This is a genomic window from Micromonospora sp. NPDC005291 (genome assembly GCF_040607415.1).
GTDB lineage: Bacteria > Actinomycetota > Actinomycetes > Mycobacteriales > Micromonosporaceae > Micromonospora.
Genome location: NZ_JBEXGR010000005.1, coordinates 229547 through 286287 on the forward strand (window position 1 = coordinate 229547; position 56741 = coordinate 286287).

General features: G+C 71.3%; 51 protein-coding genes (2 of these 51 running past the window's edge). 25 read left to right on the forward strand and 26 right to left on the reverse strand.

Translation table 11 applies throughout. From position 1 onward, the window contains the following. Window positions 1-454, forward strand: the 3' portion of a protein-coding gene (locus tag ABZT18_RS09685) for a glycosyltransferase family 4 protein (protein WP_354993900.1). 620 nt of this gene lie to the left of the window's left edge; only the last 454 of its 1074 coding nucleotides appear in the window; its start codon lies beyond the left edge, outside the window; it ends in the stop codon at window positions 452-454. A 139-nt stretch (window positions 455-593) separates the two neighbouring features. Continuing rightward, window positions 594-1112, forward strand: coding sequence for an acyltransferase (locus ABZT18_RS09690; protein ID WP_354993899.1), 519 nt, complete (start codon window positions 594-596; stop codon window positions 1110-1112). A gap of 27 nt (window positions 1113-1139) precedes the next feature. Here ABZT18_RS09690 and ABZT18_RS09695 read toward each other — a convergent pair whose 3' ends face one another. Further along, window positions 1140-3167 carry a hypothetical protein gene (locus ABZT18_RS09695; protein WP_354993898.1) on the reverse strand — a complete coding sequence of 676 codons (2028 nt, stop codon included), beginning with the start codon at window positions 3165-3167 and terminating at the stop codon, window positions 1140-1142. Window positions 3168-3424: 257 nt separating this feature from the next. Here ABZT18_RS09695 and ABZT18_RS09700 point away from each other — a divergent pair, with 257 nt between their 5' ends. Genes ABZT18_RS09700 through ABZT18_RS09715 form a run of 4 tightly spaced genes read left to right on the forward strand, consistent with a single transcriptional unit; the run spans window position 3425 to window position 8362 of the window. Further along, window positions 3425-4390, forward strand: a complete 966-nt coding sequence (locus ABZT18_RS09700) for an NAD-dependent epimerase/dehydratase family protein (protein ID WP_354993897.1) — start codon at window positions 3425-3427, stop codon at window positions 4388-4390. Next, window positions 4387-5820, forward strand: a complete 1434-nt coding sequence (locus tag ABZT18_RS09705) for an oligosaccharide flippase family protein (RefSeq protein WP_354993896.1) — start codon at window positions 4387-4389, stop codon at window positions 5818-5820. The genes ABZT18_RS09700 and ABZT18_RS09705 overlap by 4 nt, the downstream gene beginning before the upstream one ends. Further along, window positions 5817-7103 (forward strand): glycosyltransferase, encoded by a 1287-nt coding sequence (locus ABZT18_RS09710; RefSeq protein WP_354993895.1) that lies wholly within the window; start codon window positions 5817-5819, stop codon window positions 7101-7103. Before ABZT18_RS09705 ends, ABZT18_RS09710 begins: the two co-directional genes overlap by 4 nt. Beyond that, on the forward strand, window positions 7100-8362 hold the full coding sequence (locus tag ABZT18_RS09715) for a glycosyltransferase (RefSeq protein ID WP_354993894.1): 1263 nt from the start codon (window positions 7100-7102) through the stop codon (window positions 8360-8362). Before ABZT18_RS09710 ends, ABZT18_RS09715 begins: the two co-directional genes overlap by 4 nt. Before the next feature lie 53 nt (window positions 8363-8415). Here ABZT18_RS09715 and ABZT18_RS09720 read toward each other — a convergent pair whose 3' ends face one another. The 3 genes from ABZT18_RS09720 to ABZT18_RS09730 are packed head-to-tail and all read right to left on the reverse strand — an operon-like array spanning window position 8416 to window position 11969. After that, entirely contained in the window at window positions 8416-9879 is a 1464-nt protein-coding gene (locus ABZT18_RS09720; protein WP_354993893.1) for an O-antigen ligase family protein, read from the reverse strand. A gap of 60 nt (window positions 9880-9939) precedes the next feature. Further along, window positions 9940-10929 carry an SDR family oxidoreductase gene (locus tag ABZT18_RS09725; RefSeq protein ID WP_354993892.1) on the reverse strand — a complete coding sequence of 330 codons (990 nt, stop codon included), beginning with the start codon at window positions 10927-10929 and terminating at the stop codon, window positions 9940-9942. Further along, complete coding sequence (locus ABZT18_RS09730) at window positions 10926-11969, reverse strand: polysaccharide biosynthesis protein (protein WP_354993891.1); 1044 nt, start codon at window positions 11967-11969, stop codon at window positions 10926-10928. Before ABZT18_RS09730 ends, ABZT18_RS09725 begins: the two co-directional genes overlap by 4 nt. Window positions 11970-12310: 341 nt before the next feature. Between ABZT18_RS09730 and ABZT18_RS09735 the strand changes: the two genes are divergently transcribed. The 3 genes from ABZT18_RS09735 to ABZT18_RS09745 are packed head-to-tail and all read left to right on the forward strand — an operon-like array spanning window position 12311 to window position 15149. Next, window positions 12311-12979 carry a sugar transferase gene (locus tag ABZT18_RS09735; protein WP_354994061.1) on the forward strand — a complete coding sequence of 223 codons (669 nt, stop codon included), beginning with the start codon at window positions 12311-12313 and terminating at the stop codon, window positions 12977-12979. Further along, on the forward strand, window positions 12976-13902 hold the full coding sequence (locus ABZT18_RS09740) for an NAD(P)-dependent oxidoreductase (RefSeq protein ID WP_354993890.1): 927 nt from the start codon (window positions 12976-12978) through the stop codon (window positions 13900-13902). Before ABZT18_RS09735 ends, ABZT18_RS09740 begins: the two co-directional genes overlap by 4 nt. A gap of 5 nt (window positions 13903-13907) precedes the next feature. Further along, window positions 13908-15149, forward strand: a complete 1242-nt coding sequence (locus ABZT18_RS09745) for a glycosyltransferase family 4 protein (RefSeq protein ID WP_354993889.1) — start codon at window positions 13908-13910, stop codon at window positions 15147-15149. A gap of 9 nt (window positions 15150-15158) precedes the next feature. On the opposite strand, the gene ABZT18_RS09750 is transcribed toward ABZT18_RS09745, so the two are convergent. The 3 genes from ABZT18_RS09750 to ABZT18_RS09760 all read right to left on the reverse strand — a co-directional run bounded on the left by ABZT18_RS09750 (window position 15159) and on the right by ABZT18_RS09760 (window position 19139). Further along, window positions 15159-15593 (reverse strand): hypothetical protein, encoded by a 435-nt coding sequence (locus ABZT18_RS09750; RefSeq protein ID WP_354993888.1) that lies wholly within the window; start codon window positions 15591-15593, stop codon window positions 15159-15161. Between the two features lie 24 nt (window positions 15594-15617). Next, window positions 15618-16508 (reverse strand): aminoglycoside phosphotransferase family protein, encoded by an 891-nt coding sequence (locus tag ABZT18_RS09755; RefSeq protein WP_354993887.1) that lies wholly within the window; start codon window positions 16506-16508, stop codon window positions 15618-15620. A gap of 159 nt (window positions 16509-16667) precedes the next feature. Further along, a complete protein-coding gene (locus ABZT18_RS09760; protein ID WP_354993886.1) occupies window positions 16668-19139 on the reverse strand; it encodes a Tex family protein in 2472 nt (823 codons plus the stop codon). A 172-nt stretch (window positions 19140-19311) separates the two neighbouring features. Between ABZT18_RS09760 and dgt the strand changes: the two genes are divergently transcribed. After that, a complete protein-coding gene (gene dgt / locus ABZT18_RS09765) occupies window positions 19312-20823 on the forward strand; it encodes a dGTP triphosphohydrolase (protein WP_354993885.1) in 1512 nt (503 codons plus the stop codon). 13 nt (window positions 20824-20836) lie between these two features. On the opposite strand, the gene ABZT18_RS09770 is transcribed toward dgt, so the two are convergent. The 7 genes from ABZT18_RS09770 to ABZT18_RS09800 all read right to left on the reverse strand — a co-directional run bounded on the left by ABZT18_RS09770 (window position 20837) and on the right by ABZT18_RS09800 (window position 29118). Next, complete coding sequence (locus tag ABZT18_RS09770; protein WP_354994060.1) at window positions 20837-21931, reverse strand: MBL fold metallo-hydrolase; 1095 nt, start codon at window positions 21929-21931, stop codon at window positions 20837-20839. 161 nt (window positions 21932-22092) lie between these two features. Beyond that, complete coding sequence (locus ABZT18_RS09775; protein WP_354993884.1) at window positions 22093-23091, reverse strand: serine hydrolase; 999 nt, start codon at window positions 23089-23091, stop codon at window positions 22093-22095. A gap of 98 nt (window positions 23092-23189) precedes the next feature. Further along, window positions 23190-24119 carry an SDR family NAD(P)-dependent oxidoreductase gene (locus ABZT18_RS09780; protein ID WP_354993883.1) on the reverse strand — a complete coding sequence of 310 codons (930 nt, stop codon included), beginning with the start codon at window positions 24117-24119 and terminating at the stop codon, window positions 23190-23192. Next, window positions 24116-25300 (reverse strand): zinc-dependent alcohol dehydrogenase, encoded by a 1185-nt coding sequence (locus ABZT18_RS09785; RefSeq protein ID WP_354993882.1) that lies wholly within the window; start codon window positions 25298-25300, stop codon window positions 24116-24118. The genes ABZT18_RS09780 and ABZT18_RS09785 overlap by 4 nt, the downstream gene beginning before the upstream one ends. 434 nt (window positions 25301-25734) lie before the next feature. Next, entirely contained in the window at window positions 25735-26499 is a 765-nt protein-coding gene (locus ABZT18_RS09790; RefSeq protein WP_355250918.1) for a succinate dehydrogenase/fumarate reductase iron-sulfur subunit, read from the reverse strand. Then, window positions 26496-28433, reverse strand: coding sequence for a fumarate reductase/succinate dehydrogenase flavoprotein subunit (locus ABZT18_RS09795; RefSeq protein ID WP_354993880.1), 1938 nt, complete (start codon window positions 28431-28433; stop codon window positions 26496-26498). Before ABZT18_RS09795 ends, ABZT18_RS09790 begins: the two co-directional genes overlap by 4 nt. Before the next feature lies 1 nt (window position 28434). Then, the gene (locus ABZT18_RS09800) at window positions 28435-29118 is read right to left on the reverse strand and encodes a succinate dehydrogenase cytochrome b subunit (protein ID WP_084597936.1); all 684 of its coding nucleotides are present in this window, start codon (window positions 29116-29118) and stop codon (window positions 28435-28437) included. Between the two features lie 83 nt (window positions 29119-29201). On the opposite strand from ABZT18_RS09800, the gene ABZT18_RS09805 reads away from it, so the two are divergent. Beyond that, complete coding sequence (locus tag ABZT18_RS09805) at window positions 29202-30188, forward strand: LysR family transcriptional regulator (RefSeq protein WP_355250921.1); 987 nt, start codon at window positions 29202-29204, stop codon at window positions 30186-30188. A 65-nt stretch (window positions 30189-30253) separates the two neighbouring features. Here ABZT18_RS09805 and hrpA read toward each other — a convergent pair whose 3' ends face one another. Further along, window positions 30254-34324, reverse strand: a complete 4071-nt coding sequence (gene hrpA / locus ABZT18_RS09810) for an ATP-dependent RNA helicase HrpA (protein ID WP_355250924.1) — start codon at window positions 34322-34324, stop codon at window positions 30254-30256. Between the two features lie 120 nt (window positions 34325-34444). On the opposite strand from hrpA, the gene ABZT18_RS09815 reads away from it, so the two are divergent. Continuing rightward, a complete protein-coding gene (locus tag ABZT18_RS09815) occupies window positions 34445-34828 on the forward strand; it encodes a cytidine deaminase (protein ID WP_354993877.1) in 384 nt (127 codons plus the stop codon). Window positions 34829-34867: 39 nt separating this feature from the next. Here the strand turns inward: ABZT18_RS09815 and ABZT18_RS09820 are convergent, their stop codons facing one another. Continuing rightward, window positions 34868-35227 carry a YciI family protein gene (locus tag ABZT18_RS09820; RefSeq protein ID WP_354993876.1) on the reverse strand — a complete coding sequence of 120 codons (360 nt, stop codon included), beginning with the start codon at window positions 35225-35227 and terminating at the stop codon, window positions 34868-34870. Between the two features lie 130 nt (window positions 35228-35357). Here ABZT18_RS09820 and ABZT18_RS09825 point away from each other — a divergent pair, with 130 nt between their 5' ends. The 5 genes from ABZT18_RS09825 to ABZT18_RS09845 all read left to right on the forward strand — a co-directional run bounded on the left by ABZT18_RS09825 (window position 35358) and on the right by ABZT18_RS09845 (window position 41520). Further along, window positions 35358-37298, forward strand: coding sequence for a multicopper oxidase domain-containing protein (locus ABZT18_RS09825; RefSeq protein WP_355250927.1), 1941 nt, complete (start codon window positions 35358-35360; stop codon window positions 37296-37298). 84 nt (window positions 37299-37382) lie between these two features. Then, window positions 37383-38423, forward strand: coding sequence for an iron ABC transporter permease (locus ABZT18_RS09830; RefSeq protein WP_354993874.1), 1041 nt, complete (start codon window positions 37383-37385; stop codon window positions 38421-38423). Further along, complete coding sequence (locus ABZT18_RS09835; protein WP_355250930.1) at window positions 38420-39520, forward strand: iron ABC transporter permease; 1101 nt, start codon at window positions 38420-38422, stop codon at window positions 39518-39520. The genes ABZT18_RS09830 and ABZT18_RS09835 overlap by 4 nt, the downstream gene beginning before the upstream one ends. A 19-nt stretch (window positions 39521-39539) precedes the next feature. Further along, complete coding sequence (locus ABZT18_RS09840; RefSeq protein WP_354993872.1) at window positions 39540-40418, forward strand: ABC transporter ATP-binding protein; 879 nt, start codon at window positions 39540-39542, stop codon at window positions 40416-40418. Window positions 40419-40572: 154 nt separating this feature from the next. Continuing rightward, entirely contained in the window at window positions 40573-41520 is a 948-nt protein-coding gene (locus ABZT18_RS09845) for an iron-siderophore ABC transporter substrate-binding protein (protein ID WP_354993871.1), read from the forward strand. A 161-nt stretch (window positions 41521-41681) separates the two neighbouring features. Here ABZT18_RS09845 and ABZT18_RS09850 read toward each other — a convergent pair whose 3' ends face one another. From ABZT18_RS09850 to ABZT18_RS09860, 3 genes are all read right to left on the reverse strand, one after another. Next, on the reverse strand, window positions 41682-42311 hold the full coding sequence (locus ABZT18_RS09850) for a hypothetical protein (RefSeq protein ID WP_355250933.1): 630 nt from the start codon (window positions 42309-42311) through the stop codon (window positions 41682-41684). Window positions 42312-42821: 510 nt separating this feature from the next. Next, entirely contained in the window at window positions 42822-43466 is a 645-nt protein-coding gene (locus ABZT18_RS09855; protein WP_354993869.1) for a hypothetical protein, read from the reverse strand. Window positions 43467-43671: 205 nt separating this feature from the next. Continuing rightward, a complete protein-coding gene (locus tag ABZT18_RS09860) occupies window positions 43672-44250 on the reverse strand; it encodes a TetR/AcrR family transcriptional regulator (protein ID WP_355250936.1) in 579 nt (192 codons plus the stop codon). A gap of 110 nt (window positions 44251-44360) precedes the next feature. Here ABZT18_RS09860 and ABZT18_RS09865 point away from each other — a divergent pair, with 110 nt between their 5' ends. Beyond that, window positions 44361-45080, forward strand: a complete 720-nt coding sequence (locus ABZT18_RS09865) for an MBL fold metallo-hydrolase (protein WP_355250939.1) — start codon at window positions 44361-44363, stop codon at window positions 45078-45080. A gap of 128 nt (window positions 45081-45208) precedes the next feature. Here ABZT18_RS09865 and ABZT18_RS09870 read toward each other — a convergent pair whose 3' ends face one another. Then, on the reverse strand, window positions 45209-47722 hold the full coding sequence (locus tag ABZT18_RS09870) for a DUF3516 domain-containing protein (RefSeq protein ID WP_354993866.1): 2514 nt from the start codon (window positions 47720-47722) through the stop codon (window positions 45209-45211). An 88-nt stretch (window positions 47723-47810) separates the two neighbouring features. Then, on the reverse strand, window positions 47811-48440 hold the full coding sequence (trmB, locus tag ABZT18_RS09875; RefSeq protein WP_354994059.1) for a tRNA (guanosine(46)-N7)-methyltransferase TrmB: 630 nt from the start codon (window positions 48438-48440) through the stop codon (window positions 47811-47813). A 208-nt stretch (window positions 48441-48648) separates the two neighbouring features. Here trmB and ABZT18_RS09880 point away from each other — a divergent pair, with 208 nt between their 5' ends. Both ABZT18_RS09880 and ABZT18_RS09885 read left to right on the forward strand, forming a co-directional pair. Next, window positions 48649-49341 carry a hypothetical protein gene (locus ABZT18_RS09880; protein WP_355251016.1) on the forward strand — a complete coding sequence of 231 codons (693 nt, stop codon included), beginning with the start codon at window positions 48649-48651 and terminating at the stop codon, window positions 49339-49341. Between the two features lie 79 nt (window positions 49342-49420). Beyond that, window positions 49421-50062, forward strand: coding sequence for a class F sortase (locus ABZT18_RS09885; protein ID WP_355251019.1), 642 nt, complete (start codon window positions 49421-49423; stop codon window positions 50060-50062). 150 nt (window positions 50063-50212) lie between these two features. On the opposite strand, the gene ABZT18_RS09890 is transcribed toward ABZT18_RS09885, so the two are convergent. The 3 genes from ABZT18_RS09890 to ABZT18_RS09900 are packed head-to-tail and all read right to left on the reverse strand — an operon-like array spanning window position 50213 to window position 52305. After that, entirely contained in the window at window positions 50213-50530 is a 318-nt protein-coding gene (locus tag ABZT18_RS09890) for an antibiotic biosynthesis monooxygenase (RefSeq protein ID WP_355250942.1), read from the reverse strand. 19 nt (window positions 50531-50549) lie between these two features. Then, the gene (locus ABZT18_RS09895; protein ID WP_355250945.1) at window positions 50550-51347 is read right to left on the reverse strand and encodes an exodeoxyribonuclease III; all 798 of its coding nucleotides are present in this window, start codon (window positions 51345-51347) and stop codon (window positions 50550-50552) included. Between the two features lie 37 nt (window positions 51348-51384). Then, on the reverse strand, window positions 51385-52305 hold the full coding sequence (locus tag ABZT18_RS09900) for a PAC2 family protein (protein ID WP_354993863.1): 921 nt from the start codon (window positions 52303-52305) through the stop codon (window positions 51385-51387). A gap of 420 nt (window positions 52306-52725) precedes the next feature. Here ABZT18_RS09900 and ABZT18_RS09905 point away from each other — a divergent pair, with 420 nt between their 5' ends. The 3 genes from ABZT18_RS09905 to ABZT18_RS09915 all read left to right on the forward strand — a co-directional run bounded on the left by ABZT18_RS09905 (window position 52726) and on the right by ABZT18_RS09915 (window position 54635). Continuing rightward, window positions 52726-53577 carry a peptidase M23 gene (locus ABZT18_RS09905; RefSeq protein WP_355250948.1) on the forward strand — a complete coding sequence of 284 codons (852 nt, stop codon included), beginning with the start codon at window positions 52726-52728 and terminating at the stop codon, window positions 53575-53577. A gap of 106 nt (window positions 53578-53683) precedes the next feature. After that, the gene (locus ABZT18_RS09910; protein WP_167493884.1) at window positions 53684-53830 is read left to right on the forward strand and encodes a hypothetical protein; all 147 of its coding nucleotides are present in this window, start codon (window positions 53684-53686) and stop codon (window positions 53828-53830) included. 49 nt (window positions 53831-53879) lie between these two features. Further along, a complete protein-coding gene (locus ABZT18_RS09915; protein WP_354993861.1) occupies window positions 53880-54635 on the forward strand; it encodes an EcsC family protein in 756 nt (251 codons plus the stop codon). 18 nt (window positions 54636-54653) lie between these two features. Here the strand turns inward: ABZT18_RS09915 and ABZT18_RS09920 are convergent, their stop codons facing one another. Both ABZT18_RS09920 and ABZT18_RS09925 read right to left on the reverse strand, forming a co-directional pair. Further along, window positions 54654-55505: a GDSL-type esterase/lipase family protein gene (locus ABZT18_RS09920; RefSeq protein WP_354993860.1), complete on the reverse strand. Its 852-nt coding sequence runs from the start codon at window positions 55503-55505 to the stop codon at window positions 54654-54656. Window positions 55506-55624: 119 nt separating this feature from the next. Then, window positions 55625-56218, reverse strand: a complete 594-nt coding sequence (locus tag ABZT18_RS09925; protein WP_354993859.1) for an antibiotic biosynthesis monooxygenase — start codon at window positions 56216-56218, stop codon at window positions 55625-55627. 123 nt (window positions 56219-56341) lie between these two features. Here ABZT18_RS09925 and ABZT18_RS09930 point away from each other — a divergent pair, with 123 nt between their 5' ends. Both ABZT18_RS09930 and ABZT18_RS09935 read left to right on the forward strand, forming a co-directional pair. Then, window positions 56342-56605 carry a DUF6343 family protein gene (locus tag ABZT18_RS09930; protein ID WP_354993858.1) on the forward strand — a complete coding sequence of 88 codons (264 nt, stop codon included), beginning with the start codon at window positions 56342-56344 and terminating at the stop codon, window positions 56603-56605. Between the two features lie 12 nt (window positions 56606-56617). Next, window positions 56618-56741: the 5' portion of an NADP-dependent succinic semialdehyde dehydrogenase gene (locus tag ABZT18_RS09935; protein ID WP_354993857.1), read on the forward strand. The gene runs 1292 nt beyond the window's last position; the window shows 124 of its 1416 coding nt (coding positions 1-124); the start codon lies at window positions 56618-56620; its stop codon lies beyond the right edge, outside the window.

A 56741-nucleotide genomic window follows, 5' to 3' on the forward strand; every position in this document is an offset into this window, starting at 1 on the left:
GCTGGAGTTCGACATCTTCGGTCCGCGGGAGGACGAGCAGTACTGGGCGCGTTGCCGGCGGCTCATCGACGCGATGCCCGGCCATGTCCGAGTCCGGTACCGCGGTGAACTCGCGGCGGACGAGGTGATGCCGACCTTCAGCCGGTACGACGCGTTTCTCTTCCCGACACTGGGAGAGAACTACGGGCACGTCATTCTGGAGAGCCTCGCGTCCGGATGCCCGGTGGTCTGCTCAGACGCGACGCCGTTCAGCGAACTGATCGCCGAAGGCGGGGGAGCGGTGGTCCGGCCCGCATCGGTAGCCGCGCTGAGCGAGACCCTCGACCGACTGGCTGACCGGTCGGCCAGCGAGCGAGCCGAGGCGAAGGAGACCTCGGGCCGGCGGTACCGACTCTGGCGGCAGGAGGTCCGGGAACTCAACGTGCTGGACCACGCCCGCCAGTTCTGCGGCTGATTCTGGCTGGCCGCAACCACGTCACCCGGGGCGGAACTGCGTCGTTGCAATGACTGGGCCCATGTGTGCGGGTCCGTAGATCCACCACAGCGGTAGGCCCGATGAGCGAGGACAGCAAGTGCCCAGACGCGTTCGTACCATGGTCCGACGAGTCCGGGACCACCTGGCCGCCACCCGTGACCCCGAGGCGTTCGTGCGGTCCCTGGGAGTGAATCTGACCGGACGGGTCAGGTTCTACGGGGTCAACCGGGCGATGTTCGGGTCGGAGCCGTGGCTGATCACCATGGGCGACAACGTCTACATCACCTCCGAGGTGCAGTTCGTCACCCATGACGGTGGCACGCTGATCCTGCGCAAGGACCACCCCGACCTTGACTGGACCGCCCCGATCACGATCGGCGACGACGTCTACATCGGTATGCGGTCGATGATCCTGGCCGGCGTCACCATCGGGAGCCGGTGCGTCATCGGGGCGGGCTCGATCGTCACGCGTGACATCCCGGACAACACGGTGGCGGCCGGGGTGCCGGCGCGACCGCTGCGGACCACCGACGAGTACCTCGAACGGTTGCAGGCCAAGTCGCTGGGCATCGGGCACCTCCCCGTCCCCGCCAAGCACGAGGCAATGAAGAAGATCTACGGAGTGACCACCGTCTGAACCCGTGACCTGGGCGAAGCCGACAGGTCAGGCCCGCCGGTACGCGACCCGCGGTGGGGGCAGCTGGTGGACACCGGAGATCGTGATCGCCCCCAGCGCACCGGTCGCCCCGGTCACCTCGTAACCGAACCGATCCCCGGTCATCGCCGCAGAGCTGGTGCCGAGGTTCAGTGTGGTGGCGACGCCGGTGTCGCAGGCCCGCAACGTGGGCGGGGTGGCACCATTCGTCTGCCACACGTGCCCATACCAGTGCCAGCCGGCGGGCAGCACCACAGGAACACTCAACACGGACTCCTGCACCCCGACGGATGTCATGGCGATGCTGCCGAAGTCGGCGATCGGGCCGAGGGTGGCGGGACGACCGGTCGCCGCATCGTGGGCGTAGACGCCGTGCCGCAGCACCCCGGTGCCCGCCACGGTGACCTCGACGCACACCCGGTCGACCGGGGTGGGCTCACCCAGGTACACCGGGTGCAGCAGGAGCAGCAGGTAGGTGCCGGTGTAGGTGATGGGTCGGGTCGGGCCGGAGAGGGTGAGGAAATAACTGCCACGCGTGCGGGTCGCCCCGGGCAGTGGTCCCGCCTGCGCCTGGTCGGGCTCGGCGCGCCACATGCCGTACCCGGAGTGGACCGGCATGCTGTACGGGATTCCTGCGACGGTGACGCGGTCGGGCACGCTGAGGTTCGTCGGACCTGCCGGGACCAGCAGCCGGTGGAACAGCTGTGGCGCCGGCATCTGGGCCTGGGCGACGGCGTCGACCCGCTCGATCATCACGAAGTCGTGGGTGGAGTCCGACACGACGATCTCGGTGGCTGCCGACGGCGGTGCCAGGTAGCGGCGGTAGGCGGTACCGGTGACGGATTCCCCGGCTGCGAGGGTGCGGCCCCACACCAGCTGCGGATAGTTCTTCTTGAGGCTGGAGCTGATGAACCAGCTCTTCGCCGTGGTGTACCGGGCCCGGATCTCGGGCACGCCGTCCGCGACCGGCAGCAACCCGACGGCGATGCCCCACTGCTGGATCTGGCCGCTGTTGACCACCCACTGGGTCATGCTGCTGACTGGCATCAGCCGGTCCGTGAGGGTCGCCGGGGTGAAGTCGGTGAGCGCGGTCAGTGTGTCGATGTTCGCCCACACCGACCAGTTCAGGCCGCCGGCCGCCCCCACGTTCGGCATGAACTGCCGGCGTGCTCCGCCGGTCAGTCCGGTCAACGGAGTGCACTGGGTCACGCCGGCGTTCAGGGTGAACCGATCCAGTGCGGCCACCGTCTGTTCGACGAGCAGACCACCCTGCGACCAGTGGTAGACGTTCGAGACGCGGCACAGGGACGGGATCCGCGACATGATCGTGGCGATGGGCGTGCCGATGTTCGTCCTGGCGGTGTCGATCATGCCCTGGTAGGACGGGATGACGTAGGACTCCCTGATCGTCAGTTCCAGCCCCGTCGACCGGCCGTCCGGCACCGGTCGTCCGTCGAGTTCGACAGTCACCGCGTGGGAGTGGGTGGCCGGGCGGATCTGCACGTCGGGCGTCAGGCCCGTGATCGGGACGGTCGTCGTGTTGGTCGCCCCCGAGACATGGGTGAGTGGCGCCCCCGGCTTGACCCGGGCACCCTGGGCGATGCCGTCGACGACCGTGTAGGGGTTGCCGAACAGCAGGCTGTCGGCGTTGGTGACGGCCAACAGGGTGAAGGTGCGAATCCCGTCCGACCATTGTGAACCCACGTCGGCGGTCGTCTTGCCATGGTTGGTGACGGCGATCTGATTGCCGACGTTGTAGCCGTGGTTGCCACCGACGTACGACCAGCCGGTGTTGATCGGGCAGTTGTCGTCCGCAGTGTCGTGGATCTTCGTTCCGACCGCTGACATGACCGGCCACACCTGGGCGTCGGTCGCGGTCGAGGGCACGAGGGTGACCTGGGGAAGGCCGGAGTGCCACATGCCGACCATGGCCTCGGCGTACGCGAGGTTGGCGGGCATGACCAGATCGCGGGTGCCGTCGAATCGCGACCTGACGGACATCAGGGCGTTGGACCGGTAGACGATCAGTTCGGGCATGATCGGCACCTCCATCGCGAACGCTCACACGATGAGGTCACTGTGCACGCCCGCACGGTTGGCGCCAGTTCTCGGTCGGCGCCCGGACAACATATGTGGCTGATCGGCGGACCCCGGTGCCCGGTCGGTCGACGGTGACGTCCGGTCGGTGTCGGGGCACGCGGTCCGCGCGCTGAACAGGGTGAATTTCGCGCCGTCGCCGTCACGCGGCCCGTGCTCACTCGATGTACAGGTGATCTGCGTACACGGGGGGTTTCATGCGCATCTTGATCACCGGCGGAGCCGGCTTCATCGGGTCCAACCTGGCCCGCGCCGCGTTGGTTGAGCCCACAGTCAAGGAGGTCACCGTCCTCGACGACCTCTCGGTCGGGCTGCGGGGCAACCTCGACGGTCTGGACGTCGAATTCATCGAGGGATCGATCCTGGAGCCAGCTGCCCTGGACGCGGCGATGGCGGGCCGTGAGGCGGTGGTCCACCTGGCCGCGCTGCCCAGCGTTCCGCGCTCGCTGCGCGACCCGGTGGCCTCCCACCACGCCAACGCGACCGGCACCCTCATGGTGCTGGAGGCGGCGCGCCGGCACGACGTCGCGCACGTCCTGGTGGCCTCCTCCTCGTCGGTGTACGGCATCAACCCGGCGTTGCCCAAGGCGGAGCTGACCTGGACCCGCCCGATGAGTCCCTACGCGGCCAGCAAGCTTGCCGCCGAGGCGTACGCCCTGGCCCACCAGGCGTCGTTCGGGCTGCCGACGTTGGCCTTCCGCTTCTTCAACGTGTTCGGCCCGGGCCAGCGGCACGACCACGCGTACGCAGCCGTCATCCCCCGGTTCGTGCATGCCGCCCTGCGTGCCGAACCCGCGGTGGTGCACGGCGACGGCACGCAGTCCCGCGACTTCACCTATGTGGGTACGGTCTGTGACGTCATCCTCGACGCGCTCCGCCGCCGGGTACACCACCCGCATCCGGTCAACCTCGCCTTCGGCGCCCGGGCCAGCCTGCTGCAGGTCCTCGACGAGCTTGAGGGGTTGTTCGGGAGGCCGATCGCCCGCGAGTACGCGTCGCCGCGTACCGGCGATGTCCCGCACTCCCTCGCCGACAACACGACCCTGCGGCAACTGTTCCCGACCGTCGCACCGGTCGCCCGCCCGGAGGGCCTGCGGGCGACCGTCGAGTGGATGGCCGGGCGGCTGGGTGCCGAACGTGCCGTGCCTGCCGTACCCCGGTGACCCAGGCAGGGAGTCGGGCCGATCCGGAGCCGGTGGCCGCTGTGGCGGCGGTTCCTGCCGCCGCGTCTCCTGCCGGCACGACGGTCGCGCCCGCCGCGCCGACGACAGGCCCGGCGGCGTCGAAGGATCGGGACCGCACGGTCACGGTGGGCATTGCCGCCGCGATGGTGGCGAAGGGTATCGGCCTGGCCGCGCCCCTGGTCATCACCCCGGCCTGCTTCCGATACCTCGGTGACCAACGGTACGGCCTGTGGATGGCGGTCACCGCCCTCACCGGGATGGCCTGGTTCGCCGATCTGGGGCTGGGCAACGGGCTGCTCACCCGGCTCAGTCACCTGGCCGACGATGCCAGGCAACAGGCCCGGGAGATCTCCAGCGCGTTCGCCACTCTCGGCGTGGTCGCGGTGGTGCTGCTGGCGGGTCTCGTGCTGGTCGCGCCCGTGGTGCCCTGGGCCGCGCTGTTCAGCGTCAGCGAGCCGAACGTCGCCGCCGAGGCGTCCGCCCTGGTCCTGCTCTGCTTCGGCGCCTTCGCGGTCAACATTCCCCTCTCGCTGATCCAGCGAATCCAGTACGCCCGTGGACAGGTGGTGCAGAGCAACGTCTGGCAGTCGGCCGGGGCCCTGGCCGGCATGGCGGCCGTGCTCGGCGCCATCGCCGCCGGGTGGGAACCGTTGGCGGTCATCGCCTGCGCGGTACTGGCCGTGCCGGTGACCAACCTGCTCAACTGCGTGACCTACTTCTGGTTCCAGGAACACGGGCGGCGGCCGGGCCCGAAACTCGTACACCGGGCCACGGCCGTCGGCCTGCTCCGACTGGGCCTGCAGTTCTTCGCGCTCACCACAATGTCGGCGATCGCGCTGAACGTGGACAGCCCGCTGATCGCGAACGTTCTCGGGCTTACCACGGCGGCGCACTACGCAGTCGTGGGGAAGCTGTTCGGCGTCCTGTCGATCTTCGTCGGGCTGGTCGGCATGACGGTCTGGCCGGTCAACGGTGCCGCTCTCGCGCGGGGCGAGGTGGCCTGGGTGCGCCGCAACACGCGGCGCATGGTGCTGCTCTACGGGTTGATCGTGGGGGCGGTCGGGGTCGTGCTGGTCGGCTACGGTCACCGGCTGATCGACCTCTGGATCGGCGGCATCGATCGATCGGAAATCCCGGTCACGGTCCTGATCGGGTTGGCGAGCTGGTCCTTCCTGCTCGCGGTCACCTCCCCGCTGATCCTGGTGCAGAACAGCATCGGCCTGCTCCGGCCACAGTTCGTCGGCTGGGCATCGTTCCTGGTGCTGGCGACCGTGCTCAAGATCTGGGGACTGCGACAGTTCGGCCTCGCCGGCCTGCCGGCGGCGGCCTGCGTCGCGTACATGGTCACCATGTGGCCCGCCGTGCTGGTGGGGTACCGGCGGGCGCTCGCCAGGTGCGGGCCGTCGTGACCGGCTACGTCGGCCGCCATGAGGAGGCGGTGGAGGTTCGGCTGCCTGGCTCATCAGTTGACGTCCGGGTCGACGAGCACCAGGGGAGCGGTCAGCGGTGCCGGGTGCTGCGGGTCGTCGGTGAGCTGAACTTCGGCGGCACGGAGATGCGGACGGCCGAACTGCTGCCACGGTTGTTCGCCGCCGGCGTCGAGGTGCACCTGGTGACGCTCAGCGACCGGGTCGGTCCCGGACCGCTGGCCGACGTGGTCAGCAGGCATGGCGGCTCGATCACTCCGATACCACTCGACGCGCGCTTCGTCATCCACTTCCTCCGCCTGCTGCGGCACCTGCGTCCGGACGTGGTGCACGTCGACTGCGCCAACTTCTCCGGCGTGCTGCTCTCGCTCGCCGCCCTGCGCGGCGTGCCCGGACGCGTCGCACACTTCCGGGGGGACGACAACCAGCACAGGAACCTGCGCCGACGCGTCTACCGGTGGATCTGCGGACGACTGCTGCGCCTCTCCGCCACCGACATCCTCGGAGTCTCGCCCAGCTCGCTCACCTTCGCCTACGATCCGCGCTGGCACGCCGACCCCCGCTGCCAGGTGGTCCTCAACGGGCTTGACCTCGACCGACTCAGCCGGCCCAGCCGCGACGATCTGCGGGAACTGATCGGCGCCAGCCCGGCGGACCTGGTCTGCGTGAGCGTCGGTCGGGCTTCACCGGAAAAGCGGCGCTGGCTGCTGCCACCGATCCTGGCCGAGCTACGCGACCGGGGAGTGCGGGCCCACGCCGTACTCGTCGGACCGGGCGACGACGCGGACGACGACCGCGTCCGGACCGTAGCGGCTGCGGCCGGTCTCGTTGACCAGGTGCACCTGCTGGGCCCGCGTGACGACGTGGGCGGGCTGCTGAGTCAGGCCGACGTGGTGGTCCACCCCTCCTGCCTGGAGGGCCTTCCCGGAGGGGTGCTGGAGCCCGTCGCCTTGGGCATCGGCACGGTGGCCACCGACCTCCCGGGGGTGCGCTTCATCGACGAGCACCTGCCCGGCGTGACCATTGTCGACATCGATGCCGCACCACAGGTCTGGGCGAGCGCGGTGTGCACGGCGGCGTCGTACACCGAGACGACAACGGCCCCGGCGGCCGCGGAGCGGTTCGCGCGCAGCGTCTTCGCCATCGACACGGCGGCCACCACCCACCTGGCGATCTACCAACGGTGGGCGTCGGCCCGCCCGCATACGGAACGGCTATCAGGAGACGGAGCCGGTCGCCGGCCTTCTCGGAACGGTGAGAGATGAACGATCAGACAATGGTGCTCGGCCGGCAACCTCGGCTGGACGGAGAATCGGCTGCCCGGGCTGGCAGGGCTGGCCTGCCGCGTCCGCTGCTGGTGGGCGCGTACGCCTTCCCGCACGGTGACGCCACCTCCAACCGCCTGTTGCAACTCGCCCGTTCTGCCGCGTCGGACGGCGCGTACACGCTGGTCGTCAACGACTGGCCCTGCGAAGTCGCCTTCCCGTCCCGGTTGTCTGGCGTGGCCGGGATCGACCTGGTCACCATGCGGATCCGGGGTTCGAACTACCTCACCCGCATGTCGGCCCGGCTGGCCCGACCGGTACGGGTGCTGCGGGCCGTACGCCGAGCGGGCGTCGGTCGCGGCGACGTGAGCGTCGTCCTGCTGCCGATGGCCCTGATGACCCTCGGCAACTGGGCGACCCTGCGCCTCGCGCTGCGATGCCCGGTGGTGGTGGACGCCAGCGAGCGTCACGACCGACGGCAGTTCCGGCACGGCTGGTTCACCCCGTACTTCCTACGGCACCGCTGGTCGACCTTCCTGGCGACCCGGCTCGTCGACCGGGCCACGGCGGTCTCCACCACGCTGGCCGACTACCTGACGGGCCACGGACTGGACGTGTTGGTGGTGCCCCCGCAGGTGGACTGCGACGAGTTCCGGGCGCCGCAGCCGCCCTCGCTCGCCAGTGGCCTGCGCCTGCTGTATGCGGGCACCCCCGGGCGCAAGGACATGCTCGACGTGATCGTGCGGGGGATCAGCCAGCTCGCGCCGGAGCACCAGCGGCGCGTCAGCCTCACCATCGCCGGCGTCAGCTACGAGGACGTCGCCGCCCGTTCGGACCTGGACGTCGCGGTGCTGGACGCGGTGTCCGCCGATGTGACGTTCCTGGGTCGCGTCTCTCGCGAAACCGTGCTGACCATGCTGTCGGAGTCGCATTTCTCGATGCTGGTCCGCCCCACCGGCGGGTACGCGGCCAACGGCTTCCCGTCCAAGGTGCCGGAGAGTCTCGCCGCCGGCTGCCCGGTGTTGCTCAACCACACGAGTGACCTGGCCGCCTACGTGCACGACGGGGTGGAGGGGTTGGTGCTCGACGGCAACGGCCCGGATGATGTCCGGTTGGCGATCGAGCGGGCGCTGCGGCTACGGGACGAGGACTGGACGGCGATGAGCGAGGCGGCCCGGTCACGGGCCCGCGAGTCGTTCGACCACCGGGCCTGGCGGGACCGGGTGAGCGCCTTCGCAACGGCGAGCCGCCGCAGCTGACCCGAGGCCCGTACGGCAGGCGTCCTGGCTCGGGCCGGCGGTGCCGCCAGGGTTCAGCGCAGCACGGGGGTGGGGCGGCGCGGCGTGGTGTCGGATGCGCCGGTCCGCTGCTGGCGCGCCTCCGCGTGTGGCAGGTCGGTGCGGGCGGAGGCGTCCCGCTCCAGGCGTTGCCGGCTTCCGGGTAGGTGCAGCAGCGCCGCGGCGACCACGGACCAGAAAACGTACGGGTAGGTCTGTCCCGTGCCGAACATGGCCGACTCGGTGACCTGGATCAGCAGTCCGGTGACGACAAGCCAGACCAGACCCGAGCCGGCCCGACCCACGGGGGCCCGCAGCACGACCCTCCCGGCGGCCACCAGCAGCAGCACGAGCGGCAGCACGGCGGCGAGGCCCAGCTCCAGCAGCAACTGCAGGTAGCTGTTGTGCACCACGCTGACCCCCGTCCCGAGGAACTCGTCGTAACCGGCGAGTTCGAACAGGTGGTTTCGCGACGCGTACCCGAAGCCCAGCGTGGGACGGTTCTGCCACCACAGGTCGACGGTCGCCTGCCACATCTGGGTTCGGCCGTTGGACAGATCACCGCCGGCTGGATCGGTGAAGCGCAGCACGAACTGCCGCATCCAGGGCGCTGCGAAGATGGTGGGCAGCAGGTTGAACAGGTGGGCCACCAACAGCATGGCGGTCACCCCTGCGGCCAGACGCACCATCCGGCCGAGCCCGTAGCGCAGCACGATCCAGAGGGCACCGACGAGCACGGCGATCAGCGCGGTGCGGGACTGGGACAGCAGGAGGCAGGCGGCGGCCGGCACCATGCCGAGCAGCGCGGCGTGCCGTCGGGACTGCCGGTAGACCGCCCAGCCCAACGGGATTGTCAGGGCGCAGACGATCCCGAGCATGTTGGGGTTGTTGTAGAGGCCCTGGAAGCGCTCGATGCTGGACATCGCGGCGACGAGCGTGCCGTCGGCGAGCCCGAGACCGAGGCTGATCACGGTGGAAGCGCTGAGGACCAGGTAGACCACACGCAGGTCGGCCATCATGATGGTCCGATCGGGCCACCGGCGTCGGACCAGTACGTGCACCAGCGCGGCCAGCAGCAGCAGCGCGACGCCCCGCTGGAGGGTCTCCAGCGGCACCACCGACCAGGCGAAGCTCAGCGTGGCGAGACCGGCCATCGCCCAGAGCGCGGCGATGAAGACGCGGGTCCAGACATCGATCCGCGATGCCGGCTGGCCCGGTAGGCAGAGCCCCCAGAGGACGAGGCCGGCGACCGCCGCGTACCTGGGGTAGAAGCTGGCCTCGACCAGGGCTGGCACATTGGACGAGGCGCAGACCAACAACGCCATGGTCAAGGTCAGCATCCACCGCCAGCCGTCTATCCGCCGCGCGAAGGCGAGTAGCAGCACCAACGCAACCATCCCCGTCGCGATCATCGGGACGTTGATGGCGGCGATGGTGGCGACCACCACGAGACACGCCGCGCCGACAAGCAGGCCCAGTTGGCCCATCCGGTTTCCCACGTGATGTCCTTTGAACTCCGGCCGGCCGGCGCTGCCGGGCGGTTGTCGGTTGGTCCGCCGTTAGAGCGGCACGTCCTGTAGGCCCGGGCGGGCCTGTTCGACGGCCCAACGGGCCCTGGCGGCGTGCATCGCCCGGATCATGTCCGGCCAGTTCGGCGGCCGGTAGCCGGTGGCGCGGGCGAGGGCGTCCGCGTGCATCGACCGGTCGCAGGTGAACTTGTCGTCCGGCACGATGTCGCCGGGCCACCCGTACACCTCGGCGATCAGCCGGAGGAGGTCGTATTTCGAGATCGGCTCGGCGGCCACGTGGTACAGCCCGGTCAGGTCCTCCCGGGGCAGAATCACCGTGCGGAGCAGCCGAGCGAACTCGACGGTCGTCACACCGCTGTAGATGGCCCTGGTGAAGCCACGCACCCGTCCCCGCTGGGAGAGGAACCAGTCCACCAGGGAGCGGTTCGTGAGCAGCTCATGTCCGATGATCGACGTGCGCAGGGTGAGCGCGGAAACCCCGGTTGCCTCGCCCAGCAGCTTGGACCGTCCGTAGAGGTCAGGTGGGTCGGGCAGGTCGTCCTCGACATAGCCGCCCCGTCGGCCGGAGAAGACACAGTCGGTGCTGACGTGGACCAGGCGGCTGCCGAGTTGCGCGCAGGTGTCGGCCAGCAGATGGGGAAAGAGCGCGTTGAGCGTGACCGTCTGCACCGCGTCCTGCACGTCCGGCCGCTGCTTGATCACACCCACGCAGTTGACGACAACGTCCGGCCGCAGGTCATCGATGAACTGCCGGACCTGTCCGAACCGGGTCGCGTCGACGCCCGGGGTGATCCGCGTGAGCAGACGCCGGGGGTACCACCCCGCACGGTCCTCGATGCTCCGGGCAACGCCGTGGACCTCAAGGTCCGGATCGTCGCTGAGCTCGCGGATGACCGCGTGGCCGAGCATGCCGGTGACGCCGACGACGAGGACCCGTCGCGCCAGGCGCGGCTCCTCCCCGAGGTCGCTGCGCCGACGGGGTACCAGGTCCGGTCGCCTGCCGCCGGTACCGGTGCTCATGCCGTTACGGCCGCCGCCGCGGCGGCGTCGACCTGTGCGCGCACCTCGGGCAGCGTCAGCAGCAGCGACTCGATTTCCGGTACGGACAGCCGACGGGCGTTGTGTGAGTGGAAGTCGGCGAGGTTGCCGCTCTCGACGTCCCCCTCCTCGAAGTAGAGGGAGTAGTTCAGGTCGCGGCTGTCCACCGGCACGCGGAGAAACTCGCCGAGGTCCTCGACGTGGGTGAGTTCCTCGCGGCTGGCCAAGGTCTCGTACAGCTTCTCCCCGTGCCGGATGCCGAGCACGTTGAACTTCGCCGGCACCCCGAACAGGTTGCACAGCGCGGTGGCCAGGTCGCCGATGGTGCAGGCGTCCGCCTTGCGGATGAAGACGTCACCCGGCTGGCCGTGTCGGAACGCGTGTTCCACCAGATCGACCGACTGGCCCAGCGACATCAGGAAGCGGGTCATCGACGGCTCGGTGACCGTCGGCAGCCCGCCCCGGAGGATCTGGTCGATGAACAGGGGGATCACCGAGCCACGCGAGTACATGACGTTGCCGTAGCGCACACAGCAGACCCGGGTCCGGGCCGCGGGGTTGTTCCGGGAGTGCGCCTGCGCGACCTTCTCCATCAGGGCCTTGGTCATGCCCATCGCGTTGACCGGGTAGACGGCCTTGTCGGTGCTCAACAGCACCAGCGCCTCGACGCCGACTCGCTCGCAGACGTCCACCACGTTCGCGCTGCCGAGCACATTGGTGCGAACGGCCTCAAGCGGGAAGAACTCGCAGGAGGGCACCTGCTTGAGGGCTGCGGCGTGGAAGACGAACTCCATGCCCCGGGCGGCCTTGAGCACGCTGTCGTAGTCCCGGACGTCGCCGACGTAGTAGCGGACCCGGTCATCGCCGAGGCGGTGCCGCATCGCGTCCTGTTTCGACTCGTCGCGGCTGAGTACCCGTACCTCTGCGGCACCGGCGTCCAACAGTCGGGAGACCATTGTCTGGCCGAAGGATCCGGTGCCACCGGTGATCAGGAATCGCCTGTCCGAAAGCGAGGAAACCACATCTTCTCCTGCCTGTTTCCCGTCGGGCCATCCTCGGGAAATCGGATTCTCGTCGAACGCGACCATACAGTTGCATAAAAGACACCGTGACCACTTCCGTCAAAAGGAGATCGAGTCGCGTTTAGTGTCCACGCAGGCGCCGCCGACAGATACGCGAGCGTTGCTCATTGACGTCGGGGGCGGCCACCGCCCTCCATTGTCGACTCGCGGAATGCCATTAATGTGAAGGCGGAGTTGGCGATCGGAAAAGGTGGTATGCGTACTGCATGCCAAAAGTTGCTATCCACGCGGCCCCGACGCGCGCCGGCGCTTCCGGCCTCGCGACCGGTCGGGAAACACCTCTGGCCGGCACGACGACCCGGCGACCGTACGATCGCTGGAAGCGGCTTTTCGACGTGCTCGGCGCCCTTCTCGTGCTGCTGCTCGGCGCACCCCTGATGGCTCTGGTGGCCCTGGTGGTGCTGCTGGCGCACGGGCGTCCGGTGCTGTTCCGGCACACCCGACCCGGGCTGCACGGCGAGCTGTTCGAGGTGGTGAAGTTCCGCACGATGCGCCACCCCGACCCGGACCGGGGGTTGGTGACCGATGCGGATCGCCTCACCCGGGTGGGGCGGTGGCTGCGGGCCAGCAGCCTGGACGAACTGCCGGAGTTCTGGAACGTGCTGCGGGGCGAGATGAGCGTGGTCGGTCCCCGCCCACACCTCGTCCGCTACCTCAGCCTCTACAACCCGGAACAGGCCCGTCGGCACGAGGTGCGACCGGGGATCACCGGGCTGGCTCAGGTACGCGGCCGTAACGCACTGGAATGGGGTGCGAAGTTCGCCTACGACGTCGAGTACGTCGATCGGCGGTCCTTCCTGTTGGACCTGAGGATCGTCCTGGCCACGGTCTGGGTGGTGCTCGGCCGCCAGGGAATCTCCGCGCCGGGCGCGGCCACCTGGCACGAGTTCACCGGGAACCCGCCCGCGCAGTCGCCGGCCGGTGAACACGACTCCGCGAACCGGCGATGACTCGGGTACTGCTGCTGGGCGCTGGTGGATTCCTGGGACGGCACATCGGGACGGCGCTGGCCGCCCACACCACCGTCCGGTCGATCACCCGCGCGGAGTGTGACCTGGTCCGGGTGGAGCTGCCAGACCTGACCGCGCTGGTCGCACGGGAGCAACCCGACGTGGTGGTGACCGCGGCGGGGCGGATCGTCGGCTCCGGGTACGACTTCGTGCAGGCGCACGTGGTGACGACCGCGAAACTGATCGAGGCGGTGGCCTCCGCCGTACCCGGAGCCCGGCTGATCCGGATCGGCTCGGCGGCCGAGTACGGCGCGGTGCCGCACGGCCTCGCCGTCGGCGAGGAATACCCGGGCACACCCGTGAGCGAGTACGGGCTCAGCCACCTGGCCGCTACCCGATTGGCGGAGTTGGCGGGCGGTGCCGGCCGGGTCGACACGATGGTGCTGCGGATCTTCAACCCGGTCGGCCCGGGAATGCCGCCGGGCAACGTGCTCTCGCGGGTGACGGCGATGGTGAGGTCGGCGGTGGCCGTCGGAACGGGAGAGATCGCGGTGGGCCTGCACGACACGTACCGGGACTTCGTCGACGTGCGGGATGTCGCGACGGCGGTCCTCGCGGCGGCGCGCTGCCGGCCAGGGCCGGAGCGGGTCTTCAACGTGGGCAGCGGGAGGGCGGTGGCGACGCGTGCCGTCGTCGGGCTGCTGGCCGAAGTGGCCGGCTTCACCGGTGGGATCCGGGACGGGAGCTTCGCGCCGGACGCCAGCCGCTCCGCCTCGGTGCCCTGGATGTGCGCCGACGTCGAGCGCGCCCGCCGCGTGCTCGGGTGGGCTCCGGCGTACGAGCTGAGTGAGTCGCTCAGCACGCTGTGGCAGGCCGACGGCGAGCAGTCCGCCCGCCCCGTCGCTGGCACAGCGGCGAGGTGAGGCCGATGCGGATCGGCCTGCTCACCCAGTGGTTCGACCCGGAGCCCGGCCCTGCCGCGCTTCCCGGGATGCTCGCTACGGCCCTCGCCCGCAGGGGGCACGAGGTTCAGGTGCTCACCGGCTTCCCCAACTACCCCAACGGTCAGTTGGCCCCCGGCTACCGGATGGCCCGCCGCCTCGACGAGATCGACGGGACGACCCGGATCCGCCGGGTAGCCCTCTATCCCAGCCATGACCGCTCTGCGCTGCGGCGGATGGCGAACTACGGCTCCTTCGCCGTCTCCGCGCTGGTCTCTGGCACGCCGGCCCTGCGGGGCCTGGACGCCCTCTGGGTCGGGAACTCGCCGATCAGCGTGGCCCTGCCGATGTGGTTCACCCGGTACGTGCAGCGGGTGCCGGCGCTGCTGCACGTCATGGACCTCTGGCCCGACAGCGCGGTGGCGAGCGGCTTCCTCGGCACCGGCCGGGTGTCGCGGATGGTCGAGCGGGGGATGGCCGGCTGGTGCGGTGGGATGTACCGCAGCGCGGCCCGGGTCGCCTATGTCTCGCCCGGCGCCGCCGACCTGCTCGCCGGCCGGGGTGTGCCGCGGGAGAAGCTCGTCCACATTCCGGTCTGGGCGGACGAGACACCGCGCACGGGTGTCGCGGACCTGCGTGCGGAACTCGGGCTACGCGCGGACCAGGTGGTGCTGGTGTACGCCGGCGCGCTCGGCGAGGCGCAGGGGCTCGACTCGTTGATCGACGCCTGCGCCCGCATCAGCGACCCCCGGCTGGTCTGCCTGATCGCCGGCTCCGGCACCACTGAGGACCGGCTGCGCCGCCGCGCCGAGGCGGTGAAAGCCACAAATGTCCGCTTCCTTGGGCAGCTGCCCCGAGACCGGATGCCCGCGCTGATGGCCACCGGGGACGCGCACTACGTGAGCCTGCGACCTGGCGGCATGTCGGCGTACACGATGCCGAGCAAGGTGCAGGCCACCCTCGCCGCCGGGCGCGCGCTGCTGGTCGCCGCGGAAGGGGACGCCGCCGCCGTGGCGCACGACAGCGGTGCGGGAATCACCGCTCGACCGGGCGACCCCGACTCGATCGCCGATGGCCTGCGGGAACTCTGCGGCCTGGGCCGGGAGAAGCTCGAGCTGTTCGGTCAGGCCGGCCGGGTGCACTACGACCGGGTCTTCTCGGTCGCCGCCGGTGCCGAGCGGGTCGAGCGGGCGCTGTGCGAGGCGGTGGAGAGCCACCGGCAGCGGTGACCTGTGGGGTCAGCGCCAGTCGTCGCCCGCCGCGAGGCGCTGACGGAGCAGCACCTCCAGCGGCATGGACTCGCCGTCGCGGCCACCACGGCCGATCACCAGAGGCGGTGGGGACGGCTCGGGCGCGGCGCCGAACAGCAGCGACCGCAGGCTGACCGGCACGGTCAACAGGTAGAAACCTCCCCGGGTATCGACCGCCCGGGTGTGGGCCCGGTCGACGTACCAGCCGGTGAGGCCGGTGCGGTAGCGGTGCCGGCCGTCGTAGGCCGTGGCGGTGAGCCGCACCGTGCGCAGCCCACGCCCGGCCGCGTCGGCCGCGAAGCGCGTCACCAACTCCGCCGCCGTGGCCTGCTCGGCGGCGCGGGTCCGGGCATCCGCATCGGCGTGCGCGCGCACCGCCTGTTCCCGCCGCTCCCGCCAGTCCCGGTCGTCCCGCTCACCCACGACGCTGACGGTACGCGAGCCGGCTCAGTCGAGTACGGCCCGTAGCGTGTGTCGGGCGATGCCGGCCATCACCGGGTTGGTCTCGACGTAGTACGGCAGCGCGTTGATCGCCTGTGCCAGGGCCCAGCCGCGCCCCCGCTCCCACGTCGCGTCGTCCACGCCCAACGCCCGCCGGTACGTCTCCCGCGACCCGCCGTCGAGCAGGTTCCACGCCGGGATCAGGTCCACCGCCGGATCGCCCACGTTGACCGTGCCCAGATCGATGACCGCGACCAGAAGACCATCGCGGACCAGCAGGTTGCCCGGCATCAGGTCGGCGTGGATCCACACGTCGACGGCGTCGGACCGGGGACTGTCCCGGCAGCGGTCCCACATCTCGGCGAGCCGAGCGGTGTCGGTGAGTTCGCCGCTGATGGCAAGGGCCGACCGCACTCCGGCGTCTTCATCGGCCAGCGGGCCACCCCGGCCGGACCCGGGCCAGGCCCGACCGCCGGTGTCGATGCCGTGCAGTGCGGTCACGACGTCGGCGAGGTCGCGAGCGAAGCTCACCGCGTCGCCGATCCGGTCGGGCTGGGCGGTCTCCCCGGGAATGAAGCGGTACGCGGCCCACGGCCCCGGGTACCCCTCGCCCGGCCCGCCGAGGCCGAGCGGTTCAGGCACGGCGACCGGCAGGTGCGCGGCGAGCAGCCCAGCGTGCTCCTGCTCCTGCCGCAGCTCGGCACGCAGTTCAGGATCGAGGCTCGGCAGCAGCGGGAAGCGCAGCACGATCTCCGCACCGAGCCGGAACAGGGCGTTCACCGTGCCGGTCGAGGCGAGCGGGCGGACCGGCAGCGCCCGCCACTGGGGGAACTGCTCGGCCACCAGCGTGGCGACCACGTCCACGCTCAGGTCGACCTGGTCGGCATGCATCTTCATCGCGAGATCATCACCCCGGAACCCACCGCCACGCGATCCGATTTCGCGCTGCCGCTGCCATGGATGGCGTTGCGCGAGGTGAAGCAGAACTCATAGGTGCCAGCTCGGGATGCCTGCCTGACTTCCGGCATCCCGAGCGCACGTCACGCCAGGTGGCGGTCAGGCCAGACCGGCTCGACGCAGGGCCTCCGCCATCGCGTCATTCGCTGGTGCCGGTGCGCCCTGCCGCTGCTGACCGCCGCGACCACCCTGACCGCTCTGACCACCGCGACCGCCTTGACCGCCGCGGCCGCCCTGACCGCCCTGACTACCCTGACCGCCAGGACCGCCCTGACCGGCAGCACCGCCGCGACCCCCCTGACCGGCAGCACCGCCGCGTCCGCCCTGGGCCGGGCCGCCGCGACCCTCCTGGTTGGTCCGGCCGCCACGGCCGGCGTCGGCGCCCGGCTCGTCCTCCAAGCGCAGGGTCAGCGAGATGCGCTTACGGGGTACGTCCACGTCGAGCACCCTGACCTTGACCACGTCACCGGACTTCACCACCTCGCGGGGGTCCTTCACGAAGGTCCGGGACAACGCCGAGACGTGTACCAGACCGTCCTGGTGCACCCCGACGTCCACGAACGCGCCGAACGCCGCCACGTTGGTGACCACGCCCTCCAGCACCATGCCGGGCGTCAGGTCACCGATCTTCTCCACCCCCTCGACGAAGGTGGCGGTGCGGAATTCCGGGCGGGGATCGCGGCCCGGCTTCTCCAACTCGGCGAGGATGTCGGTGACGGTGGGGAGGCCGAACCGGTCGTCGACGAAATCAGTCGCGCGCAGCCCGCGCAGGATCCCGCTCTTACCGATCACGGAGCGCAGGTCCTGGCCGGTGCTGGAGAGGATCCGACGCACCACCGGGTACGCCTCGGGGTGCACGCTGGAGGAATCCAGTGGGTCGTTGCCGTCGGGGATGCGCAGGAAGCCCGCGCACTGCTCGAACGCCTTGGGCCCGAGCCGGGCCACCTTCTTCAGCTCGGTACGCGACCGGAACGGCCCGTTGGCGTCCCGGTGTAGCACGATGTTCTCGGCCAGCCCGGCGCCGATGCCGGAGACCCGGGTCAGCAGTGGCGCGGAGGCCGTGTTGACGTCCACCCCGACCGCGTTGACGCAGTCCTCCACGACCGCGTCCAGCGATCGGGACAGTTTCACCTCGGACAGGTCGTGCTGGTACTGGCCGACCCCGATCGACCGTGGGTCGATCTTGACCAGCTCGGCGAGCGGGTCCTGGAGGCGGCGGGCGATGGAGACCGCGCCGCGCAGCGACACGTCCATCCCGGGCAGCTCCTGCGAGGCGTACGCGGAGGCCGAGTAGACCGACGCGCCGGCCTCGGAGACCACCACCTTGGTCAGGTTGAGCTGCGGATGCCGGTTGATCAGGTCGCCGGCCAGCTTGTCGGTCTCCCGCGAGGCGGTGCCGTTGCCGATCGCGATCAGCTCCACCCCGTGCGCACCGGCCAGCCGGGCGAGGGTCTCGACCGACGCGTCCCACTGCCGGCGCGGCTCGTGCGGGTAGATGGTGTCGGTGGCGACCACCTTGCCGGTGGCGTCCACCACGGCCACCTTCACGCCGGTCCGCAGGCCCGGGTCCAGTCCCATCGTGGGCCGGGTACCGGCCGGCGCGGCCAGCAGCAGGTCACGCAGGTTCATGGCGAAGACGCGCACCGCCTCCTCCTCGGCCGCCTGCCACAGCCGCATCCGCAGGTCCGCGCCGAGGTGGATGAGGATCCGGGTACGCCACGCCCAGCGGACCGTGTCGGCCAGCCATCGGTCAGCGGGGCGGCCCGCGCCGGACACCCCGAACCGGCCGGCGATGGCCGCCTCGTACCGGCTCGGGCCGGTCGGTACGGCGTCCGCCTCGCCCGCCTCCTCCGGCTCCATCGTCAGGTCGAGCACGCCCTCCTTCTCGCCCCGGAACATGGCCAGGATCCGGTGCGAGGGCAGCTTCGGGTACGGCTCGGAGAAGTCGAAGTAGTCGGCGAACTTGGCGCCGGCGGTCTCCTGACCCTCGCGTACCCGGGAAACGAGGCGCCCCCGTGACCACATCTGCTCGCGCAGCGTGCCGATCAGGTCGGCGTCCTCCGCGAAGGTCTCGATGAGGATCGCCCGCGCGCCCTCCAGCGCGGCGGCGGCGTCGGCGACGCCCTTCTCCTCATCGACGAACCCGGCGGCGGTGGCCCTCGGGTCCTGGCTGGGGTCGGCCAGCAGCGTCTCGGCCAACGGCGCCAACCCGGCCTCGCGGGCGATCTGCGCCCGGGTCCGCCGCTTCGGCTTGTACGGGAGGTAGATGTCCTCCAGCCGGGACTTCGAGTCGGCGGCCATGATCTGCGCTTCCAGGGCCTCGTCCAACTTGCCCTGGCCGCGGATCGACTCCAGCACCGCGGCCCGCCGCTCGTCCAGCTCCCGCAGGTAGCGCAGCCGCTCCTCCAGGGTGCGCAGCTGGGTGTCGTCGAGCAGGCCGGTGGCCTCCTTCCGGTAACGGGCGATGAACGGCACGGTGGCGCCGCCGTCGAGCAGGTCCACGGCCGCCCGCACCTGACGCTCGGCCACGCCGAGCTCGTCGGCGATCCGCTGATGAACAGACTGGGTCACGATCTCGATCCGCCTTCGACTCGATCCGCCTTCAAAGAGCGGGTACCGCCTGCATTCTGCCGGGCGGCCCGGGGCGCTGTCGCCGCGCCCGGCCGGGGCGAGGGGCGGAACCGCCGCGCCCGGCCGGGGTGACCGGCGGCGGGCCCGCGGGGCCTGCGCTAGCGTGGCGATCATGGAAACTGCTGCGGATCCGCGCGCCCGGCGGCTCTTCGGCGGCAGCGCCCGGGCCCTCGGCGACCTGACGGGCAACCCGTTCCGCGCCGACCGGGACCGGATCGTCGGCTCGCCGTTCTTCGCCCGCCTCGGCGGTGTCACCCAGGTGATCAGCCCGGTTGGTTCCGGTCTGCTGGTGCACAACCGGCTCACGCACAGCCTGAAGGTCGCCCAGGTGGCCCGGGCGATCGCCGAGCGGTTGATGGCCGACGAGCGGTGGCGGGAACTGCTGGACAGCCGTGGCGGCTGCGACCCGGACGTGGTGGAGGCCGCGGCGCTCGCCCACGACCTCGGCCACCCGCCGTTCGGGCACCTGGGGGAGCGGGTGCTGGACCGGTTGGCCCGCCAGCGCCTCGGCCTCGCCGATGGTTTCGAGGGCAACGCCCAGTCGTACCGGATCGTCACCAGCACCGAGATCCGGGGCGCGGCCACCACCGGGCTGGACCTGACCGCCGCGGTCCGCGCGGCGATGTTGAAGTACCCGTGGACCCGGCTCGACTATCCCGACCCGCACCCACGCACGATGGATCCACCGCCGCGCGGTGCCACGCCTCCGCCGGACGACCCGGAGAGCGGTTCGTTGAAGTTCGGCGCGTACCGGACCGAACTCGACGACCTGCGGCAGGCCCGGGAGCCGTTCACCGGCCGCATCCCGGACTGGCAGCAGACCGTGGAGGCGTCCGTGATGGACACCGCCGACGACATCGCGTACGCCATCCACGACGTGGAGGACTTCTACCGGGTCGGTGTGCTCCAGCAGGGCTCGGTCTCCGCGGAGCTGATGGCCTGGCAGCGGGAGAGCGGGCACTTCCGGGCGATCACCGACGCGGCGCTGGCCACCGCGGCCCGGCGACCCGGTGCGGCGATCGAGCGGCTGCGTCGGCAACTGCACCGCAAGGACGCCTGGATCGCCGACGACGACGCGTTCGCCGCCGCCGTCGAGCACGTCCGCGAGGAGCTGGTCGACGGCCTGCTGGCGATGCCGTTCGACGGCTCGATCGAGGCCGAGCAGTACGTGGCGCGCTTCTCCGCCCGCTGGTCCACCCGCTTTGTCGAGGCGATCACGGTGACCGACCAGCCGTCGGTGCGTTCCGGGTACGTGCTGCTGGGCTGCGCGCAGTGGCACGAGGTGCAGGTGCTGAAGTTCGTCCACCACCGGTTCGTGCTGGCCCGGCCGGATCTCGCCCTGCACCAGCGTGGCCAGGCCCGGCTGCTGGGCACCCTGGTCGAGGCGCTCTGGGAGTGGTTGCTCGACCCGGAGGAGGAGTCCCGGCTGCCACGCCGGCTGCACGACCTGGTCGAGTTGGCCGAGGCGGAGCTGCACCCGCGTACCCCGGACCGGATCGGCCGGGCCCGGGGGCGGGCCATCGTGGACTTCGTCGCGCAGCTCACCGACGGTCAGGCGGTGGCCATGCTGGACGCGCTCTCCGGCCGCTCCGGCGCCCTCTGGACCGACGCCTTCGTGCTCTGAGCGGCCCAACCCGTCAGGCGATGGCCTGCCACCAGCCGTCGACGGCGGGCGGGTCGTCGACCACCACGCGCTCGCCGGGGCGGGGCACGGCGAGCCGCACGTCGCGGGCCTTCGCCTCGGACCACAGCCGGTTCACCGGCTCGGACCAGTCATGCAGGGCCAGGTTGAACGTCGCCCAGTGCACCGGGACGAACAGCCCACCGCGCAGGTCGAGGTGGGCGTCGACCGCCTCCTCGGGGAACATGTGGATCGTCGGCCAGGCCCGGTCGTACGCGCCGATCTGCATCAGCGTCACGTCGAACGGCCCGTGCTCGGCGCCGATCGCCGCGTACCCGTCGAAGTAACCGGAGTCGCCGGTGTAGAAGACCTTGCGACGGGCTCCGGCCACCACCCACGAACTCCAGAGCGTGCCGTCGCGGCGCAGCCCCCGGCCGGAGAAGTGCTGGGCGGCGGTGGCGGTGATCTCCAGCCCGGCGACCTGGTGCGACTCGGACCAGTCCAGCTCGATGATCCGCTCGGCCGGTACGCCCCAGCGGTCCAGGTGTGCGCCCACTCCGAGCGGCACCAGGAACGGCGCGGACTGCCCGGCGAGCAGCGCCTGAACGGTGGCCATGTCCAGGTGGTCGTAGTGGTCGTGTGAGATCAGGATCGCGTCCAGCGGGGGCAGTTCGTCCAGGCGTACCGGCGGCTCGTGCAGCCGGCGGGGCCCGACCCGGCCGGAGGGGGAGCACCGGTCGCTCCACACCGGGTCGAGCAGGACCCGCCGGCCCTCGATCTCGATCAAGGTCGAGGCGTGGCCGTACCAGACGATGTTGAGCTCGTCGGCGGTGTCGGCGGTCTCCGGTGCGCTGGGCCGCAGCAGCGGCACCGCTGCGGTCGGACGCCGCTTCTGCTTGCCGAAGATCAGCTCGCGGAGCAGGTTGCGGCCCGGCTCGGCGATCATCGAGCGGGTGCCGGCCTGGTTGTGGAAGGTGCCGTCGCGAAACTGGGGTGAGCGGGCCGCCCGTTCGGCCCGGGCCCCGCTGAGCCGGCCACCGAGGGCCGCCGGCACATCCCGGGCAACCCAGGCCAGGCCGGCCAGCGCGGCCAGCCCGGCCGCGCCCCGCATCCGCCGCCCGAGCGACCGTTCGACGTCCGTGCTCCGCGCTGGTGCCATTGCCGTCCCTCCGACGTGTCCGCCCTACACGGTAGTCACCCGGGCCGACCCGTGCCCCGGCGGTCGCCACGCCGGGTCGGTCGCCGGCAGCGGCGACCGACCCGGGACCGGGCTCAGCCGCCGTTGCTGGGGCGCCGGGCGGTCATCCGGTACGCCGTGCCGGCGCCCGCGATCCGGTCCACCGCGGCCAGGAACTTGGGGCCCATGGCGGCCCGGGCCTGCACCGCCGGGTGGGTGGCGCCGAAGTCGTCCGGGTTGGCCTGCCCGTCGGCGAAGAGCGCGTAGGTGAGCACCGCGGCGCCGGACCGGTCGAAGATCACTCCGGCCTCGTGCCGGGCGTCGGCGAACCAGCCGGCCTTGGTGGCGATCCGGGCCCGCTCGTCTGAGGACATGGTGCGGCGGATGCCGTCGGTGAACGCCACCGGGGAGCGCAGCAGGCCCAGCAGGTATGTCGTCGAGGCGGGGGAGAGCAGGGTGCCGCCGACCAGGGCGCGCAGCAGGTCGTGCGTCTCCCGGGGAGTGCTGGTGCCGAGGAAGAACCGGTTCGGGTTGGCCACCAGTTGGACCTGGGTGTTCGGGAAGCCCTTGGCGACCAGGATGGAGTTGATCTCGGCAGCCGGGGCGACCAGCCCGCACAGCCGCACCGCCGTGTCGTCCGAGACGGTCAGCAGGTTGGCCAGGACGTGCCCGAGGGTCACGCTGCTCGGGTACGCGCCGTCCAGGCTGAAGATGCCGTCACCGCCCGGTACGACGATCGCCGCGCTCACCTCGACCTGCTGGTCCAGGGTGAGCAGCCCTCGGTCGACCTTGTCGAGCACCGCCGTGGCGACCGCGATCTTGTTGACGCTGTACGCCTCGATCCGCCGGTCCGCGTCGGCCGTCACCGCGACGACCGGCGAGCCGGCCGGGTCGGCCACGCTGACGTACGCCTGCCAGTTGCCGCCGGCCTCGGTGCTGTGCCGGGTGTAGACGGCGGCGACCCTGCGGGCAGCCCGGGCGGGGGTGGTCGGGGCGGCCTCGGTGCTCTGGGCGGCGCTCGCCGGGGCGGCGGCGCCGAGCACTGTGCCAGCGGTGGCCACCGTGCCGAGCCCGAGTGCGGTCCTGCGGTTCAACCGGATAGTCAATCGTCTCTCCCGTCGTGGGGCGCCGGAACGCTCGCCGGCCCACCACCCTAGGCGTGTTGATCGATTCACGGTGCCCCCCGGACCGCTCAGCCGAGCCGTCGACGCAGCACGGTGGCCACCGGCCCGGACACGTGGCGGGCCAACTGCCGCAGGTCAGGCAGGTGGCCGCCGCGTACCGCCTCGCCGGGCGGATTCGGAGCGAAGACCGAACCGTCATGGGCGGCGACCGGCTGCCGACTCAGCCCGGCCAGCCGCATCAACGGCCCGACCAGGACGTCGTAGACCCCGGGCAGCACGGTGAAGCCGGCCCGCAGCACCACGTTGAGCCGACCCACGGAGACTTCGCGGCGAGGCCGGTCCACACAGTCCACGATGGCTCGGGCCACCCGTTGCGGGCTGGCGACCGGCGGTGGGGGTCGGCCGATCCGGCCCAGGTAGTTGGCCGCCTGCTGGTACACGGGAGTGTCCACGCTGCCCGGGTTGACCAGGCACAGCCGGATCTGCGGGCTGTCGCGCAACTCCTGCTGCACCGTCCGGGCCAGACCCTGCAGACCCCACTTGCTGGCCACGTACGCGCTCATGTACGGCGCGGTGATGTGCCCGAGCACCGAGCCGGTGAGGATGACCGTGCCGGCTCCGGCGGCCCGGAAGTGCCGCAGCGCCACCCGCACCGAGCTGGCCGCGCCGAGCAGGTCGGTCCGTACCACCTGGTCGAAGACCCGCGCGGGCAGCTCGTCGAAGCGCCCGTAGGCCATCACCGCCGCGGTGTGTACCCAGACGTCGATGCGGCCGAAGCGGTCGATCGCCGCCTCCGCGAGCGCGTCCAACGCACCAGGCTCGGTGACGTCGGTCGGCACGGTCAGCACGTCGACGTTCGCGCACTCCGCGCGTACCTCGGCCAGGGTCGTGGTGGCGCGGGCGGCGAGGACGAGGCGGTCGCCGCGCTCGGCGAACGCCCGGGCTGTCGCCCGGCCGATCCCGCTGGTCGCGCCGGCGATCACCACGACCCGACTCACGGTTCGAGCACGACCTTGATGCAGCCGTCCTCCTTCTTCTGGAACATGTCGTACGCCTGCGGCGCCCGAGACAGCGGCAGCCGGTGGGTACGCAGGTCCTCCACGCCCAGCGGGTCGTCGTCGCGGGCGAGCAGCGGCAGGATCTCGTCGGTCCACCGGCGCACGTGGCACTGCCCCATCCGCAGCTGAATGCCCCGGTCGAACATCTCCATCAGCGGCATCGGGTCCGCCTCGCCGCCGTACACGCCGGAGATCGACACGGTGCCACCGCGGCGGACCGCCTTGACCGCGGCGTGCAGGGCAGCGAGCCGGTCCATGCCGACCCGGTCGGTCATCGTCTGGGCCAGCTTGTCCGGCAGCAGCCCGACGGCGGCGTGGGCCAGCTTGCCCACCGGCGACCCGTGCGCCTCCATCCCGACCGCGTCGATCACCGCGTCCGGGCCGCGCCCGTCCACCAGGTCGATCAGCGCGCCCGGCACGTCGGACAGTTCGCGGACGTCGAGCACCTCGATGCCGTGCCGACGGGCCAGCTCCAGCCGCTCGGGCACCAGGTCCAGCCCGATCACCCGCCCGGCGCCGAGGTGGCGGCCGATCCGGGCGCAGAGCTGCCCGACCGGGCCCAGCCCGAACACCGCCAGGGTGCCACCGGGCGGGGTGTCCGCGTACTTCACCGCCTGCCAGGCGGTGGGCAGGATGTCGGAGAGGTAGAGGTAGCGCTCGTCGGCTCCGGTCTGCGGGATCACTATCGGGCCGAAGTGGGCCTGTGGGACACGCAGGTACTCGGCCTGCCCGCCGGGCACCGAGCCGTAGAGCGAGGTGTAACCGAACAGCGAGGCGCCCTTGCCCTCGCTGGTCACCTGGGTGGTCTCGCACTGCGCGTAGAGCTGACGCTGGCACATCCAGCAGCTGCCGCAGGAGATGTTGAACGGCACCACCACGCGGTCGCCGGGCTTGAGCCCGGTCACCGCCGACCCGACCTCCTCGACGATGCCCATGGGCTCGTGGCCCAGGATGTCACCGGGCTTCAGGTACGGCCCGAGCACCTCGTACAGGTGCAGGTCGGAGCCGCAGATCGCGGTCGACGTGATCTTCACGATCGCGTCGGTCGGTTCCTCGATCCGGGGGTCCGGCACCTCCTCGACCCGTACGTCCCGCTTGCCCTGCCAGGTCAACGCCTTCATGTCCGTGTCCTCTCCTACCACTGCCTCCCCGCCTGCTACCCGGGCTCAGCCACTTGAACCGGCTACGGGCAGGCTCGTCCCAGCCGCTGGTGACACTGCCCAGGCCCCGGGCGCCGTGATCGACTCCTTTTCGCCGAAATGGCGGTATCCGAGCGACCTGACACCGCCACATCGGCGATATGGAGTGGATCAAGCGCTTGGGCGAGGAGCGAGTCGGCGGGACGGCTGGCCTGTGAGACCGGGGCGTCGGGCGGGAACGGGGTGGATCACGACCGGCGGACGAGCCGCGCTCAAGGTCAGGGCTGGGGCGATCGTCCCCGGCGCAGGGATCAAGCCTGACCGCCCGGAGCCGGGGACGGTCGCCCCAGCCGAAGACAAACGTCGAGACCGCCGTACCCCCAAGAAGCGCGGGGGTACGGCGGTCTCGGCGTGCCTCAGGAACCGGGGGTGTTGCCGGCGCCCTTCGCGGTGGCTGTGAGGTAGTCGCGGTTGAGTCGGCCGATGGTGTTCAGCGGAATGCCCTTCGGGCACGCCGGGGTGCACTCACCCGCGTTGGTGCAGCCGCCGAAGCCGGCCTCGTCGTGCGCGTCGACCATGCCGATCACCCGGGTGTACCGCTCCGGCTGGCCCTGCGGCAGCAGCGAGAGCTGGGTGAGCTTCGCGGCGGTGAAGAGCATGCCGGAGCCGTTGGGGCAGGCCGCCACGCACGCGCCGCAGCCGATGCAGGCCGCCGACTCGAAGGCGGCGTCCGCGTTGGCCTTGGCCACCGGGGTGGAGTGTGCCTCGGGCGCGCTGCCGGTCGGGGCGGTGACGTAACCACCAGCAGCGATGATCTTGTCGAAGGCGCTCCGGTTGACCACCAGGTCCTTGATGACCGGGAAGGCACTGGCCCGCCACGGCTCGATGTCGATCGTCTCGCCGTCCTTGAACTGCCGCATGTGCAGCTGACACGCCGTGGTGCCGCGTTGCGGCCCGTGCGCGTCACCGTTGATCATCAGACCGCACATGCCGCAGATGCCCTCGCGGCAGTCGTGGTCGAACGCCACCGGGTCCTCGCCAGCGAGGATCAGCCGTTCGTTGAGCACGTCGAGCATCTCGAGGAACGACATGTCCGGAGAGACGTCGTCGACCGGGTAGGTCACCATCCGACCCTTGTCCTCAGTGCCCTTCTGGCGCCAGATGCGCAGGGTCAGGTTCACTTGTAGCTCCGCTGCGTGGGGTGGACGTACTCGAACTTCAGGTCTTCCTTGTGCAGCACCGAGGGCTCGCCGTCGGCGGCGAACTCCCAGGCCGCCACGTACGCGAACCGGTCGTCGTCGCGCTGCGCCTCACCGTCGGGGGTCTGGTGCTCGGCCCGGAAGTGGCCGCCGCAGGACTCCTCGCGGTGCAGGGCGTCGATGCACATCAGCTCGGCCAGCTCGAAGAAGTCGGCAACCCGGCCGGCCTTCTCCAGCGACTGGTTGAGTTCCTCGCCGGTGCCGGACACCTTGACCCGCTGCCAGAACGCCTCGCGCAGGGCGCGGATCTCGTCGATCGCCTTGCGCAGCCCGGCCTCGCTGCGCTCCATGCCGCAGTGCTCCCACATGATCTGGCCCAGCTCCCGGTGGAACGAGTCCACGGTCCGGTCGCCGTTGATCGCGAGCAGCCGCTGGACGCGGTCCTCGACGTCGGTACGCGCCTCGACCGCCGCCGGGTGGCTGGCGTCGACCTTCTCCAACGGGCCCGAGGCCAGGTAGTTGGCGATGGTGGTGGGCAGCACGAAGTAGCCGTCGGCGAGGCCCTGCATGAGCGCCGAGGCGCCCAGCCGGTTCGCGCCGTGGTCGGAGAAGTTCGCCTCCCCGATCACGAACAGGCCGGGGATGTTCGACTGGAGGTCGTAGTCGACCCACAGGCCGCCCATCGTGTAGTGCACGGCGGGGTAGATCCGCATCGGTACCTCGTACGGGTCCTCGCCGGTGATCCGCTCGTACATCTCGAAGAGGTTGCCGTACTTGGCCTCGATGGCCTTGCGACCCAGCCGGCCGATCGCGTCGGCGAAGTCGAGGTAGACACCGAGCTTCGTCGGCCCGACACCCCTACCCTCGTCGCAGACGTTCTTCGCGGCACGGGAGGCGATGTCCCGGGGGACCAGGTTGCCGAAGGAGGGGTAGATCCGCTCCAGGTAGTAGTCCCGCTCGTCCTCTCCAATGTCCCGGGGGCTGCGGTCGTCGCCCTTGGTCTTCGGCACCCAGACCCGGCCGTCGTTGCGCAGCGACTCACTCATCAGGGTCAGCTTGGACTGGTGGTCGCCGGAGACCGGGATGCAGGTCGGGTGGATCTGCGTGTAGCACGGGTTGGCGAAGTACGCGCCCTTGCGGTGCGCCCGCCAGGTCGCGGTGACGTTGCAGCCCTTGGCGTTGGTGGAGAGGTAGAAGACGTTGCCGTAGCCGCCGGAGGCGAGCACCACGGCGTCGGCCATCTCGGTGCTGATCTCGCCGGTGACCATGTCCCGCACGACGATGCCCCGGGCCTTGCCGTCCACGAGGACCAGCTCCAGCATCTCGTGCCGGGTGTTCATCTCCACGTTGCCCAGGCCGATCTGCCGCTCCAGCGCCTGGTACGCGCCGAGCAGCAGCTGCTGACCCGTCTGGCCCCGGGCGTAGAAGGTGCGCTGCACCTGGGCGCCGCCGAAGGAGCGGGTGTCCAGCAGGCCGCCGTACTCGCGGGCGAACGGCACACCCTGGGCGACACACTGGTCGATGATGTTGACCGAGACCTCGGCAAGACGGTGCACGTTCGACTCCCGGGAGCGGAAGTCGCCGCCCTTGACGGTGTCGTAGAACAGCCGGTGTACGGAGTCGCCGTCGTTGCGGTAGTTCTTCGCCGCGTTGATGCCGCCCTGTGCCGCGATGGAGTGCGCCCGGCGCGGGCTGTCCTGGTAGCAGTAGGACCTGACGTGGTAGCCCTGCTCGGCCAGGGTCGCCGCGGCCGAACCGCCGGCCAGGCCGGTGCCGACCACGATCACTGTCATCTTGCGGCGGTTGGCGGGGTTGACCAGCTTGGCCTCGAAACGGCGGGTCTCCCAGCGCTTCTCGACCGGGCCGTCGGGAGCCTTGGTGTCGGCGATCGGGTCGCCCTCGGTGAAGAGTTCCATGTCAGGACACCAATCCGGTGAGTACGGCGAACGGGACCACCAGGTACCCGGCGCAGAGCAGCACGGCGAAGATCAGCGCCGCGGTGCGTGCCCTGCGCTCGCCGCGCGGCGTCTGCTGGCCGAGGCTGCGGAACGCGCTGAACGCGCCGTGGCGCAGGTGGAAGCCCACCGCGAGGATGGCGAGCGTGTAGAAGAGCGTGACGTACCAGCGCTCGGGCGCGAAGTCGGCGACGACGTTGCCGTACGGCTTGCTGGCGTCGCCGACCGGGTTCAGCGTGCCGGTGGTCAGGTCCAGGAGGTGGTAGATCACGAAGAGCAGGATGATCACTCCACCCCAGCGCATCGTGCGGGCCGCGTAGCTGCCGTTGACCTTCTTGCGGTGGGCGTACTTGACCGGTCGGGCCGCGCGGGCACGCCGAGCCAGTACGGTCGCGGCCACGATGTGGGCGACGACCGCCACCACCAGCACGGTGCGCAGGATCCACAGGAACCACACGCCGGGCAGCAGCGGCTTGCCGATGTCGCGCAGCCAGTGCGCGTAGTGGTCGAACGAGGTTTCGCCCGTGAACACCTTCAGGTTCCCGAGCATGTGCGCGATCAGGAACAGCGCCAGCAGGATGCCCGTCACCGCCATGACGGCCTTGAGGCCGACGTTCGAGCGGATGGGCGACCGAGTTTTCGTCATTACCACGCAACCGACGCTAGGAGCACTTCGATCAGTCGTCCAATGCATCAAACTCGTAGTGTTGATAGCCGTAGGCTATGTAGATGCAGCTCCATCAGCTCCGGTACTTCGTTGCGGTGGCCGAAGTACGACATTTCACCCAGGCGGCCGACCTCGTCGGCATAACTCAGCCTTCTCTCAGTAAGCAAATTCACGCCCTGGAGACCGACCTCGGTGCACCGCTCTTCGAGCGGGTACGGGGCAACATCGCCCTCACCGCGGCGGGTGAGGTGCTGCTGCCGTTGGCCACCCGGATCCTCGCCGACGTGGAGACCGCCACCCGGGAGGTGCAGGAGTTGGTCGGGCTGCGCCGCGGTCGGGTCCGGCTCGGCGCCACCCCGAGCCTGGCCACCTCGCTCGCCCCGCCGGTGCTGCGCCGGTTCCGCGACGCGCACCCCACCGTCGACCTCAAGGTCGAGGAGGGCGGGTCCCAGGATCTGGTGCGCGACCTGCTCCGCGGCGACCTCGACCTGGCGCTGATCATCATGCCGGCCCAGGGCGCCGACCCCGGGCTGCGCGTCGATCCGATCCTGCGGGAGAGCCTGGTGGTGGCCTCGGTGGGCGAGGTGCCGACCGCGTCGATCACCGGGGAGGTGCGCATCACCGACCTCCGCGACCAGCCGATGGTGATGTTCCGGGAGGGATACGACCTGCGCGACGCCACCATCCAGGCGTGTCGGGAGGCGGGCTTCGAGCCGACCTTCGCGGTGGACGGCGGCGAAATGGACGCGGTGCTCAGCTTCGTCGAGGCGGGGCTCGGCATCGCGCTGGTGCCGGGCATCGTGCTGGCCCGGCGGCCGGGGGTGCGAATCACCCCGCTGGCCCCGCCCGGGGTGCGGCGGACCATCGCGGTGGCCCGCCGGCGCGACATCGTGCCGACCCACGCCGGTCGGGAGCTACGGCGGATCCTGCTCGACTACGTCCGCGCCGCCGCCGACCTCCCCCCCGGCGTCGAACCCGTCCCCGCCCCGCCCCCCGCCCCGCCCTGGCGCGCCGATCTAGGGCATATCGCTGCTCCTGGAGATCAGTAAGCAGCGATCTGCCCTAGATCGGCGCGGGGAGAGGGCGCGGGGAGGGGGCGCGGGGAGGGGAGGGGTTAGCGGCCCTCGGCGTCGTCCATCGCGCGGTAGATGCGCTGCTCGGACACGGGGTAGGGGGTGCCCAGGGCCTGGGCGAAGACGTTCACCCGTAGCTCCTCGATCATCCAGCGGATCTGGCGGACCGGCGCGGAGTTGCGGCGCGCGGGTGACAGCGCGGCGAGCAGGTCGGCGTACTCCTTCTGCACTGCCGCGACCCGGTCCTGCTGCTGGCGGTCCCGCTGCGGGTTGCCGCCGAGGCGGTCCAGCCGGCGCTCGATGGCGGTCAGGTAGCGCAGCAGGTCGGGCAGCCGGGCGTACCCGGCCTCGGTGATGAACCCGGCGTGCACCAGCCCGGCGAGCTGGCTGCGGATGTCGGCCAGCGCGGCCACGACGGCGAGGTTGCGGGTGGCGCCGAGCCGCTGCTCCACGGCGTACGCGGCGGCGAGGACCTTGCGGACCCGGTCCATCACCTCGACCACGGTGTCGACCAGGTCGGCGCGGACCTTCTCGCGCAGCGCCGCGAAACCGTCGGCGTCCCAGGCGGGCCCGCCGGCGTCGCCGATCAGCCGGTCGATGGCCGCACCCGCCGCGTCCTCGATCAGCTCCTGCACGCCGCCGTGCGGGTTGCGGCTCAGCGCCAGCTTCGCCTCGTTGTTCAGCCGGCCCTGGAGGAACCGCGCCGGGGACGGCACGGTGAGCCGCAACAGCCGGCGGGTGCCGGCCCAGTGCGCGGCCTCGGCCTCGGCGGGGGAGTCGAACACCCGCACCCCGACCGTGGCACCCTCGTCGACCAGGGCCGGGTACGCGGTCACCGCGTAACCGGCGCGGACCTGCTCGATGGTGCGAGGAAGATCGCCGATGCTCCACTCGCGCAGCCCGGTGCGGGCCACCTCCGGTGCGGCGGCCGCCACCACCTGGCGTACCTCCTGGCGGAGCTGACGTTGCAGGGCGGGCAGGTCCTTGCCCTCGGCGACCGGCTTGTCCTCGTCGTCGAGCACCCGGAAGGTGACCCGCAGGTGTGCCGGGAGCTTGCCCGGTTCCCAGGCGTCACGGGGCACGGTGACCCCGGTCATCCGGCGCAGCTGCCGGGTGAGCGCGTCCAGCAGCGGCTCCTCACCGGGGGTGATCGCCGCGAGGGCGGCCCGGGCGTAGTCCGGCACCGGGACGAAGTTGCGGCGTATCGCCTTGGGCAGCGAGCGGATCAGCGCGATCACCGTCTCCTCGCGCAGCCCCGGCACCTGCCAGTCGAAGCTCTCCGCCGGCACCTGGTTGAGCAGCGGCAGCGGGATGTCCACGGTGACGCCGTCGGTCGGCGTACCCGGCTCGAACCGATAGGTCAGTGGCAGAGTCACCCCCTGGGTCTGCCACTCGTCGGGGTAGTCGTCCTCGTCGACCCCCGGCCGGCCATCGTTGACCAGCACGTCACGGGTGAAGGTGAGCAGGTCGGGCCGTTCCCGGCGGGTCGTCTTCCACCAGCTGTCGAAGTGCCGGCCGGAGGACACGTCGGCCGGGATCCGCTGGTCGTAGAAGCCGAAGATGGTCTCGTCGTCGACCAGGATGTCCCGGCGTCGGGCCCGGCTCTCCAGCTCCTCGATTTCGGCGAGCAGCCGCTTGTTGTCCGCCCAGAACTGGTGGTGGGTCTGCCAGTCGCCCTCCACGAGGGCGTGCCGGATGAACAACTCCCGGCTCAGCGTCGGGTCGATCCGCCCGAAGTTGACCTTGCGGGAGGTGACCAGCGGGACGCCGTACAGGGTGACCTTCTCGTAGGCCATCACCGCGGCCTGCTTCTTCTCCCAGTGCGGCTCGCTGTAGCTGCGCTTGACCAGGTGTTGTGCGAGCGGTTCGACCCACTCCGGCTCGACCCGGCCGGCGATGCGGCCCCAGAGCCGGGAGGTCTCCACCAACTCGGCGGCCATCACCCAGCGCGGAGGCTTCTTGAACAACGCCGAGCCGGGGAAGAGCGCGAACTTCGCGCCCCGCGCACCCAGGTACTCGTGTTTCTGGGCGTCCTTCAGGCCGATGTGCGACAGCAGGCCGGGCAGCAGCGACTGGTGCACCTTCGGGGTGTCGATCTCCTCCGGCAGGTCGGCGCCGCCACGGCGGCTCGCACCCCGGCCGGCGTCCGCGTCGTCGGAGGTGTCCCGCGCCGCCCGCCCGCCGCGCCGGTCACTCTCCTGCGGGGTACGCAGCACCTGGCGCAGTTGGCCGACGATGTCCTGCCACTCGCGGACCCGCAGGTAGTTCAGGTACTCCGCCTTGCACATCCGGCGGAACGCGCTGGAGGACAGCTCCCGCTGCTGCTCACGCAGGTAGCGCCAGAGGTTGAGGAAGGCGACGAAGTCCGACTCCTTGTCGGCGAACCGGGCGTGCGCCTGGTCGGCCTGGGCCTGCTTCTCCGCCGGCCGCTCCCGGGGGTCCTGGATGGAGAGCGCGGCGGCGATCACCAGCACCTCGGTGGCGCAGCCGTTGCGCTCGCCCTCGACCACCATCCGGGCCAGTCGCGGGTCGACCGGTAGCTGGGCCAGCCGCCGGCCCAGCGCGGTGAGCCGCTTGGCCGGGTCGGCCTCGGTCGGGTCCAGCGCGCCCAACTCGTGCAACAGGTTGACGCCGTCGGTGATGTTGCGTTGGTCCGGCGGGTCGATGAAGGGGAACGCGGCGAGGTCGCCGAGCCCGATCGCGGTCATCTGGAGGATGACCGATGCCAGGTTGGTACGGAGGACCTCCGGGTCGGTGAACTCGGGGCGGGATCCGAAGTCCTGCTCGTCGTAGAGGCGGATGCAGATGCCGTCCGAGGTGCGGCCGCAGCGCCCCTTGCGCTGGTTGGCCGACGCCTGCGAGATCGGTTCGATCGGCAGTCGCTGCACCTTGAGCCGACTGGAGTAGCGGGAGATCCGGGCGGTGCCCGGGTCCACCACGTACTTGATGCCGGGCACGGTCAGCGAGGTCTCCGCGACGTTGGTGGCCAGCACCACCCGGCGCGAGGTGTGCGCGGCGAAGACCCGGTGCTGCTCGGCGCTGGAGAGTCGCGCGTACAGCGGCAGGATCTCGGTGCCGAGCAGCGACCGTTTCTTCTGGACCAGCTTGCCCAGCGCGTCGGCGGTGTCCCGGATCTCGCGCTCACCGCTGAGGAAGACCAGGATGTCGCCGGGGCCCTCGGCGGCCAGTTCCTCGACGGCGTCGCCGATCGCCTGGATCTGGTCGCGGACGGTCTCCTCGTCGCCGTCGCCGTCCTCCTCGCCCTCGGCAAGCTCGACGAGTGGCCGGTAGCGCACCTCCACCGGGTAGGTGCGACCGGAGACCTCGACCACCGGCGCCGGTACGCCCTCCGGCTCGTCGGCGGTGGGTGGCCCGGCGAAGTGCCGGGCGAACCGGTCGGTCTCGATGGTCGCCGAGGTGATGATCACCTTGAGGTCGGGTCGTTGGGGCAGCAGCTCCCGCAGGTACCCGAGGATGAAGTCGATGTTGAGGCTGCGCTCGTGCGCCTCATCGATGATCAACGTGTCGTACTGGCGCAGCATCCGGTCGGTCTGCAACTCGGCCAGCAGGATGCCGTCGGTCATCAGCTTCACGAGGCTGCGCTCGCTGACCTGATCGGTGAAGCGCACCTTGTAGCCGACCACGTCACCCAACTCGGTGCCCAGCTCGTCGGCGATCCGGTCGGCCACCGTGCGGGCGGCCAACCGCCGGGGCTGCGTGTGCCCGATCAGCCCGTGCACCCCGCGCCCCAGCTCCAGGCAGATCTTGGGGATCTGGGTGGTCTTGCCGGAGCCGGTCTCGCCGGCCACGATCACCACCTGGTGATCGCGGATGGCGGCGGCGATGTCGTCCTTGCGCTCGCTGACGGGCAACCCCGCCGGGTACGTGATCACGGGTACGGCTGCCTGCCGGACCGCGATCCGCTGCTCGGCCCGGACCAGGTCGGCGGTGATCTCGGCCAGCGCCGCCTCCCGGCGCTGCGGGTCGCGCAGCTTGCGGGCACCGTCCAGCCGCCGCTGGAGCCGGCGCTGGTCGCGGAACATCAGAGGGGAGAGGCGGCGGTGCAGCTCGCGAACCGAATCGGTCGCGACGGAGGCGGTTGGATTCTGCATGTCGTGCCCAAGGATAGGCAGCCCGGCGGCGGACCGCCCCCGGGTTACCGCGCGGCCGGTCCTTCGACGGTCACGCGCGGGACCTAGAGTTGCGGTCGACGTCGAGCGCTGGGGGCCGGGATGGAGCTGCGGGACACCGACCGGGCGTTGGTGCAGGCCGCCACGGCGGTTTCCAAACTGCGGTGCCGCAGCCAGCACCACACCGTCGCGTCGGCCGCTCGGACCGCCGACGGACGGGTCTTCACGGGCGTGAACGTCCAGCACGTCTCCGGGGGGTCCTGCGCGGAACTGGTCGTGATCGGCACGGCCGCGACGCAGGGCGTGACGGCGCTTGAGACGATCGTCACGGTCGCCGACCGGGGACGCGAGGTCATCCCGCCGTGTGACGGGTGCGGGCAGGTGCTGCGCGACTACTTCCCGTCACTGCGGGTGATCGTCGGCGACATGGACGCCCTGCGGGTGGTCCCGATCGGCGAACTGCCCCCGAGCCCCGCGGCCGGCTGACCGGATCGGCCCGCACGGCCCGCCCCGGTGGGCGCCCGGTCAGTCGCCGGCCGCCGCCTCCAGCATCGATCGGGGGATCGGTACGCCCTCGAACCGCACGTTGCCCTCCGCAACCAGCCAGCTCATCACGGACACGGACAGGCGGCCGGCCCGCACGGCCGGATCGTTGGCGTAGAGCGCGCGGACCTCGTCCGGGGCGATGGACAGGACGACGAACCCCCGCAGCCGGTCGTCGTCGGCGTGCAGGAACGGCCCGGTCGCGAGCACCAGTCCCTGCTCGATGAGCCCCGCCTGGTGTGCCAGGTGCGCGTCCTGCAAGCGGTCGATCGCGTCCTGCGGCAGCTCCGGCGGATCCGACGGTCGGACCAGGAGGGCGACCGTGTGCTGGTCGAATCGCATGTCCACACCCTATGGTGCGCCCCAATCGCTATGTCCCTCTTATGGGTGTGATCCGCCTTCTGTCCCCCTTGTTCCCGTCCGCGAATCCCATTCTCTTATTGACGGTCGGAGAGCGATGGGGAGGTGCGCCATGGTCAGCAGACGACGGCTGCTCGCCGCCGGTGCCGCTGGTGGCGCCGCGGTTCTGGCCCCGGTGGGTTGGACGGCGTCGGGTCGGGCGCTCGCCGCGGCGGCACCGCTGGACGCCGGTGACATTCCGAAGTACGTCGCGCCACTGCGGATCCCACCAGCCATGCCACCGGTGGCGACCGGTCCGGAGCGGGACACGTACGTGATCGCGGTACGACAGTTCCGCCAGCAGATCCTGCCGGCGTCGTGGCCGCGCACCACTGTGTGGGGGTACGGCTCCACCGCCCACCCCGGCAGCTTCGGCTACCCGGCACCCAGCATCGTGGCGCGGGTGAACCGCCCCGTGCGAGTGACCTGGGTCAACCAACTCATCGACGCACGGGGCGGCTATCTGCCGCACCTGCTGCCGGTGGACCCCACCCTGCACTGGGCCAACCCACCCGGCGGAGTGGAGCACCGCGACCGGCACGGCCGCTGGGACGGCAACCCTCGGGGGTACCGCGGGCCCGTGCCCCAGGTGGTGCATCTGCACGGTGGGCACAGCACGCAGGAGAGCGATGGACACGCCGAGGCGTGGTACCTGCCGGCGGCCCGTGACCTGCCGCCCGACTTCGCGGTGACCGGCAGCGCGTACCACGAGTTTCGGTCCCGCTTCGGTGAGCGCTCCGGCCTGCGCTGGGCGGCGGGTTCGGCCACCTTCGAGTACGCCAACGACCAGCGGCCCTGCACCCTCTGGTATCACGACCACTCGCTGGGGCTAACCCGCGAGAACGTCTACGCCGGACCGGCCGGGTTCTACCTGCTCGGCGGTGGGGACGACCTGCCAGACGGTGTGCTGCCCGGCCCGGCGCCGACCCGTGATGATTCGCCGAACGCCCAATACCACGACATTCCGCTGCTGATCCAGGACCGCAGCTTCACCGCCGACGGTGACCTTGCCTACCCGGGCGGGCACGCCACCGGCGGCGACGCGCCGCCGATCTGGGTGCCCGGGTTCACCGGCTCCACCATGGTGGTCAACGGCCGCACCTGGCCCACGATGACGGTGCAGCGCCGGCGTTACCGGTTCCGGCTGCTCAACGGCTGCAACAGCCGGTTCCTGCTGCTCAGCGTGGTCGCCAACGCCACCGCGCGGCCGGCCCGTCCGGTGCTGCCGGTCTGGCAGATCGGCAGCGACGGCGGCTTCCTGCCTGAGCCGGTGCCGCACGAACGCGTGGCACTCGGCCCCGCCCAGCGGGTCGACGCGATCGTCGACTTCACCGACGTGCCAGCAGGTACCGAGCTTTACCTCGTCAACGAGGGGCCCGATGGGATGTACGGCGGCGGTCGGCCGGGGGTGGACTTCGCGCCGGCTGACCCGCGGACCACCGGGCAGGTGTTGCGCTTCGTGGTCACCGACGCGACCGGCGTGGACACCAGCGTGCCGCCGGAGCAGCTGCGGCTGCCGACACACCCGCGGATCGGACCGGCCCAGCGGGTACGACGGTTGTCGCTCAACGAGCGGATGTCCGGCGGGTCGGGGTCGACAGTCATGCTGCTCGGCACCCTCGACGAGCGTGGCCGGGGTCTGCCGCTGCGCTGGAGCGACCCGGTGACCGAGCAGCCCAACCTCGGCGCCACCGAGGTGTGGGAGGTGCGCAACTTCACCCGGCACGTACATCCGGTCCACCTGCACCAGGTCCAGTTCGAGCTGCTCGGTCGAGGGCACTCGGGCAGGTCGCAGCCTGGCCCGTCGGACCGGGGGTGGATGGACACGGTGCTCGCGTACCCGTGGGAGGTGACCCGGATCAAGGCGCGCTTCGACCTGCCGGGTCGCTACGCCTGGCACTGTCACCTGTTGGAGCACGAGGACAACGAGATGATGCGGCCGCTGAACGTGCTGCCACGCGGTGGTGCGGCGGCCGGGGACGGTGGTCCGCTGAACGTGCCGGAGGAACCCTGATCGGCATCGACCGACGCCTGTTAGGCCACTTTCCGCAGGTCGGCTAAGGTAAGGCGAACCTAAGCCCGATCGTGCAGGAGATTCGTGACCACCCTCGCCAGCCGGCCGACCCGGAGTCGGGCCAGCACCCGCACCGGGCGTCGGGTGACCGTCACCGTCGGGTCCGCGCTGGTGCTGTTGCTCGCCGTGCTGGCCAGCTTCGCGCTCGGCAGCCGGCAACTCGGGGTCGACCAGGTCTGGCACGCACTTGTCGCGCCGGACGGCAGCGACGCCAGCACCATCGTCCGTGAGTTGCGGATGCCGCGTACGGCGCTCGGCCTCGCCGTCGGGCTCGCGCTCGCCGTGGCCGGGGTGTTGTTCCAGGCGCTCACCCGCAACCCCCTCGCCGAGCCCCGCATCCTCGGCATCAGCGCGGGCGCGTCGTTCGGTGTGGTGCTCGCCATCTCCGTCTTCGGCATCGGCACGCTCGCCGGGTACGTCTGGTTCGGCATCGCCGGGGCACTGATCGCCGGGTTGCTGGTCTTCGCCATCGCCACCCGGGCCCGCGAGGGGGCCAGCCCGGTCACCCTCGCGCTGGTCGGAGCGGCGCTCGACGCCAGTCTGGCCTCCGGGGTGTACGCGCTGCTCAGCATCAACGCCCGCACCTTTGAGGAGTACCGGTTCTGGGTGGTCGGCGGGCTGGCCGGCCGGGACCTGTCGGTCACCGCGCAGGTGCTGCCCTTCGTCCTCACCGGGCTGGTGCTGGCCGCCCTGGTGGCCCGCGGTCTGGACGCGCTGGCCCTCGGCGACGACGTGGCCCGCGGCCTCGGCCATCGGATCGGCCGGGTCCGCCTCGGCGGTGGCCTCGCCGCGGTGCTGCTGACCGGGGCCGCCGTGGCGGCGGCCGGGCCGGTCGCCTTCGTCGGGTTGGCCGTGCCGCACCTCGCCCGCGCCCTCGTCGGCGCGGACCACCGCTGGACCCTCGCCGTCTCCGCCCTGCTCGGGCCGGCGCTGCTGCTCGGCGCCGACATCGTGGGCCGGCTCGTCGCCCCGCCCGGCGAGATACCGGCCGGGATCGTCACCGCGCTGATCGGTGCGCCACTGCTGGCCGTGCTGGTCCGCCGCGCCCGGGTGGTGACCGCGTGACGACCACCCACCGCCCGTCCCGTCCTTCGGCCATCGGAGGCGTCACGACGTCCGGCATCGCCAGCGCGCGGCTGCCCGGGCGGTCGCTGCTGCGCATCGGCCCGGTCAGCCTGCTGATCCGCCGCCGCGCGTTGCTGGTAGCCGCCGTGCTGACAGTGCTCCTCCTTCTGGCTGTCGTGCTCAGTCTCTCGCTGGGCACCCCGTACGTCGCCCCGGCCGACGTGGTGCGCGCCCTCTCCGGTGCCGGCACCCCGTACGACCTGGTTGTCTTTGAACTTCGGCTGCCACGGATCGTGCTGGCCGCGGTGGCCGGCGCGGCCTTCGGTGTGGCCGGCACCCTGATCCAGAGCGTGGCCCGCAACCCGCTCGCCAGTCCGGACGTCATCGGCATCACCCAGGGCGCCGGCCTCGCCGCCACCGTGGCACTGACCACCGGTATGTCCGCGGTGCTGGTAGCGCCCACCGCGCTGGTCGGCGGGCTGCTCGCCGCAGTGCTGCTGTTCGCCCTCGGTGCCCGACACGGGCTGGCCGCGCAGCGGTTCGTGCTCGCCGGCGTGGCGGTCGCCTTCGCGTTCCGGGCGCTCACCGAGGTGGTCATGCTCACCGCCGACCCGATCGACGGGCTGCGCGCGCAGATCTGGCTGATCGGCACCCTGGCGGGCAAGGGCTGGACCGAGGCCGCCTGGATCGCCGGCACGCTGCTGGTGCTGCTGCCGGTGCTCGCCTGGGCCGGCTGGGCGCTGAACAGCACCGCCCTGGACGACGACACCGCCCGGGGCGTCGGGCTGCGCCCGGTGGCCCGCCGGATCGGCCTGGCCGGCACCGGTGTGGTCGTCGCCGCGATGGTCACCGCCCAGGTCGGCGCCGTCGACTTCGTGGCGCTGGTCGCCCCGCAGGTGGCCCGCCGACTGGTACGAGCCGAACGGCCACCACTGGTCTGCGCGGCGCTGCTCGGCGCGCTCCTGCTGGTGCTGGCCGACCTGGCCGGCCGGCGGCTGTTCGCACCCACCCAACTACCCGCCGGTGTGCTGACCGCCGCGATCGGCGGCCCGTACCTGATCTTCCTGTTGCTGCGCGGACGGCGGCGGTCGTCGTGACGCCTCAAGGAGTCGAGTGATGCTCTCCACCCGCGACCTGGTCGTCGGCTACGACGAGCGGACCGTGCTCGACGGGCTCGACCTGGACCTGCCGACCGACGCGTTCACCGTGATCGTCGGGCCGAACGCGTGCGGCAAATCCACCCTGCTGCGCACGATGGCCCGGCTGCTCACCCCGCGCCGGGGCACGGTGCTGCTGGACGGCAGCGCCATCCGTGACCTGCCGACCCGGGAGGTGGCCCGCCGCCTCGGTGTCCTGCCGCAGAGCCCGTTGGTCCCCGAGGGCGTCACCGTGACGGACCTGGTCGGGCGCGGCCGGCAGCCCTACCAGCGCTGGTGGCGGCAGTGGTCGTCGGAGGACGGCGCGGCGGTGGATGAGGCGATGGCCCTGGCCGACGTGACCGACCTGGCCGACCGGCCGGTGGACAGCCTCTCCGGCGGCCAGCGGCAGCGGGTGTGGATCGCCATGACGCTCGCCCAGGACACCGACGCCCTGCTGTTGGACGAGCCGACCACCTTCCTCGACCTGGCCCACCAGGTGGAGGTGCTGGACCTCCTGCACCGGCTGCGAACCGAGCGGGGCCGCACCGTGGTCGCCGTGCTGCACGACCTGAACCAGGCCGCCCGCTACGCCGACCACCTGGTCGCGATGCGCGACGGTGCCGTGGTGGCCGCCGGACCGCCCCGGGAGATCCTCACCGCCGACCTGGTCCGCGACGTCTTCGGGCTGGCCTGCGTGGTCGTGCCCTGCCCGGTGACCGGGGTGCCGCTGGTGGTGCCCGCGTACACCGGAGGCAACTCCGCCCTAGCCACCGCGTCCCCCGCCGCGCCCGCGTCCGCCGCGCCCGCCGCGTCCGCCGCGCCCGCCGCTCCCGCCGCGCCCGCCGCGTCGATCTAGGGCGAATTGTTGTGCGTCGAGATCAACTGACAGCGATCTGCCCTAGATCGACGCGGTCTGGAGCGTGGACTCTCGCCCCTTGGTTGGACGTTCTTCCTACCACCGGCGACGCGGCCAACCCGCTCGCCGATTCGTACCCCTCGAAAGGACTCTGATGCGTCGTCTCGTCGCCGCTCTCGCCGCGGCCGCCGCCCTCGGCGTCGGACTCACCGCCTGCGGTGAGAGCGACCCGGTCGCCGGCTCCACCACCGGGGAGACCCGGGAGATCACCCACGCCATGGGCACCACCAAGGTCCCGGCCGAGCCCAAGCGCGTCGTCGTGCTGGACACCGACAAGATCGACACGGCGCTCTCGCTGGGCATCACGCCCGTCGGCGCCGCCACCGCCGGTGAGGCCAAGAGCTGGCCGACCTACTTCGGCGCGGACAAGCTCGCCGGCATCAAGGAGGTCGGGGTGCTCACCGAGCCCGACCTGGAGGCGATCAACGCGCTGAAGCCGGACCTCATCCTCGGCAGCAAGTTCCGCCAGGAGAAGTTCTACGACGAGCTGGCCGCCATCGCGCCGACCGTGTTCACCGACAAGGTGGGCATCACCTGGAAGGAGAACCTCCTCCTCGACGGCAAGGCGCTCGGCCGCGAGCAGCAGGCCAAGGATCTGCTCGGCGCGTACGAGAAGCGGGCCAAGGACTTCGGCGCCACCCTGGGCGACGCCGCCGCGCGCAAGGTGTCGATCGTGCGGTTCCTGCCCGGCAACATCCGGGTGTACGGCCCCGACTCGTTCTCCGGCATCGTCATCGGCGACACCGGTCTGGGCCGCCCCGATCGCCAGTTGCTCGCCGCCAAGGAGGACAAGCGCTTCGACATGGTCAGCCCCGAGCGGATCAACGAGGTCGACGGTGACGTCATCTTCGTGACCGCGTACGGCGACAAGGCCGCCGCCGAGCAGACCAAGGTGGCCGGCGGGACCCTCTGGAAGGGCCTCGGCGCCGTCAGGGCCGGCAAGGCATATCCCGTCTCCGACGAGGTCTGGATGACCGGCATCGGAGTCGGCGCCGCCAACAAGATCCTCGACGACCTGACCAAGTACCTCCCCGCCGCCTGACACCCCCAACGCGCGCTGCCCGGGTCCCGCGCGCTGCCCGGGTCCCGCGCGCTGCCCGGGTCGCGCGCGCTGCCGTGCGCGCCGGGCCATGATCGCGCTCGATCCAGGAAGTAGTGGTCTCGCTCGACGAGGGAGGCCACTACTTCCATGTTCGAGCGCGATCATCGTCCCGCGGGCGAGTGGGACCGCCTTCGAAGGGCGGCCCTGACCTCGGCGAGGAATCCTTCGAAGTCCTCCCGGAGGCGCTTGGCAGTCACGTGCAGGACGATCCACTCGCCGCCGAGCAGTCGGTTGAGCCGTCGGCGGTCCCGGTGGAACTGCTCGGGATCGTCGTGCCAGAGCCCGTCGTACTCCACCGCGACCTTGAACTCTGGCCAGGCCAGGTCAAGCCGGGCCACAAACCGGCCCTGGTCGGCCACGACCCACTGCGTCTGGGGCCTGGGTAGGCCGGCGAGGACCAACCGCACCCGGGTGCGGGACTCCTGAGGTGACTCCGCGCCAGCATCGGCCAGGTCGACCGCACGCAGCAGGGACCGCCAGCCCCGCCGACCGGCCCGGCTCAGCGCGTACTCGCGCAAGGCCGATACGTGTGTGAGCCGACTGGCCAGGATCGTGTCGATGACAACCACCGCCTCGACCACGTCGAGCCAACGGGCGAGATCCCAGCAGGTCCGCGCCGGGCTGGTCACCCTGAGCCCTGCCCTGTCCACCGTGTCGCCGGGATCGATCTCCCCGTGGTGGATCCGAAGGCCGGCGATCGGCCCGATCCGGGCGTCTTTTGGCACAAGCACGTCGAGCGGCTCGTTCGGTCCCGGTGCCGTGCAGCCGTACAACGCCGCCGAAGCGCGTCCGGCGAGGGCCGCGCCGGGCGGGATCAACCAGCGCCTGACGGCGGCGCACCTGAGTCTGTGTGTGACTTTGACCTGGGCATCGGCGTAGACGTCTCGGAAGAGCGGCCGCCACGCGGAGCTGCGCAGGTCGTTTCGGGTCAGCAGACCGCGCGAGACGGCGATCGAGCCACGGAAGATCCGACCGCGCAACTGCGGCGGACGTCGAGGAGCTTTCGGCATGGGCTCCAGGCTGACGGATCACCCTCGTGCCATGCCGCCCCTGTGGATAACCCCCGACCGCGCTTCGGCGCCGGTGCAGACCCGTCGTCCCCATGATCGCGCTCGAACACGGATGTAGTGGCCTCCCGAGAAAGCGAGGCCACTACATCCTGGATCGAGCGTGATCTTGAGAGGGGGCCCGGGATTCGGCGGGGCGGCGGGTTGGGGAACGGTTAGGTGGGTGAGTGGGTGTTAGGCGGCGGTGGACCAGATGGCGCGGAAGGCGGCGGCTTCGCCGGCCAGCCACTGCTCGATCTGCTCGGGCTTGGCGGCGGTGGGCATGCGGTGGGCCTCGCCGCGGCGGACGTCGACCAGGACCGGCTCGGCGTGCGGGAGCACCGCGTCCATGTGTCGGGCCATCAGGTGCAGGGTGGCGAGCACCGACTCCTCGCTCGGTGGGGTCTCGTCGAAGTGCAGGCGGACCGCTTCGACGCGGCCGTCGGCGTGTCGTACGCCGAAGTGGGGATTGATCTTGACGGGTAGGTCGCCCAGCATGGCCAGGGCGTCGCGGGTCTGGGCGAGATCGACGGCGGCTGGCTCGCCGAGGGAGTGCAGCCAGGCCATGGCGCCGGGAACGAGCGCCTGGTAGAGCGGGCGCCAGCGTGGCTTGACCACGTCGACCACCCCGGTCAGGTGCGAGCCGCCGGTGTGGAAGGCGATGTCGGCCTTGAGCGCCTTGACGAACTGGCCGTGCGGGTTGAAGCCGGACCGGCTGGCTCGCTGCTTGCGCAGCCCGCCCACGAAGGTCGCCTTGGTGGGGCCGGTGCGGTCGACGTAGCGGGTGAAACCGAGCAGTGTGGCGTAGGGGGTGAGGGGCGTGGAGGCGGGCGCGGTCACGGGCGTCCTCCCAGGTCAGGAACTCGATTAGTACATACATTCTAATCGACACCTCTGACATCTCCCAGCGAATCTGGGGGTCCGAAGTTGCCCGCTTCGGGGTTCTTGGCAGTGCGCCTTTCGTGCCTCGAGGGCGCAGCCAGGGAACGGGGCCAGTGCCGGCCGGCGGCCGCTGCCACCGCGCTCCGGCTGGGGTTGGCAGTGGTCACCCGTCCCGGGGCGGTTTGACGGCTGTCAGGGCGGCGGTCAGCCGGCTGATGCCGAACTCGAAGGCTTCGTCGAGGTCGCCGCCGAGGTTGAAGGCGCCTGCGAGTTCCATGCTGATGAAGCCGTTGGCCCAGGCGGTGAACGTGCGGGCTGCCGCCAGGGCATCCTCAGGTCCGGCGAGGTTGGCGGCGACGCGCAGGGCGGGGGCACTGGCCAGGGTGAGGGTGTCGAGGCTGGGGCGGGTCTCCTCGGGGCCGCTGGCGAAGATCAGGTGGTAGCCGGCCGGGTGGGCGTGGGCGAACGCGCGGAAGGCGCGGGCCAGCTCTCCGAGGTCCCTGCCTGGATCGCCGCTGCCGGCGACGGCGCTGAGCCGCTCGCCCAGGTCGTGGACGGCGGCCTCGGCGACGAGCCGGATCAGGGCGTCGCGGTTGCGGACCCGTTTGTACAGCGAGGGGGCGCGTACGCCGACCCGCTCGGCGACCGCCTGCATGGTCAGCCCCGGGAGCCCCTGCGACTCCAGAATGTGGCGGGCAGTCGTGACGATGTCGGCGAGGGACGTTCGGTCGGGGGTGGGCATGCGGTGTTCCTTCCGGGTGGGCGACGACCGTCACCATGATAGCTATGGACCTTAGGCATCATGGCTATGTATCGTAGCTATCAGAACGTGACGTCACTTCGGGAGGCAGCATGAAGCTCGGCCCACACCTGCACCGCATCGGCAACGACATCGTCGCCGCCTACCTGATCGAAACCGAGGAGGGCGTGACCGTCGTGGACGCCGGCCTCGCCGGTCACTGGTCCGACCTGGTCGCGGAGCTGTCCGCCATGGGTCGTTCGCTCGCCGACGTCCGGGGCCTGATCCTCACCCACGGCGACACCGACCACATCGGCTTCGCCGAGCGGCTCCGGCGCGATCACGGCGTACCGGTCTACGTGCACAGCGCGGACGCCGCCCGCGCCCGCGGCGAGATCAAGTCCAAGGCGCCCTTCGGGACGTTCAAGGTGGGCGCGATGGCCGGCTTCCTCTGGTACGCGAGCCGCAAGGGTGGGTTGCGCACCACCTACCTCAGCGAGGTGGTCGCCGTGCAGGACGGTCAGGTGCTCGACCTGCCCGGCACTCCGCGCGTCATCGGGATGCCCGGCCACTCGCCCGGCAGCATCGCCGTGCACGTGCCGATCGCCGACGCCGTGTTCGTCGGCGACGCGCTCACCACCCGACACGTGCTGACCGGCCAGCAGGGCCCGCAGCCGGCGCCGTTCACCGACGACCCGGCGCTGGCACTCGCCTCGCTCGCCCGTATCGAGGACCTGCGGGCGACGTGGATCCTTCCCGGCCACGGCAGCCCGTGGAACGGAGGCACCGGTGAGGCGGTGCGCCGGATCAAGGCGGTCGCCCAGGCCCGGTGACCGGCGCGCCTGCCGCGCGCGGTCGTGCCGAGCCTGGTCAACGCAGCGGAAGCGGGCCGGCTACGACCGTCCGGCCCGGACAAGACCGGTCCGGTACGGACAAAACCGGACCGGACCGGAAGCTGCGGTCAGAGCTGGCCGACGTCGGTGATCCGAATGACCGCCGCGCCGATCTCGTCCGAGGCGGCCAGGTCGATCTCGGCGCTGATGCCCCAGTCGTGGTCGCCGTTCGGGTCGTCGAAGATCTGTCGGACGGTCCACCGCTCCCGGCCCTGCTCGATCATGAGCAGCGCGGGCCCTCGGGCGTCCGGTCCGACGCCGATCGAGTCGTACGACTCAAAGTAGGGCCTCAGTGCGTCGGCCCACGCGTCGTAGTCCCAGCCGTCGCCGGCGTCCAATTCGGCGAGCAGGTCCCAACGGCGCAGTGCGGCCAGCTCGACGCGGCGGAACAGCGCGTTGCGCACCAGCACCCGGAACGCCCGCGCGTTGCGGGTCACCGCCGGCGGCCGGTCGGTCAGGGCAGCGTGCGCCTGGGCCACCTCGGCCACGTCGGACGGGTTGCGCAGCCGCTCCCACTCGTCGATCAGGCTGGAGTCGACCTGGCGGACCAGCTCGCCCAGCCACTCGATGAGGTCGATCAGCTCCTCGGTCTTGGCGTCCTCGGGCACGGTCTGCCGCAGCGTCTTGAACGCGTCGGCCAGGTAGCGCAGGACGAGGCCTTCCGAGCGGGTCAGCCCGTAGAACTGCACGTACTCGGTGAAGGTCATCGCCCGCTCGTACATGTCGCGGACCACGGCCTTGGGGGAGAGCTGGTGGTCGGCGACCCAGGGGTGCCCCTGTCGGTACATCTCGTACGCGGCCTCCAGCAGCTCGGCGAGGGGCTTCGGGTAGGTCACCTCGTCGAGCAGTTCGAGGCGGGCCTCGTACTCGATGCCTTCGGCCTTCATGGCGGCGACCGCCTCGCCGCGCGCCTTGAACTGCTGCGCGGAGAGGATCTGCCGGGGGTCGTCGAGGATCGACTCGACCACCGAGAGGACGTCCAGGGCGTACGACGGGGACTCGGCGTCGAGCAGCTCGATCGTGGCCAGCGCGAGAGGGGAGAGCGGCTGGTTGAGCGCGAAGTCGAGCTGGAGGTCGACGGTGAGTCGGATCCGCCGGCCGGTCTCGTCCGGCTCAGGCAGCTCCTCGACCACGCCACCGGCGCGCAGCGCGCGGTAGATGGCGATCGCCCGGCGGATGTGCCGGCGCTGGGCGGCAGGCTCCTCGTGGTTGTCGGTGAGGAGGTGCCGCATGGCGGTGAACGCGTCCCCGGGCCGGCCGATGACGTTGAGCAGCATCGAGTGGCTGACCTGGAAGCTGGAGGTCAGCGGCTCCGGCTCGGCGTCGACCAGCCGGTCGAAGGTGGGCTGACCCCAGCCGATGGATCCCTCCGGCGGCTTCTTGCGGACCACCTTGCGGCGCTTCTTCGGGTCGTCACCAGCCTTGGCGAGAGCCTTCTCGTTGTCGATGACGTGCTCGGGGGCCTGCACCACGACCCGGCCGATGGTGTCGTAACCGGCCCGGCCGGCCCGTCCGGCGATCTGGTGGAACTCCCGGTTCTTGAGCAGCCGGGTACGGACCCCGTCGTACTTGGACAGGCCGGTGAACAGCACCGTGCGGATGGGCACGTTGATGCCGACGCCGAGGGTGTCGGTGCCACAGATGACCTTGAGTAGGCCGGCCTGGGCGAGGGTCTCCACCAGTCGGCGGTACTTGGGCAGCATGCCGGCGTGGTGCACGCCGATGCCGTGCCGGACCAGCCGGGAGAGCGTCTTGCCGAAGCCGGCGGTGAACCGGAAACCACCGATCGCCTCGGCGATCATGTCCTTCTCAGCGCGGGTGCAGACGTTGACGCTGGTCAGCGCCTGGGCGCGTTCCAGCGCGGCGGCCTGGGTGAAGTGGACCACGTACACCGGGGCCTGCTTGGTCTCCAGCAGTTCCTCGAGCGTCTCGTGCAGCGGCGTCATGGCGTACGAGAAGATCAGCGGGACCGGCCGCTCGGCCGTGCGGACGACGGCGGTCGGCCGCCCGGTGCGCCGGGTCAGGTCGTCGACGAACCGGGTGGTGTCCCCCAGGGTGGCGGACATCAGGATGAACTGGGCCTGCGGCAGCTCGACGATCGGCACCTGCCAGGCCCAACCCCGGTCCGGCTCGGCGTAGAAGTGGAACTCGTCCATGATCACCTGGCCGACGTCGGCCTTCACGCCCTCGCGCAGCGCCAGGTTGGCCAGGATCTCGGCAGTGCAGCAGATGATCGGGGCGTCGGCGTTGACGCTGGCGTCGCCGGTCAGCATGCCGACGTTCTCGGCGCCGAAGACCTCGCAGAGGGCGAAGAACTTCTCCGACACCAACGCCTTGATCGGCGCGGTGTAGAAGGTTGTCCGACTGTCGGCGAGCGCCGCGAAGTGGGCGGCGATCGCCACCAGGCTCTTACCCGAGCCGGTGGGCGTGTTCATGATCAGGTTGGCGCCGGAGACGATCTCGATGACCGCCTCCTCCTGATGAGGGTAGAGGTCGAGGCCGCGCTCCTTCGCCCAGTTGGCGAATGCGTCGAAGAGGGTGTCGGGGTCGGCGCTTGTCGGCAGCGCGGCGGTGAGCGTCATAGCCTGTCCATGGTGCCTGGATCATGCCCCCGCGCGCCAACCCGGCCTCCGCCGGACCCCCGTCCGTGCGTCGCGGACGCCCCGCCGGTCACCGTCGGCGGTAGAGCAGGTCGGCGACCGGCCGGCCAGCCGTGATCGCTCGCCGCTCGAACTTCGTCACCGGACGGTGCGCCGGACGCGGCGCGAAGCCGCCGTACGCGTCCACCAACCCCGGGTCCGCATCCAGGGTCCGGCGCATCCCCTCGGCGTACTCGGCCCAGTCGGTCGCGCAGTGCAGCGTGCCGCCGGGCCGCAGCCGGGACCGCAGCAGCGCCACGTGCGCCGGCTGGATGATCCGGCGCTTGTGGTGGCGGGCCTTCGGCCACGGGTCGGGAAAGAAAATGTGTACGGCGTCCAGCGCGTCCTCGGGCAAGCCGCTGACCAGGAACAACGCGTCACCTTCAGCCACCCGCACGTTGCTCAGGCCGCCGCGGTCCACCAGGTCGAGCAGGTTGGCGATTCCCGGCGTGTGCACCTCGACCGCCAGATAATCTCGATCCGGGTCAGCGGCAGCCATCGCAGCGGTGGTGTCGCCCATGCCCGAGCCGATCTCCAGCACCACCGGCGCCCGGCGACCGAACAGGTCGGCCAGGTCGACGGGCACGACCGGCCCATCCGGCACAGCCAGGCCGTACGCGGGCCAGAGCCGGCCCAGCGCGTCGGTCTGCCGTTCGCTCATTCGACCCCGGCGGGGGTGGAACGTGCGGATCGGCCGACTCGCGGGCAGGACGGCGGGGTCATGGTCGATGGCGGTCACAGCGACCCGAGCGTACGCGACCTCGCCGGCGGATCGGATGTGATGTGCGACCGGAAATGAGAGGATCGAACTGGTACGGCAGGTCGGGTGCTCCGCTGCCCGACACGGCCGCACGGCGTCGAGAGGGGGCATCGTGGCAGTGACCCGTGGCGGCGTGACCCTGTCGGTGATAGCGGTGCTCGCCGGCCCCCTGCTTGCAGCCACCCCGGCACACGCCGCGCCCCTGGCCGCCGCCCCCGCACATGCCGCGTCCACCGTCCGGGCCGCTCCCGTATCCGCGGTCCAGCCCGCCGGCCTCGTGCTCCGGGCGCCCGGCGCTCTCCAGCCTGCCGCTGTCGCGCCCGCGCCACAGCCCGAAGGTCCACCGGGGGGCGCGCCCCAGCCGGGGCCGCCGGTGGATGTCTTCGTCGAGGTGAGCCCCAGCACGGTGCAGCCCGGCTACCTGGTCGGCATCCGGGCCAGTTGCCGGGACAACTCGGTGGGCGCCACCGTGGTCTCCGACGCCTTCGGGGCGGTCGGCGTACAGCCGCAGCGCGGAGTGCTCACCGCCGCACCGATGGTGCGCGAGCGCACCCGCCCCGGCAACTACCGGGTCAAGTTGGAGTGCCGCGACGGTGAGACCGCCTCGACCATGCTCCAGGTGGTCAAGAAGGTCCCGGCCCAGCCCAGTCGCGGCCCGGCCACCGGTTTCGGTGGGGGCTCCGGCGGAATGACCAGCAAGCTGCTGCTGCCCGGCGGCGCGGCGCTGACCATCACCGGGTTGATCCTCGCCGTGGTGGCGTTGCGCCGACCGCGTGCCGTCCGTGCCGCTGCGCGCAACTGAGCCCGCCGTGGAGATCTTCCGCCCCACGCCACCGCCGGCCTCCGATCGCCCGGCGGTGGCTGCTCGCCCGCCGACCGCCGTGACGCCTCGGCGTAGCCGTCCTCCTGGCCGTAGCCCCTGGTCGGTGCCGCTGGCCGTGGTGCTGGTGCTGGCCGGCGTCTTCGCCACCGGGGCGGGCCTGGGTCGCTCGGTCGGCCCGCTCGACCTGGCCCCGGCTGGCGGTGACCGGCCGCCCCGCAGCGAGTCGGTCGGGTTGTCGGCCAGTCGCCCGGTGCGACTCTCGGTGCCGGCGATCAAGATCGCCGCGCCGGTGGCGCCCGTCGGGCAGGCCCGGGACGGCTCGATCGCCGTACCGCCGCTGGAGCGGCACAACGAGACCGGCTGGTACGACCGTGGTCCGACGCCCGGCGAGCCCGGCCCGGCGGTGATCGTCGGGCACGTGGACACCAAGAGTGGCCCGTCGGTCTTCTACGACCTGGGCAAGCTGCACCCCGGCGACCTGATCGAGGTGGCCCGGGCGGACAAGTCGGTGGTGGTGTTCAAGGTCGACACCGTCGAGCACTTCCCGAAGGACCAACTGCCCGGCGAGCGGATCTACGGCCACGACGGGCCGCCCGGGTTGCGGCTGATCACCTGCGGTGGCCAGTTCGTCGGCGGCCGCACCGGCTACGCCGACAACGTCATCGCCTTCGCCACCTTGCAGTCCTCCCGCAAGCCCTGACATCTACCCGGCCGGCCCGTCGATCCGCATGATCGACACCATCTCGGCGATATCGCGGCATCCCTCCACCCAGACACCCCCATATCGCCAACATGGAATGGATCAACCGCCGGGAGGGCCGCCTGGAATCAACGCCGGGAGGAGGGCCGGCTACGGCTGGGGGACGTGCAGGGCTACCTCGAACTCCAGGAGGGTGGCGCCGGAGGCGACCGGACGCCGTTGCTCGCCGCCCTCGCCGCCGGCGTGGGCGGCCCGGGACGGCCCAGCGGCCCACGCCTGGTACGCCTCCTCGGTCTCCCAGCGGGTGTAGACGAAGTAGCGGGTCTCCCCGGCCACCGGCCGGAGCAGTTCGAAGCCCAGGAAGCCGGGGGAGTTCTCCACCGTCCCGGCCCGGGCGGCGAACCGCTTCTCCAGCTCCGCGCCGCTACCGGCGGGGACGTCGATTGCGTTGATCTTCACGACTGCCATCTGTCCACCCTAGCCAGGCTCAGAACGCCTCTACGGCGGGTACCAGGTCCGCGTCGACCACGATCGGGGCGTGGTCGGAGGGGCCCTTGCCCTTGCGGGCCTCCCGGTCCACGTACGCCGAGCGGACCGCCCGGGCGAACGGCGCGGAGGCGTACACCAGGTCGATCCTCATGCCCTTGTTCTGGTGGAACATCCCGGCGCGGTAGTCCCAGTAGGTGAAGGGGTGTGGCCCCTTCATCGAGGTCGGCACCACGTCGTCGAGGCCCAGGTCGCGCAGCGCCGCGAGGGCCGCCCGCTCGGCCGGGGTGACGTGCGTGGAGTGGGTGAAGACCGCCGGGTCCCAGACGTCGGCGTCGGTCGGAGCGACGTTGAAGTCGCCGCTGACGGCCAATGGCAGCCCACCGGCCAGCTCCGCCTCCAACGCGTCGCGCAGCGCCGCGAACCAGGCCAGCTTGTACGCGTAGTGCGGGTCGTCGGGCGTCCGGCCGTTGGGGACGTACACCGACCAGACCCGCACCCCGTCGCAGGTGGCGGAAATGGCCCGAGCCTCGGGCTCGGGAAAGCCGGGCTCACCGGCGAACCCGACCCGGACGTCGGTCAGGCCGACTCGGGACAGGATGGCCACCCCGTTCCACCGGCCGTCGCTGTGGCTGGCCACGGTGTAGCCCAGCTCGCCCACCTCGGCCACCGGGAAGGCGCCGTCCGGGCACTTGGTCTCCTGCAGGCAGACCACGTCCGGTCCGGTGCTGGCCAGCCACTCCAGCAGCCGGGGTAGCCGGGCCTTCACCGAGTTCACGTTCCAGGTCGCCAGGCGCATGCCCCCAGCCTGCCGCATCCGCCCCCGCGACGCCCGGTCAGCTGCCCGGGGTGTCGCCGGGACGGGTCTGTTCGGCCAGGAACCGTTCCAGCTCCGCGCCGAGTTCGTCGGCGGTGGGCAGTGGGCCGGCGTCCGCGGCGAGCAGGTTCTTCTCCCCGCGACCCCGGGCGAACGCGTCGTACTGCTCCTCCAGGGCCTGGACCAGGGCGGCGGCGTCCTCGGTCTGGGCGACCTGCCGGTCGATCTCCACTCGAACCACCTCGGCGGCCGAGCGCAGCCCGTCGCCGGGCAGCAGCAGTCCGGTGCTGCGCGACACCGAGGTGAGCAGCACCTCGGCGGCCGCCGGGTACTCGGTCTGCGCCACGTAGTGCGGCACGTGGGCGGCGAAGCCCAGCGCGTCGCGGCCCTGCTCGCCGAGGCGGAACTCCAGCAGGTGACCGACGCTGCCGGGCACCTGGACGCGTTGCAGCCAGGGCTCGTACCCGGCGATCAGCTCGGGGCGGGTGGCGTGCGCGGTCACCCCGGTGGGCCGCGTGTGCGGCACCGCCATCGGGATCGAGTTGAGCCCCACGGTGAGACGGACGTCCAGTCGGGCGGCGAGCCCGGCGACGGCGGCCACGAAACGCTCCCACTGCAGGTCCGGCTCGGGGCCGGTGAGCAGCAGGAACGGAGTCTCGTCGTCGTCCTGCAGCAGGTGCAGCTCCAGCTTGGGCGAGTCGACGCTCTCCCAGTGGTCCTCGACGAAGGTCATCACCGGTCGCCGCGACCGGTAGTCGAAGAGCTGGTCGACGTCGAAGGTGGCGATCGGCCGGCCCTCCAGCGAGGTGAGCAGTTGCTCGCGTGCCAGCCGGCTGGCGTTGCCGGCGTCCACGAACCCGGTGAGGGCCTGGATGAGGACCGGTTGCCCGAGGTCGGGCAGATCGTCGGTGAGCTGGTAGAGCTCATGTGGGTCGAGCACCGGTGCGGACCTCCCTGAAATGTGCCTGCGGGGTGCCGACGCGACGGAGGGCACCCGTTCGGGCAACGTACCCGCCATCCTGGCGCATTCCTGCGCCGGGCGATCCGTCGCCCGGAGGATGGGCATGACCGGACCAATTACCTGATTACGCCGCCAGGCCGGTTCCGTCGACCGATCGGCCGAGGGGCGGTTCGGCCCAAAGGACGAGTTTGTCGATCATGTCAGGCCAGGGGGTTCGATGTCCGGGCCTGTCGCCAGCCGTGCCGGCCTGCGTGCGACGCCAGCTTCATCCGGTACGCGAGGTACGTTCCCCGGGCTGGTGGACCCGCCCGGGTCGTCCACCAGCAAGGGCCCAATGTGTGGCGAGCGCCACGTGATCACCGTGCGTGATCAGGGTTTCCCCCTGCCTAGCCTCGTTTGATGCGTGACGACGGCACCCTCGACGACCCGAACGCCCCGAGCAGCCCCACTGCCGATACGGAGGATGGCACCTCAACCGAACGGACAACCGCCGCGAGCCGGCTCCTGGCGTACGCCCGGGACCTGACCGGTCGACGCCGGGCGCAGGTGGCCCTCGCCACCGGTGTGGTCTGCTGCCTCGGCCTGGCGGCCGTCGTGCAGGTCCGCGCCGAGAGTGGCGGTGGGGCGGCCCCGGTCGATTCGCTCGCCAACAGCTCGGAGCTGCTCCAGCGCGCCGAGCAGCAGCGCGCGTCCCGTGACCTGGAGCGCGTTGCGGTCTCGAGCACTCCCTCCGCCAGCACGACCTCGGCAGACCCGGACACCACCCCGCAGGCCGCCAAGACCGCCGCGGCGCTCCCGACCGACCCTGCGCCCGTCGCCGGGTTGGACGAGGACCAGATGGAGAACGCGGAGGCGATCGTCCGCGCCGGTCGCAAGATGGGGGTGCCCCGCCGAGGTCTGGTGATCGCGGTGGCCACCGCCATGCAGGAGAGCAACCTCTACAACGTGGCCAGCGGTGTGCTGCCCGAGTCGCAGAACTACCCGCACCAGGGTGTCGGCTGGGACCACGACTCGGTCGGGCTGTTCCAGCAGCGTTCGAGCAGTGGCTGGGGCCCGGTGGGCCGGCTCATGGAGCCCGAGTTCGCCACCCGGCAGTTCCTCGCCGCGCTGGAGCAGGTGCCCGGCTGGGAGCGGATGCGGCTCACCGACGCTGCTCAGGCGGTGCAGGTCTCCGCGTACCCCGAGCACTACCAGCAGCACGAATGGCGGGCTAACCGGGTCGTCGACGCCATCGTGCCGGCGGGACGGTAACCTACCGCCCACTATGGACGGTTGGGGTTGAGGCTGTCGCGTCCCGGGTACATGTGTTGCGGGTTCGGGGTACACATGACAGAGGGATCATCGACAGGAGGACGTCATGTCACTGATGCAGCGGATCACCATGTTCCTGAGATCACCGAAGGGGCAGCAGTTGGTCGAGCGAGGTCGTCGAGAGATGGCCAAGCCCGGCAACCAGCAGAAGCTCAAGGGGTTGGCTGCCAGGCTGTCCAACCGCCGCCGCTGACCGCCCCATCGGCCGCCCTGTCCGCCGTTCCCACCCCTGGGGAGACCCGGTGACCGACACTCCACCCGTTGGCGGCCAGTCCGCCGCCCCCACCCCCCAGCCGTCCGTCGGCCTGCCGGCCGGGCCGGTGGATGCCCCCGAGGGTCCGCCGGCCCGCCTCTGGGACCGGATGCGTAACGACCCGCAGTACGCGCCGGAGCACCTCGCCCTGGAGGCGGTGCGCCGGCTCGGGCCGGAAGCCGTGCAGTGGGCCAGCCGGGCCCGAGCCGAGCAGCCCGGCATATCGGCCGATGTCCTGGCCGACCAGGCGGCCCGCAAGTTCGTCAACCTGGCTCGCCTGTCCGGTGCGGTCTCCGGCGTGGCCGGACTGCCCGGCGCCGTGATCGACGTCGGCGTGCTGGCCTGGACCCAGGCGCGGATGGTGCTGCACATCGCCGCCGCGTACGACGTCGACCCGCTGCACGGCGACCGGGCCACCGATCTGCTGGTGCTCCAGCGCGTGCACAAGGTCGCCGAGAGCGCCCGGCTGGCGCTCGGGGTGGCCGCCGGCCGGGAACGCGCCGACGCGCTCTTCGGTCTGGCTGGCCAGCGGCCACTCGGTCGGGTCATGGTGCAACTCGGCCTCCGGCTGGCCCGGATGGCCGGCGTCCGGGCCGCCAAGCGGATGTTCGCCAAGATCGTCCCCGGCGCGGCCATCGTGCTCGGCACCTGGGCCAACTCGTCGGCCACGAAGGACCTCGCGCAGCGTTCCGGGGCGCTCTACCGCACCCGCGGCATCGCCGTCCCGGAGCCTCGCCAGCCCTGACGAGACCGCCCGGGTCGGTCAGTTGGCCAGGCCGGAGGCGCGCCAGGTCACCTCGGCGAGCCGGCCCTGGCCGGTGGCGTTCGGGTGGAACCAGTCCAGCGGGTTGAGCAGGTCCAGGGTGAACCGGACCTTGTGTACCGCGCCGCCGTCATGCCGGCAGCGTGAGCCGTACGCCCGGCACGCCGCCACCAGTTCGGCGTTGTACGCGTCGATCCGGTCCCGGACGGCGGCCCGGCGCGCCCGGTCGGCGGGCGCTGTCGAGGTCGCCTCGGCCAGCAGGGCCGGGCAGATGCCCCGCCGCCAGGCGCGTACCGCCCGTGGGTCGTCGTGCCCGACCTCCCAGAGCCGGTACAGGTCGGGGATGCTCACCACCAGCACCCGTGCCTTCGGCCGACCGGTCCGCAGCACCCGTAGGCCCCGGTCGACGTCGGCCCGGAACTGTGCCACCGGCGTCATCGCGTCCACCCCGCTCCGGCAGACGTCGTTGGCACCGATCAGCACGGTGACGTAGTCGGCGCGGTCGCGTACCGCTGCCGTGGCCTGGCCCTCCAGCGCGTCCGCGCGGGCGCCGGGACGGGCGTGGTTGTACGTCCGGTCGCGGATCGCCGAATTCTGTTCGAGCAGCCGCCGGTAGTGGCTCTGCACCCGCAGGCCGTTCCCGGTCGACCAGGAGTTGCGCTCGCAGGAGGTGAGCACCAGGCAGGAGGCGAAGCCGGTGCTGATCGAGTCGCCGAGCGCGGCGATGCCGCCGGGCCCTCCGGACTGCGGGGCGCTCTTGGTGGGGCGGGGTGTCGCGGAGGTGCCACCCTCGCAGGCGAGCGCGACCAGCGCCGCGAGACAGGCCAGGGCGGCGACCCAACGTCGAGGCATGACATCCCCCGGTCTCGCAGCAGAGAGCTACAGCGCGGTAACTCTATGCGTAGGACGTGGTTTGTCGGGGAGTTGCTGTCGGGTATGCGGCAGAGCGCCGAGCCGGTGCCAGCGGGGTGCTATAAACCCCGCCAGGGCGCCGGCTGGCCGTGCAGCCACCAGTGCAGCGCCCGGGTGATCTGGGGCAGCACCAGATAGGTCATCAGCGGGGTCAGAAAGAGCGTCATCAGCAGCACTCGCGCCGCCAGCGGCACAGCGTCGAGGAAATGACTGGTCAGCAGGGTGGCGGTGAGGCTCAGCGGAAAGAACGCCAGCCAGATGGTCACCGCCTGCTTCCACCTCGGCGGCGACGTGGGCGCAACCGGCTCGACCGGGTCCACCGCGTGCTCCAAGGGGCGGTCGAACCAGCCCTCGATGCCGGTACGCCGCTCGACCCGGGTGTGCTCCACGATGCCCTGCGCGGAGCTGAGCCACCAGTGCCGCTGCGGCGACTCCTCCCACCGGCCAAGCGTCTCGGCGTCGGCGAAGCGGTAGAGCATGTGCCACTCCGGCGAGCCGGGACCGCTCTGCACCCAGCCGGCGCCGAGGAACCCGGGGAACGCCTCGGCCAGCGCGGTGCCGGCCCGCATCCAGGCCACCATCTCGCTGGTCCGGCCCGGATCGACACGGCGGGAGATGGAGACGGTCACCGGCACGGCGAGGGTCATTGACATGCGCCCATCCTGCGGTCGGCGGGGCCGCCCGCGCGAACGGATGTGCCAGAGCTAACCGGCACTGAAGGGTGTGGGAGCGCGCAGAGCCGGTTAACCCGGCCGATCGGGGGTAGGTCGGGGGGTATGACGAGATCGCAGCCCCGGCGTGCCCGCGGCACGGTCGGCCACGCGAACAGCGCGCTGAACCTCCGGCTCACCCTCGCCGGGTTCGGGTTGGTGATCATGGTGGTCTTCGCGGTGCTGGCGTTCTGGGCCGGCATCGCCTGGCTCGGCGTGGTCTGCGCGATCCTCGCCGTGGTCGCCGTGATCGACCTGGTCGTGATCCAGCGCCGCCGCGCCGCCCGCCACCGCGAGGAGCCGGGCGTCAAGCACTCGCTGTTCGAGTGACAGGAGGACGAGATGCCCCACATCGCCACCACCAACCCCGCCACCGGCCAGGTGCTCAAGACCTATGAGGCGATGTCCACCGAGCAGCTCGACGGTGCCATCGAGCGCACCGACCTCGCGTACCAGCAGCTGCGGC

What these genes read in the sequence shown, in the direction of transcription:
- hrpA (WP_355250924.1), bottom strand. Translation starts at nt 34,324, where the DNA reads ATGCAGAATCCAACCGCCTCCGTCGCGACCGATTCGGTTCGCGAGCTG.
- ABZT18_RS09890 (WP_355250942.1), bottom strand. Translation starts at nt 50,530, where the DNA reads ATGGCAGTCGTGAAGATCAACGCAATCGACGTCCCCGCCGGTAGCGGC.
- ABZT18_RS09905 (WP_355250948.1), top strand. Translation starts at nt 52,726, where the DNA reads ATGCGTGACGACGGCACCCTCGACGACCCGAACGCCCCGAGCAGCCCC.
- trmB (WP_354994059.1), bottom strand. Translation starts at nt 48,440, where the DNA reads ATGAGCGAACGGCAGACCGACGCGCTGGGCCGGCTCTGGCCCGCGTAC.
- ABZT18_RS09795 (WP_354993880.1), bottom strand. Translation starts at nt 28,433, where the DNA reads ATGGAACTCTTCACCGAGGGCGACCCGATCGCCGACACCAAGGCTCCC.
- ABZT18_RS09725 (WP_354993892.1), bottom strand. Translation starts at nt 10,929, where the DNA reads ATGAGCACCGGTACCGGCGGCAGGCGACCGGACCTGGTACCCCGTCGG.
- ABZT18_RS09870 (WP_354993866.1), bottom strand. Translation starts at nt 47,722, where the DNA reads ATGACGCTCACCGCCGCGCTGCCGACAAGCGCCGACCCCGACACCCTC.
- ABZT18_RS09805 (WP_355250921.1), top strand. Translation starts at nt 29,202, where the DNA reads ATGCAGCTCCATCAGCTCCGGTACTTCGTTGCGGTGGCCGAAGTACGA.
- ABZT18_RS09800 (WP_084597936.1), bottom strand. Translation starts at nt 29,118, where the DNA reads ATGACGAAAACTCGGTCGCCCATCCGCTCGAACGTCGGCCTCAAGGCC.
- ABZT18_RS09785 (WP_354993882.1), bottom strand. Translation starts at nt 25,300, where the DNA reads ATGAAGGCGTTGACCTGGCAGGGCAAGCGGGACGTACGGGTCGAGGAG.
- ABZT18_RS09700 (WP_354993897.1), top strand. Translation starts at nt 3,425, where the DNA reads ATGCGCATCTTGATCACCGGCGGAGCCGGCTTCATCGGGTCCAACCTG.
- ABZT18_RS09860 (WP_355250936.1), bottom strand. Translation starts at nt 44,250, where the DNA reads ATGCCCACCCCCGACCGAACGTCCCTCGCCGACATCGTCACGACTGCC.
- ABZT18_RS09930 (WP_354993858.1), top strand. Translation starts at nt 56,342, where the DNA reads ATGACGAGATCGCAGCCCCGGCGTGCCCGCGGCACGGTCGGCCACGCG.
- ABZT18_RS09840 (WP_354993872.1), top strand. Translation starts at nt 39,540, where the DNA reads ATGCTCTCCACCCGCGACCTGGTCGTCGGCTACGACGAGCGGACCGTG.
- dgt (WP_354993885.1), top strand. Translation starts at nt 19,312, where the DNA reads ATGGAAACTGCTGCGGATCCGCGCGCCCGGCGGCTCTTCGGCGGCAGC.
- ABZT18_RS09895 (WP_355250945.1), bottom strand. Translation starts at nt 51,347, where the DNA reads ATGCGCCTGGCGACCTGGAACGTGAACTCGGTGAAGGCCCGGCTACCC.
- ABZT18_RS09745 (WP_354993889.1), top strand. Translation starts at nt 13,908, where the DNA reads ATGCGGATCGGCCTGCTCACCCAGTGGTTCGACCCGGAGCCCGGCCCT.
- ABZT18_RS09690 (WP_354993899.1), top strand. Translation starts at nt 594, where the DNA reads ATGGTCCGACGAGTCCGGGACCACCTGGCCGCCACCCGTGACCCCGAG.
- ABZT18_RS09865 (WP_355250939.1), top strand. Translation starts at nt 44,361, where the DNA reads ATGAAGCTCGGCCCACACCTGCACCGCATCGGCAACGACATCGTCGCC.
- ABZT18_RS09825 (WP_355250927.1), top strand. Translation starts at nt 35,358, where the DNA reads ATGGTCAGCAGACGACGGCTGCTCGCCGCCGGTGCCGCTGGTGGCGCC.
- ABZT18_RS09845 (WP_354993871.1), top strand. Translation starts at nt 40,573, where the DNA reads ATGCGTCGTCTCGTCGCCGCTCTCGCCGCGGCCGCCGCCCTCGGCGTC.
- ABZT18_RS09925 (WP_354993859.1), bottom strand. Translation starts at nt 56,218, where the DNA reads ATGTCAATGACCCTCGCCGTGCCGGTGACCGTCTCCATCTCCCGCCGT.
- ABZT18_RS09715 (WP_354993894.1), top strand. Translation starts at nt 7,100, where the DNA reads ATGAACGATCAGACAATGGTGCTCGGCCGGCAACCTCGGCTGGACGGA.
- ABZT18_RS09770 (WP_354994060.1), bottom strand. Translation starts at nt 21,931, where the DNA reads ATGCGGGGCGCGGCCGGGCTGGCCGCGCTGGCCGGCCTGGCCTGGGTT.
- ABZT18_RS09815 (WP_354993877.1), top strand. Translation starts at nt 34,445, where the DNA reads ATGGAGCTGCGGGACACCGACCGGGCGTTGGTGCAGGCCGCCACGGCG.
- ABZT18_RS09755 (WP_354993887.1), bottom strand. Translation starts at nt 16,508, where the DNA reads ATGAAGATGCATGCCGACCAGGTCGACCTGAGCGTGGACGTGGTCGCC.
- ABZT18_RS09910 (WP_167493884.1), top strand. Translation starts at nt 53,684, where the DNA reads ATGTCACTGATGCAGCGGATCACCATGTTCCTGAGATCACCGAAGGGG.
- ABZT18_RS09740 (WP_354993890.1), top strand. Translation starts at nt 12,976, where the DNA reads ATGACTCGGGTACTGCTGCTGGGCGCTGGTGGATTCCTGGGACGGCAC.
- ABZT18_RS09820 (WP_354993876.1), bottom strand. Translation starts at nt 35,227, where the DNA reads ATGCGATTCGACCAGCACACGGTCGCCCTCCTGGTCCGACCGTCGGAT.
- ABZT18_RS09920 (WP_354993860.1), bottom strand. Translation starts at nt 55,505, where the DNA reads ATGCCTCGACGTTGGGTCGCCGCCCTGGCCTGTCTCGCGGCGCTGGTC.
- ABZT18_RS09695 (WP_354993898.1), bottom strand. Translation starts at nt 3,167, where the DNA reads ATGCCCGAACTGATCGTCTACCGGTCCAACGCCCTGATGTCCGTCAGG.